Here is a 57671-nt window from a genome sequence, read left to right as displayed (position 1 = left end):
AAAAACAATAAAAAAGTCGAGGTAGACAGTAATGAGAAAATGGCTTGCTCCCGTACTGCTGGGCATGTTGGCGTCTGGCTGTGCGTCTGTAGAACAAGTAGAGATGACTTCTAATGACCAGCAACAGGTGATCACCCAGTCCGGTGATATTCAATGGGTACCGCTTGATGTACCTGTGGTTACTGATTTTGCTTTGACTGATAAAAGCCAAATGCTACTGGATGGTAACAGTGCAGGTGCTATCGCCGCGTTTGCACTTCCGGGAAACCGTGGCAGTCTCGATTTACAACTAGAGACATTCGTTAGCACTGACCTTCAATTTTACGCACCAAATGTAATCGTGGTTAATGCGGACGGAAAAACCGTTTATTCAGCAGATTTTTCAAAGTTTGAGTACGTACCTGCAAAAATGTTGGATAACGACAAATTCGTACTCGATCTCAATGTTATTCCTGACATGAGTGGTAATGACCTTCATGTGTTGATTTACACCACTTCCGAAGATTTGAAAGGAAGTACTCAGATTCTGCATCCGGCGAAAGCCTATGCTAAAGCGCGTCATACTCAGCCGCCAGATATTGCTGATCCATTTGCAAAGCACAGCCCTCTTGGTCAGTTCCGTCTATCGGTAACTGCAAATGATATCGTTACGACTAAGATTGTTGCGAAAAACGATAATATTCCAGAAGGTGCGGAATTAACCGGTTACTACCACCGTGCAATTGAAAGAGCAGTATCCGAAGACAATATTCCTAAAGCCTTAACCTTGCTCGATGAAGCGAAAGAGTTAGGTATAGAAGGCGCGCAAGATGTATTTGTTAAAGCGGTAAATAGCAAATAATCGAATAAAAAAGGCCAGTGCAATGCTGGCCTTTTAAATAATAAATTAACGTTTAAATATTTACCCCTACATACAGTTACCTCATTCACATATTTATTTTTATCCTTTTGTTTTTAATACTAATTAGAGTAATAATTAAACAATATTCCTAACCTGACTTTATGCTCGGGGGAATATACCTATCCAAGTAAATAAGCTCAGCAGGATAAAGTTTTCTTACCTCATGCATGAGGGAATCTCAATATTAAACTTTCTCTGTTCTATCGAGCTTTACTAATTAAAAAGGAATGACGTGAATATGAAGATGATGAAGACTTCTCTTGCTGCTGCCTTACTTGTTGCTTTAGTTGGTTGTCAATCTACCTCTGAGTCTGAAACGGCTGCGCAGCCTGTTATGAATATGTCTGATGCGGAAGCGATTGCATTCATGCAGGCTTGTGATAACCCAGATAGTGCAGACAAAGGACCAATTAAGAAACCGTTATTTGTCGTTGGTACATTTGCAGATTCTGACTGGAAACATGTGCCTCAGCGCCAATATAATTACAAAGGAAATAATATCTACCAAGCTGTGACTCAAGAAAAATCAGGCTCATTTAAAATGCAGTATGCAACAGAGTTATGGTTCCCTCAGTTTACGGCTAAAGGCAATCGAATGAATGTTGGCGAATTAACGCCATTAACATTTGGTGGTTACGGTACAGATACTTCAGTTGATATTAAAGAAGACGGGAAATATGTCTGGAGCCTTCAGTTTGAAGGGGAAGGTAAACCTCTTCATGTCATGGTAAATAAGTGCCAGTAATATTCTATTAAGTTAGCTTAATTTGATTTTTATTTAATTAGCCCCTGCATGTGAAAAATGCTGGGGCTAATTTTTTGGGAGATTATACGTGAATAAACGACTATATCGGTCTTTTCTGGCCTTAGCCGTAACAGGCGCTCTTTCGGGCTGCAATTCATCTGATGGTGATAACGGAGCAACTTTACCCGAAGTCAGTAACTATGCTTGCCAGACAAATGTATTGGAGCAAAGTAATCAGCTTCGGACTTATCAGATCATGGTTGAAAGCTTTGTCGATGGCGATACGAGTATTGGTTATTCCACGGGATATGGCACTAGTCATCACAATGGTGACCTGCAAGGTATTATTGATTCACTGGACTACATCCAAAGCTTGGGGATGAATGCAATTTGGCTAACGCCAATTTTTGAGTCTGAAGCCATTGATGGGCAAGATGACTGGGCTGATCGTCTGGATGCCACGGGGTACTATGCGACGGATTACTTTACTATAGATCCACACTTTGGTGATTTAGAAACCGCAAGAACGCTGGTGGAAGAAGCACACAGACGAGGCTTGTATGTCTTTTTTGATGGTGTGTTTGGTCACCATAAAGCGGGGTTAATTAAACCTTCTCCATCCGGCTTGCTACCATCTGGATCAAATAACCCTGTTGATTATCCACAGAGCCTTGAATTTTATAAAGAAGTGGCGACTTATTGGATCAACGAGCTCAAGATAGACGGATGGCGTTTAGATCAGGCTTATCAGGTACCGACCGACGCTTGGGCACAACTGCGTAAAGCGGTGGATCAAGCCTCGCAAAACGTGACATACACCAATAGTGACGGTGAGCAGGTGAACCCTCTTGGCTACATGGTGGCGGAAATCTGGAAAGGGGAATCAGATATAGCAGATGAAGCCTATGGCACAGAAAGTGATCCTGCCTTGTGTTCTGCTTTTGATTTTCCGATGCGTTACCGCATTGTCGAAACGTTAGCCGTAAACGAAAGTGGTGTAGGCGGCAGAGGGGCAGACTGGCTGGATAATGGTTATCTTACGCATCAACAGTACCCAAGTCATGCACAACCTAACTTAATGATAGGCAATCACGATTTAGTGCGCTTTGGTGATCTATTGCAACGGGGTGGGATTGCAGATGTGAACGATGCAGAATATTGGTTACGCCATAAAGCGGCATTTGCTTTCCAGGCAGCTTACTCGGGGCCGATCACTTTATATTACGGAGACGAAATTGGCGACCAAGTCGATGGTTTTGCAGCAAAAGAAGACATCAATACTTGTGCTTTGGCGGGATTATGTGATGACCACGTTGCCAGAAGCAGCGCGAAAATTGAAGGTATTACCGCAACTTTAGATGCTAATCAGGCTGATCTTAAAAGTTATGTTCAATCTCTGATGACAATGCGTGCTGCGCACCCTGCGTTATATGAAGGTTCTCGCGCTAACCTGTTGTCGAGTAATGGCAGCTATGTCGACTTAAAGACAGCTGGTACCGATCAGGTATTGTTTGCGTTGAACACGCTAGAAAGTGCAAAAAACGTAATACTAAGTGAGGAATCGGTAGGGAGTAATAGTGCTCTGGTGGATCTGTTAACCAACGAGACCATTACGTCAAGCAATGGCCAGTATCTAATCTCGATGTCGCCGTTACAAGCTCGATTCTTTACCGTCTCTGAATAAAACTTCTGGACGCTTTTCTCTGAAGCCAAGTGCGATTGTCAATCTGAAAAGGCATCCTTGGCTTTTTAGTTGTCTGCTCAAGTGGGAATCCCAGCCAAATAAACAATGGGTTATATGGGCTTATAAAAACACAAAAAAAGGGGAAGCATGGCTTCCCCTTTTTGTATCGTAAATGACTTAGTTTTGCGTCACTGTCACGATTGGTGCTGTTGTATCAGCGGCATTGAAGTGGAAGTTATAGCTTCCGTCGGCTGGTACCGTGATACTGATGTTACCGCCACCAGACTCCATCGTTAATGGTGTACCGAATTCAATTGCGCCCTGACCGCCAAAGTTAGTGGCGTCAGCCCAATCTGAACTTGCGATCTTCATTTCGAACGAGCCCGCAGTCAGGTTGATGTCTAATGAGTAAACATCGTTTGCGACATAGCTGAACTTCGCGCTTTCAATCGCAGCCCAGTTAGCGTCTGTCACATCACCGCGTAGGTAAAGTGCCGTTTCGCCAAACGTTGGTGCGTCTGCTGATTTTGTTACCGAAACAACTGGTTTTTCTACGCTGTCATCTTGAACGTTAAGTGCATTAAGGATGAAGGTGTATTTCCCTGTTTCAGTCACAGTCAGTGCACAGTTGTCACCTGTTCCCAAGTCAAGGGAATCACTTGCCTGATCCGCTGCGCTACAACCAATATTTGGGTTCGACCAACCAGTGTCTGCAAATTTGAACTCATGGTCACCAGCTTCCAGTACACCTGTTACAGAGTACATACCGTTACCAATGAAGGTCATTGCCCAGTCTGAGCTATCTGCCCAACCGTTCATTGTTCCTTTCACGTAAACAACCGTTTCACCGTAAGGAGGGATGCTTGATACGTCTTTGTTTGACGTATTCACAGGCAGACCCGCACCTTGCGCGCCAGCTTGAGGCTGTACAAAGACTGCCGTCGTCAGCGCTGGTACAGTGAAGGTTTCTCCAGAGAAGCTTGCTCCTTGAACAACAGCATCCGCAGAGTTTTGCTGTACGGTATGAAGTTCGAAACCGCTCGCACCAGCGATGGTAAACGATTGTGCCTCAGATGATGAGTTAACTACTGCGACAATTGCGTCGTTGTTTGGATCCAGATCCTGACCTGCAGAGACACCGTCATCAATCGACATAACAATCAGACCAGCAACTTGATCTTGCCCAACGTTACGGAAGTCGACACGATTCATCACTTCTTGAGCGGTATCCAGACGGAACAGTTCACTTGAACTACGGATTTTAAGTAGCTCGAGGAATTGCTGCTTGGTTAGCTCAATGTCAGTTGTATCAGGCTTCGCTGTGCTGTCACTGATGATCGTTTTGATAAGATCCCAGTTATCGCCATCTTTGTCTTCACGAGGCAGACCTACGTTCCAGTTGTTGTCGCTACCGTCAAAGAAAACACGGTTGAACCAGTCGCCAGAATCGTAAGAGTCGCGCTGCATTGATTTTGAACGAAGGAGTTCAGAGCCCATGTGAATGAACGGAATACCTTGTCCTAGCATCACGGTTGAAAGTGATACGCTTTGCATACGAGCACGATTAGCCGAGCTGATGCCTGTCGCAATCTTGTACGCGTTGTTATCCCAAAGCGTTTGGTTATCGTGCTTAGAAACGTAAGAGATGTTCTCTGAAGGCATCTTAGTATAGCCAGCAGGCGCGCCGTTGTAGTCTACGTTCTTACCAAGCTTGGTTTCGCCGGTGTAATCGACAAGGATGTAATCTGCCAAGTTACCTGCCATACCCAGACGAACGATATCTTGGTTGTGCAGACGACCATTTACTGCGTCAGTATCTGTTTTGGTTTCTTCGTTTGCGTATGCCGCGTTACCAAAACCCTGATTGTAACGAAGTGAGTGTTTACCATCTGAATCGACACCACCATCAAATGGGCCACCTCCACGAACTGCATCACGTAGGCGATCTGAGAAGGTACCGATCTCTGTACCAGCCATGTTTAGCTGAGTCGCTTGATCGAAGCGTGCGTCGTTAGCCACCTCACCAAAGTCCCAACCTTCGCCGTAGAATAGTGTGTTCGGGTCAATCTCACGGATTTGCTCTAAAGCGTAAACCATTACATCTTTTGGCTGGTGACCCATCAAGTCAAAACGGAAGCCGTCAACTTTGTAGTCTTTCGCCCAAACCTTCAGTGAGTCAACCATCAGTTTACCCATCATCAGGTTTTCAGTTGCGGTGTTGTCACAACAGGTAGAGTTTTCTACGCCACCAGTATTCACGTTTAGACGGTGGTAGTATCCCGGAACGATTTTATCCAGAACAGATTTGTCATTGATGCCAGATGCGTTGGTATGGTTGTACACCACGTCCATCACCAACTTAAGTTCCATCTTATGCGTTGCCTGAACCATCTCACGAAATTCCAGTATACGCTGTGTTCCATTCGGGTTCGTTGCGTAGCTGCCTTCCGGTACAGTGTAATGGAATGGGTCGTAACCCCAGTTGAAGCTGTCTAGCATACGCAGATCGTTCATCAGTTTCTGTGCAGACCCAGATGCAGGATCGTAACCGTTCAGAACATCTTCAATGATTTTCGCATCATCTTCTGATTCACAGACAGAAGCGTCAGGTTTAATGCCACATAGTTTGCCAACGGTATCGTTGATGTCGACGCGGTTGTCTACATTCTCATCGACGGTAGCGATATCAAATGCAGGTAGAATGTGTAGCGTTGTTAAACCTGCATCTTTCAGCGCTTGTAGGTGAGAAACAGACTCACGTTCAGGCTCTGTTAGCGCTAAGTATTTGCCGTTATATGCTGGTGTGCCTTGGCTGTCATTGAAACTGAAATCACGCAAATGTGATTCGTACAATACGTGATCTTCGTCTTTTTCAACGGTTGGACGGTCGTAATTGTTCCAGTCTTGTGGCATTAAGCTAGCGTCGTTCAGGTCGACAACTTGTGAGTAAAGAGAGTTTAGCGACAAGCTTAATGAGTATGGGTCAGTGACCATACGTGTTTCCACAACGCCTGTGGTTGGATGGTAAACCTTCACCTGATAGCGGTAGAACTTGTTTACTACGTTACTTTGTGGCTCGGAAACCCAAATACCCGTTACGCTGTCTTCCGTCATTGTAACGGTTGATTCTTCTTGCAGATTCTCATCGTAGATAATCAGAGAAACGTCTTGAGCCGTTGGAGCCCATAGCTTGAAGGTTGCAGCGCCGCCTTCGACAATCGCGCCCAGTTCCTGACCGATCGCGTTACCAGCATCAGCATCAGCGAATACCGCATCCAGTACGCCTGGTTTTTGCACTTCAGTTGCAGAAATGACATCACCATCAGCGTTGTAAGCCACCATTACGATTTGTGATTTTAGAATCGTACGCAGTGTAGCGTCATCCACATCAATGCCAGCAGCTTGCAGGCTAGATAAGTGACGGAAGCGAGATTTCAGATCATCAGACAAATCACCTGTTTTGCTTAGTTCTATCGCTGTGCCACCAGTGATCTGTTTGTCTTCATCCATTTGGATGTCGTTAGTCAGGCTGTAGTAAAGCTTCATTGAGTCAGCATTTGCTGCCGCTTCCCAAGCAATAGTGTTTGCATCTAACCAGTGTGCTTTCTGGCCATCAACGTCAACTGGTCGCTCTTCGATTGGTTCGTAGAACAGCTCGCTACTGCCGTGGAAGCCAAATACCCCTTTAGATTCGCCAATCTTAGTCAGCTCAACTTTCGAGTTTGCGCTGCCGAAGGCTTTGTCATCACCATTGTGTAAGATGAAGTTCATACATTCGTATGGGTCAGCGGCGTCAGGATCGACTTTAAGTACGTAGTAGGCACCGTAGGTTTCGCTGATACCGTCATATTCGCGAGGCGATGCCCAATCAGTACCACCGCTTGTAATGCCCATGGCATCTAAATCAGTACTGGTACAGCCTTCGCCGTTCCATAGGTGCAGACCCCAGCCCTCGTAGCCGCTTGCTGAAGATGCTGAGGCAACATCACGTTTATAGTAAACAACAACTTCATTCTCTCCCGCAGGGTACAGTCCTGCACTCGGGCTGGTGGTATTGTCGTCGGTGCTGTCACTACCACAACCGCTGATCACCGCGACGGAGATCAAAGGCAGTACGGTTTTGGCAATTATTGATAATTTAAATGTTTTTTTGTCCACGTTTACAAATCCATTTTTATTGAATTGATATAAAGAACGCGTCAGTTCTTCGGCTCAAAGAACGGAAGAACCATACGTCCTATCTGGTGCAAATGCCGAAAGGAAATGTTCAAAGAAATGCTAATACACTGACTCATCAGCAAAATGTGAGAACGGACTGTTTAGTTTTTTACAAATGAAAATTTTCTTACACAGTGGATTTGGTTCACAAATTAACTAATAAAACGGACGCATAGTGAGAGGAGTGACACACACTCAAAATGTTAATTTTGATAGGAGTAGGAAGGGGGGATGACAGGGGAGGAGAATGTCTCAGCCCCAAAAGCGTGACTACCTTCTATAAAAAACCAATCAATAATTTTCGATAAAAAATAAGTTAAGGCGTCTGAGTTTTAATCACGTCATTCTTTACTTCTCAACTTCAGATTTTCATCGGGTAGCCGATATAAAGTCCAAGTGCTGAAACTATTCAGACAAAAGCAATTTAAGGGTTTCCCTATGGGGGAACGTCAATTTATATCATGGAGAACAAGAGGCGGTTTATGAGTAGCATGGGTATTGCCATTGCGGCAACTGTCCTTTCACTTGTCCTGATATTTGTATGGATGATCTCGCTGTCGATGCGAAAACAACGTCTGGAAGCAGAGCGGCAGGCTCGTGAGGCGGCATATCGCAAGGCAATGAAAAAAGCTCGTGAGCAAGAGCTTAAAGAGCGGGAATTTAAGGCTGAAACCGGGCACATACCGACGATTTTATTTCTGGCGAAAGAAGCGGAAAGAAACAATATCAAGCAGGCTTTGTATTGGTACGATAAAGCGGCGAAGCTAGACAACATCAGTGGCATGTACGGCATTGTTCGTATGAGTGAGCGTATGCGTGAAGATGTGGTTCTAAAAGAGCAGGCAAACTTTTGGCGCACTGCGATCGCTGGCGTAGAAGGTGATTTGGAAGCGAAATTTATCACCGGAAAAGCGCTGGTTTTCGGCCGAGGTGTGGAACAAAACGTCGCCAAAGGACATGAACTGATCGAAGAAGCGGCCGACGAGGGTTGTGTCGATGCGATGCTGTATATGGGTGAGTGGCAGTTATCCCCGGAAAATACGTCGGGTCACAATGCCGACGCACTTTATTGGTTTATGAAGGCCGCAGAGAAAGACAGTATCGCTGGGAAAATTCAGGTAGGACTGTGTTACACCAAAGGTATTGGTACTGAAAAAAGCATGCTGAAAGGCCGTTATTGGCTGGAAAGTGCTGCAGAGCTCGGCAGTGCAGAAGCCATGTATTACGCAGGAGAAGCTTGGAAAGATTCGAGCAAAACTGGCAACGCTATTGCCTACATTTGGTTGTTTCTCTCTGCAAGCATGGGGTTCGAAGCAGCTCGAATATTACGGGATAAAGTCGCGGGTAATATCGGCGTTGATGTGGTGGTGGGCTTACAGGTGATAGCCAAACCGCTGCAAAGAATGCTGGCATCTGGCGTGGTAAAAAAGCACTCTATCATTCGTGCGTTAAACAAGGTTTATAAACGTGAGGCGTACTTCCCTAATGAAGATGAGTTAAAAGATGTCATCGCTGATGAGCCTAATTTAGACCAAGACCAGTCAATCGAAGGATACACGACCAACTCTTGTCATGCGTCAATAACAGATGAGGTGGATACAACACCAAAATCATCGTTCTCCTCTCAGCCTTCCAAAGCTGCGCTCGACTTTACCCAGAACTTTCTCCAGCCGTAATGATTGAATAAGCCTCACACTTGAGGCTTTTACTTTAACAGCCTGCAAACTCTTATTTATACAACACGGTTAAGCCGGCACAAGGTTCTGAAGGCCAAATACGGGCATCGGTAAGGGATGGTTAAGAATTGAGTTAAACAATCTTTGCTAGTCGGATACACTAGCGGCTTCGCAAAACTGGCGCTTGCCGCAGTCTTTGAACTATCGATAACAAAAATAAAAGGACAGGTACAATGCAGGGTATCCTCTCTATACAATCACACGTTTCTTTTGGTCATGCTGGTAACAGCAGCGCTGTCTTTCCGATGCAGCGTATGGGTTTTGAAGTGTGGCCTATTCATACCGTGCAGTTTTCCAATCACACCCAATATGCAGAGGGTTGGACAGGTCGAGCGTTTTCAGCCGATGACATCAGTGAGCTTGTTCGTGGTTTAGGTAACATTGGCGCTCTGGAAAAATGCCAGGCGGTATTAACTGGTTACCAAGGAAGTGCAGAACAGTGCCTCGCCGTGGAACAGACGGTCACTCAAGTTAAGAGTAAGAATCCAGACGCACTTTATGTATGTGACCCAGTGATGGGCGCGCCTGATAAAGGCTGTATCGTTGCTCCGGGGATTGCTGAAAACCTGTTAACGCGTCTGATGCCAATGGCAGATGTGATCGTGCCAAATCAGTTCGAACTCAGCCAGTTTGCAGAAATGGAAATTCATACGTTGGAAGAGGCTATTACCGCCTGTCTGCGAGCGCTAGCGAAAGGGCCGAAGGTAGTATTGGTCAAACACCTTTACTGTCTGGATAACGGCAGCTTCAACATGCTACTGGCTATGCAAGATGGTATTTATCTGGCAAAACGCCCGCATTTTGAATTTGCCAAACAACCAGTTGGTGTGGGTGATCTTATCTCAGCGATTTTTACTGCTGGGCTACTCAAGGGCTGGAGCCCGAAACAGGCTTTCCAGCACTGTCATGATGCATGTTATGGCGTACTAAGTGCAACTTTCCATGCTGGTGAGTGGGAATTACAAACAATCGCCGCTCAGCAAGAGTTTGTCGAGCCAGCTAAACATTTCCCAATTGAAGAAGTGGCCTTAGCTACTGTGTAATCAAAGTTGATATAAAAAATGGGGAGCCAATCGGCTCCCCATTTTATTTGTCTATTGACTCGTAATTCGATTATTGCTGTTCTTTTTGGTGCTCTGAACGGCAAACTGCGGCAGTGAAGACAACGTCTGTAGAACTGTTTAGAGCAGTCTCTGCTGAGTCTTGAATAACGCCGATGATAAAGCCGACCGCTACCACCTGCATTGCTACGTCATTCGAGATACCGAATAGGCCACAAGCAAGAGGGATAAGTAGTAGAGAACCACCTGCAACACCAGAAGCGCCACATGCAGATACCGCTGCAACGATACTCAGAAGTAATGCCGTCAATAGGTCAATTTCAATACCCATAGTGTGAACTGCAGCCAACGTTAGTGTTGTGATAGTGATAGCAGCACCCGCCATGTTGATGGTTGCGCCTAGAGGGATAGAAACTGAGTAAGTGTCTTCATCCAGTTTTAGCTTCTCACACAACGCCATGTTCACAGGGATGTTTGCCGCACTTGAACGAGTGAAGAATGCTGTTACACCACTTTCACGCAGACATTGGAAAACCAATGGGTATGGGTTTTGTTTGGTTTTGAAGTAAACGATCGCAGGGTTTACTACCAATGCGATGATAAACATTGCACCTAACAGTACTGCTAGCAGGTGAGCGTAGCTCGCTAGCGCGCTGAAACCTGTTGTTGCGAACGTTGAAGCTACCAAGCCGAAGATACCAAATGGTGCTAGACGAATAATAAAGCGTACGATGTGAGACACACTATGGCTTAGATCTTCGAAAACCGCTTTAGTAGTGGCTGAAGCGTGATGCAGCGCCAGACCAAGACCAACACCCCAAGCAAGAATACCGATGTAGTTTGCTTCTACTAGAGCGTTTACTGGGTTATCTACCACTTTAAATAGTAGTGTGTGTAGAACTTCTGCAATACCTTGTGGTGGGGTAGCACCCTCAGCGCCGGTTACAAGCGTTAAAGTGGTTGGGAAAAGGAAGCTTAGAACCACGGCAGATAGCGCTGCGAAGAATGTGCCCAATAGGTAAAGCACAACGATCGGACGCATATAAGTGTGTTGGTTTTTCTTTTGGTTTGCGATAGACGCAGCAACCAAAATAAATACTAGGATTGGAGCAATCGCTTTAAGCGCTCCAACAAAAAGGCTACCAATCATTCCAGCGCTTTGAGCGTGACTTGGTGAAACTGTTGCAAGTAAAACACCAAAGACAATACCGACAAGGATCTGGAGAACGAGGTTACCACGAGCATATCGGGCAACGAGGCTGTTATGTTGCATACATCATTCCTGCAATGTTATGCCTAAGTGATTGAATAATAACTACACATTACACGGCGATAATGCCCTTATTAAATAAGGGGTGAGCATTGCTTCTGGTCACTAAGACACATGATTATCAATTATCCTGTTTTTATATAGTCAGTCATTCTCTGACTGAACCGCCCATATCTTAACTTGGTAATATTTTGTGTCTAGTTTTAGTTTGTTTTTGGATTAAATGTTTGCTGAATGTTATTAAATTAAGTTGTTTGTGTTGCAATAATTTGGTGGTTATGAATGATGCTTTTTAACAAAGTTATTAAAAAGGAGACAAATGTCTCCTTAAATTGAATTGACCGACGAAAGTCAAAGCGTTAGTAATCTTGATAGCGTTTACGCTTCTCACTCATCGTATTGCGAACCATTTTTCCAAACTGTCTGTTTCTAGCTCTTTGCTCGGCTAGAGTCGCTCCGTTATTTCTTTGTTCCCTCAATAGCTTTTGGTAGTTTTTTAAGCGACGTTGTTCCAATGTCCCATTTTCGATGGCGGCTTGAACGGCGCAGCCCGGTTCTGAATCGTGGTGACAATCGCCAAAGCGACAATGTTCAGCTAGCTGGGTGATGTCAGAAAATGTTTCACTGACCCCTGCTTCGCAATCTGCCAACTGAAGTTCACGCATTCCAGGGGTATCAATTAAAATACCACCAGATGGCAAAAGGTGTATTGAGCGAGACGTTGTGGTGTGTCGGCCTTTACTGTCATCTTCACGGATATGACGGGTTGCTTGCTCCTCCTGCCCAAGCAATGCATTTACGAGCGTCGATTTGCCAACGCCAGACGATCCAATAAACGCGACTGTTTGCCCTTCATGACACCAGTTCATTAGCTTAGCAACACTGTCAGTGTCTAAACCGTTTACGGCCTCGATAGCTAAAAGGTGATCCAATTTCTGTACTTGGCTTGTTATCTCATCAAGGTTATCGCATAGGTCCTTTTTAGTCAGAACGATGACCGGTTCTACCATGGCTTCATGTGCTAGCGTCAAATACCTTTCAATACGGCTTAAGTTGAAGTCGTCATTCAGTGAACAAACAATAAATACCGTATCAACGTTCGCGGCGATAAGTTGCTCTGCCACTTTGTCACCTGCCGCTTTACGACTGAACAGGCTGCGTCGTTCAAGTAAGCGAACAAACTGTTGGTTCTGATCTAAGACGACCCAGTCACCAACCGTCATGCTAGGTAAAGATGAGTGAGCATTGAGATGGATGTTACCGTCCTCGTTGGCCAATAAGTAGCCACTGCGATGATGTGCAATCACTCGCGCAAATTGCGTGTTTTCATAATCGTCTAAAGTCAGCTGCTGCTGAAAGAACGGTTTCCAACCTAAACGCTTGAGTGGGTTGCTGGTTGAAGTCAGTGTTGCAAAAAAAGAGTGTGTTTTATTCATTGTTGAATTATCCCAGACGCAACAAAGCGCCTTAATACAAATTGCATTAGGGTCTAATTCGGATAGATTTGACCCCGGAGAAACCGGGCAGAGAAGGGAGGTTGTGGCTAAGCCACCAATTGAACTTTTGGACGTTTACCCTTGCGATGCCCAGTGTGTGTTTTGCATTACAATCATTTTGTGTCCTCTTTAGTTGGTTGATAATTGGGTTCGTTAATAAGACGGGGAGAGTATAGTCGCTCTCATTCGTTTGCGGTAGCGAAACTCATGCTGCCAGAGCTAACTTTGGCTGCTCATTCGCTCTTCCATTATCTGTGAATAGCTATTTGCCTTCAGCCCGTAGATGATTTGGATATGTTTATCATCTAAAACCACTACGCCGTGAGCGCCATGTTGTTTCAACGCTTTTTGATCAACGACTGCCGTCGATTTCAGAGTCAACCTCAAACGTGTGGCGCAAGCGCCTGTTTCAACGACATTCTCGATACCACCAATCGCGGCAATAATCGTGTCGACATCCTGATCCATGTTTGGATTTACCTGAGTCAGGAACTTTAAAATACGTTTGAAACCTTTCAGCATGTAGTTGTCTACCTCTGGAACTTGGAGACTAATGTATAGCGTAAATGCACCTGTACATTTGAGGGGTATAGCACAGAATTATACTTTGAAACAAATAGCCAGTAAGAATAGAGCGAGATAAATGAGGCTCCTATTGAGGAGCCTCTATCGCTTAATCGTTGCAGTGCTGCGTCGTTACCAGGAGTTCTGTGACTTGACTAGCTTTTCGTCGACGTATCGTTTGATGTGAGTTGTGAGATTGCCTCGACGATCGGTGCAGGCGTCAGCGTGTGAGGAACTTTGGTGATCAAGGTTCCGTCAGGTTTCAAGAAGTAGAAGTAGGAGCTGTGGTCCAGTGTGTATTTCAGCTCAGAGCCTTCTAATTCTGTTTTGCGGAAAATAACGCCATAGCTGTGTGCCAGCGGAGTCGTGATGTCTAGCGGTGCAGATAACCCCTCAATCATAGGATGAAAGTAGTGTGCGTATTTTGCCGATGCATCCGCTTCATCGCGCTCAGGATCGAGAGAGATAAACATTGGGCGTAGCTGGGCCTTTTGTTTATCGTCAATTTGGTTGAGTGCTCCTGCTAGCATGGCCAGAGAGGTTGGACAAACGTCAGGACAGCGTGTGAAACCAAAGTACACAATACGAATACGAGGGTCATTGACATCGAAAATGTTGACTGGCTGGTCATTTTCGCCAAATAACACCGTCTGCTCTGACTTAGCTGGCTCAGTTTGTTCGGTTGGGATCGCTTCTTGGCTGTCTAAATAGCTTTTAGCGCCAAATCCGAGTACGAAAGCGACCACGAGAAATAGGGACCAGTTGCGGCTCATAATGATTCCTTACCTTTGCATTTTGATGGCGGGATAAATGGTGTCTTGTCCGTCGGTGAGCTCTCCGACCCAAGTCATTGACTCTTGAGTACAGACCGGCAAGACCACTTCACCCATGTATTTTCCTGGAGACACCTTGTTTAATAAAAACTTAGGCTCACCCATTTCCATTTCTCGTCCTGACAAGCTCAATACGAGTTGTTCCGCTTCGCTGTCAGACCATTCTACGGTCAGCAGTGCAGGGACTAAGGGCTGGGTGTTATCGACATTAAGTGTCATGGTTACGTCTTGTTGGACGCAGGCCTCCGTAGATAGAAAACAATATTCATCAAGCGGTTTGAGTTCAGAGGAGGTCGACAAACTTTTAAGTAGCGTCGGGGCGTAAAACCCCGCGACCAGTGCCACAGCGACACCAGTGATATTCAACAGTTTCATTAAGGTTCAGCAGTTATGACTTAATAAGAACTGCATCGTAGCACACCTGGGCGATGCTCAACGAGACAAGTTCCGAGAAAATGTATTTACCTTAGTAGATTAGAAAAAAACGGAGCCATCGGCTCCGTAATGAAATTAAGACATTTATTTACTTGAATCTGCGAACTTTTCCAAGCTAAGTACCAGCGCTATCGCGGCCAGCATCATGACAATGGCGATAACCAGTTGTGATGGCTGAGAAGTTATGTGTTCATACTCAAACGGCGTCAAGTTGTGCTGAAGTAACGGAACTTGTTCACCTTTTGAGTTTGTGCGCCAGGTTAATGTTTCTTTCCATGGCCAGATTTTAGGCAGTGTGCCAATCATCAACCCGGTTAGGAACATTAATGTTGCGTCTCTAAAGTGGCGCAATAACCAAGAAAGCAAATGTGAGAACGTCAGTAAGCCGATAACACAACCTGCTAAAAACAGCGCCAAAATGTCTACTTGGAAGCCTTTTACTGCCGCTAATACGGGAGTGTACATGCCGATGAGCAGCAAAATGAAGCTGCCTGAAATGCCCGGCAGAATCATGGCACAGATAGCGATAGAGCCAGCGATCAGCGTATTCACCATTGTCGGTTCCATATGCAGTGGCTTAAGCACCGTAATGCTGTAAGCGAATGCAACGCCAACTAATAAGGTAATGAAACGAATAGCGTCGCGTTTTTCTACCTGACGCACGATGTGGTAAACCGAAACCAAAATCAGCCCAAAAAAGAATGACCAGATTGGAATAGGGTGCGTGTTCAAAAGCCAGGTGATCAGTTTCGCGAGGGTTGCAATGCTAACGAAAATACCGGAAAACAGCGTGATAAGGAAAAAACCATTGATATGGTTAAACGCTGCTTTCGTTCCCTCTCTTTTCCAGATGGATAAAAGCCTTGGGTTGATGCGTCGAATGCTCTCTAGCAAGGTATCGTAAATGCCTGTAATAAAAGCGATAGTGCCGCCAGAGACGCCGGGAACCACATCGGCTGCACCCATTGCCATTCCTTTAAAGAAAGTAATTAGATAGTTCATTTTCATACTGTTGATTTCTGATGATGGGGCAGAGTATACAAACATTACTGGTAAAAAAGTATGAAATAGTATTGTTATTACGAGATAAATCCCTCTCTAACCGGTTGATTATTGTTCTAAGTTTAGATGTTTTGTTTAGGTATTAAGGTATCACTCAATAATTGTGTTTGGAGTGTGTTATTTGCAAATTGCATTTGCTAAATGCAACGACGTTTTTCGTTTTGCTACAGATAATGTTTTAGAGCGCTTTCATATGAGATATTGAGCCAAAAATAAAGCTTTCAATTTTGGCACGCTTTATGCATAATACGCCGCGACCCTTCTTAAGCCGAGGGTCACCTAGCCAACTGACGTTGTTAGTGAATACAGATTGTTCACATTAAATATCAGCCAATCGCGATTATTGCGATTGGCTATTTTTTTGTCTGAATAAAAGGCTATTTCTGCTCAACCGCAGCTCAGGCTACTAAGTGCAATGCTGAAAGCACAAGCTAAATAAAAAGGGCTGACGCTTTCACGCCAACCCTTCGTTTTAAGCTACTCAGTGGTTTATCTCTTCTAGTAACCCATCAATTGCAGTAGGTTTTCTGCCGTGATAATCGCTTCCTTACGGTTCGCAATGTTCAGTTTCTGATACAGGTTACGGATATGGGTTTTAATGGTTGTTCCAGCGACATCAAGCTCCTGAGCAATTTGTTCATTACTGAAGCCCGAGTAAATCAATCCAAGCACCTGCCACTCACGTTGAGTGAGCGGGCTAGTGCGCACTAACTCTGGTACGTTCGGGTGGTTCACCAAGTTCTCAATAAAGTCTTCATCGAAGTGAATTGAACGGCTGCGCTGATTTGATGAAATGTCTTTCATCAGTTGCTGTGCGCGGTGACGTTCTAAATCGCCCAACTCGTGGCGCAGGCTAAGCTTCTCTAACAAACCGCCAATGGTTGCGCCATCAATCAAGAAGTTTCCAACCATACCTGTCTGGTTGGTCATTACTAATGCTTCTTTAAGTAAGGCTTTCGCTTGTTCTTCATCTTTCTGACGCGCGGCTAATACCGCTTCAACAACTAAGTTGCGGTTCGTGTCAGTGACTAAGTTACTGCGATGCGCTTCGCTTTGTAGAAAATTCAACGCTTGGCGAGCTTCGTCATATTGACCAAGATTAATGTGCGCACGAACAATATTACGCCACTGCAATTGACAGAAGTGGTTACACGCAGATTCTGGACGAACTGCACTGTTGAGCCACTCTTGTATTGCATCCATATTGCCGCGAGCTTGCCAAAATAAGATGAGGGACAATGATGCGTTCGCCGTCCAATCAACGTGGTAAGTTGATTGCTTCATCAAGTGTTGAATATGCTCTATAAACTTACCTGCTTTGTCGAGCTCTCCACGTCCAACAGCGATACGTGCAAGCATAGAATAGCTATGTAAGTGCTTGCTTGGCGAATGGCTTTCTAAGATCTGTAAACCCTTATAAGCACACTCTTCGGCTTCATCCAGACGATTCCAGCACCAAAGCACTTGCGCACGAATACGCAGTAAAAACTCATGCAAAGGCACGTGCTGAAGCTGATGCTCTTCAATCAGACGGAAACCCGAATCTTGCAATTCAAAGGCAGCCTGAACATAGCCTTGGGCAATCAATATTTCACTTTGTTGTAGAATCGCCCATAACGCCTGATGATAAACCTGATACTGGCGAGCCAGTTTTTCCGTTTGCTGCATCATCGGTAATGCGCGATCGAGCTTACCCAGTACGTGATTGACTTCACCAACGACTGAGGTCGCCACGATTCGGCTGCGATAGATGGTGTGATCAAGCTCACTGAGTGCAAGTTCTGCTAACTCAAGTGCTTTTTCTGGCTGGTTACTGTTAATCGCAACCTGTGCTAGTAGCGCATTGGCCTGACCTTGATAGTGGACATCCAGCTCAATATCGCGCTTTTGGTGCTCGGCTTCTGCTTCTTCAAGCAACTGACCAACCTGATTGTAACGGTGCTGACTTTGAGCCAGCCATGCGCGTAACATCGTTAGTTTTGGATGACTAAACAGCAGTTCTGAGTCAAGCTGATGAATGGCATTTTCCAAGGTGCTCAACTCGCCTTGGTTAAACATTTTCCAGCCAAATTCGTTAAGAATTTCAACCACTAAATCTTTATCATCAGATTTCTGAGCGTGGTGAATTGCTTGGTGAGGCGATTTTTGTTGTAACCAAGCTAATGCAGCATTGCGATGTAGATCTTTTTCTTGCTGAGGAATGCGAGCCTGGCGTTCATGAGACAAAAACTCACCGAACAGGTTGTGGAATCGGAACCAGTTATGTTCACCCTCGAGAGGGTAAATAAACAACCCGTAGCGATTCAGGGATTCAATCATACCGAGTGCATCTTCACGCTGAGTTAACGCGAATACCAACTCGTCGTTGAAATGATCCAGAACCGAAACCTGCATCAGGAATTGGCGGGTTTCATGATCGAGTAGATCAAATACTTCCTCTACCAGGTAATCCCAAAGATGTGCATGGTTGAACTGCGAAACAGACTCTACCGTCTGCGCCAAGGTACGGTTTTGATGCTGCGCCTGAAGAGCGATAAGTTGCAACGCAGAAGGCCAGCCTTCAACATAAGTTCTCAGACTGTTTGCCATGTCTTCATCAATACCGTCAGCGATGCGCTGGTTAAAGAAGCGGGTCGTTTCTTCTGTGTCGAAGGCTAACATGTCGTTGCCGATTTCGATCATCAAGTCACGCACACGCAGGTTTGCAGTACCTAATGGCGGTGTCGCACGGCTTGTGACGACGACGGTTAAGTTGTCTGGCATGTGCTTTAAAAAGAAGCGCATCGATTCATGAATTTCATCATTGGTGATTAAGTGATAGTCATCGAGTACCACGTAACATTCCTGATGAAAGTCAGCCATTTCGGCAAACAGCTCGCTATACAATGAGCGTAAAGAGGATATTTGGCGTTTTTCCGCCAGTTTCTGTGCATTAGAACAACTGAAGTTTGTCGCTTTGTTTAATGCCTGCAACAGGTAATTGACAAAACGGAAGCCGTCATTATCGCTGTCATCAATACTGTACCAACCAACATTAGGCTTATCCGACAGCCACTGCGCTGCCATTGTTGTTTTACCGTAACCGGCAGGTGAGCGAAACAAAACCAATTTGTAATAAGGCGCTTGTTGCAGTAAGTCCAGCACTCTTGGACGCACAATGGCGTTATGTAACCGGCCTGGGCGAGTGAGCTTAGATGGAATCCACATTATTCGTTATGTCCTTAATTTATGTAAGCTAGCGAAATCTGAAAACGGTTTTCGTCACCAAATTTTAATCTGTTTAAAAAGTAAACAAAAATATAAATCGAGTGGGATGTTACGACATCGCTATTACACCTTACTTTGATCCACTTCCTAATTCTCACGAGATGAGGGAAATGGCACCAACTACGCCCTGCATTTGTGAGTTTGATCACTTTATTGGGCTGGTTTGTTATGCCTTGTAGGAATTATTGCACGATGGATATGTAATTTTTGTGTTTGTGAACAAGGGGAGTGTGATCGCTAAGACAAAATTTACATCGTGCTTCGACAGTGTCTTAAAAACTTCATGAGTAAATTTTAGCCTTTTCTCATATTCGCCTGTGATCGAAATCACTAAGAAGCGGAGCGTAAAAAGCTTTGTTGAGATTCAGATCACTAACTGATCGGTTGTACCCCCCTCTACGCCCTCATTCCTCCTCCTTCAAAGGAGGAGAAACAGGAGGATGTTTATTCACACCGGTAAATGCACGATATATGGCAGATGAATTACTAAAAGACGTGAGAATTTCTTAATGAAACCTACACAACAGAAAAAATTTGATAAAAAGTCGTTCCAAGACAGCGTAAAGAAACACCTATCAGTGACTTACGCACATACTGTTGAAAACGCAGATAGCCGCGCATGGTACCTAGCAATGGGTCGTGCTCTAGCGGAGATCACTACTTTTGATTTGCTTGCTACTGAAGAAGATCCTCGAATCAAAGGTGCTAAGAGCGTTAACTACCTTTCTCTAGAATTCCTAATTGGCCGTTTAACGGGCAATAACTTAATCAGCATGGGTCTGTACGAGCAAGTAACAGAAGCAATGGCTGAATTGGGTCATAGCGTAACGGATCTTCTTGAAGAAGAGCGCGATCCTTCATTAGGTAACGGCGGTCTTGGCCGTCTGGCAGCTTGTTTCATGGATTCATGTGCCGCACAAGAATACCCAACAGTGGGTTACGGCCTACACTACGAATACGGTCTATTTAAGCAATCTTTCAAAGATGGCCGTCAACAAGAAGCACCAGATGCATGGTGTGGCGTAGAAGGTTACCCTTGGGAAGTGGCTCGTCCAGAGCTTGCTCAAGAAATCGGCTTCTACGGTCATGTTGAAGTGGTCAACGAGAACGGTAAAGAAGTTCGTAAATGGGTTCCAGGCATGACAGTAAAAGCGATGCCTTGGGATCTACCAATCGTAGGTTACGAATCAGAAACGGTTTACCCACTGCGTCTTTGGGAATGTCAGGCAATTGCACCATTCTCACTGGCTAGCTTTAACAATGGTAACTACTTCGAAGCTCAGCATGCGCTGATCGACGCAGGCAACATCACTAAAGTGCTTTACCCGAATGACAACCACGAGAAAGGTAAAACACTTCGTCTAATGCAACAGTACTTCCACTCTGCAGCGTCAGTACGCGATATTCTTCGCCGCCACGAAGCAGCAGGCTACTCATTAGAAGAACTGCCAAAGCAAGAGACTATCCAGCTTAACGATACGCACCCAACTATCGCTATTCCTGAGTTAATGCGCATCCTTGTTGATGAGAAAGGTCTGTCTTGGGAAGCGGCGTGGGAAATCTGTTCGCACACATTCGCGTACACAAACCACACATTACTTCCAGAAGCACTAGAGACATGGCCAGAGTCGCTCATTCAGCACTTGCTTCCACGTCACATGGAAATCATTTACGAAATCAACCACCGCTTCCTGCAAGAAGTTCGTGCTAAGTGGCCTGGTGATGTTGCGAAACAGCAAAAACTGTCAATCATCGAAGACGGTTTCCACCGCATGGTACGTATGGCTAACCTGAGTGTAATCGGTTCATACGCGGTTAATGGTGTAGCAGCACTTCACTCTGAATTGGTTAAGAAAGACCTATTCCCTGAGTTCCATGAGCTGTACCCGACTCGTCTACACAATGTGACGAACGGTATTACTCCGCGTCGTTGGTTGAAGTTCTGTAACCCAGGTCTGTCTCAGTTAATTACTGACAAGATCGGTGGCGAATGGCCAGCGAAACTGGAGTTGTTGGAAGGCATCGCGAAATACGCTACTGACGAGAAATTCCAAAAAGAATTCATGGCAGTGAAGAAAGAGAACAAAGAACGCCTGGCTCACTGGGTGAAAGAGAACATGGGTATCGAGCTGGATACCAATGCGATCTTCGATGTTCAAATCAAGCGTCTACACGAGTACAAGCGTCAGCACCTAGATTTGCTACACGTGTTGTCTCTGTACCATCGCATCCTTAACGAGCCTGGGTTTGATTGTGTACCACGTGTTGTATTCTTCGCAGCGAAAGCAGCACCGGGTTACCACCTAGCGAAAGAAATCATCTTCGCAATCAACAAAATTGCAGAGAAGATCAATAGCGACCCTCGCATCGGTAACAAGCTTAAAGTGGTATTCATTCCTGACTACCGCGTGAGCATGGCAGAAATCATCATTCCTGCGGCGGATGTATCACAACAAATCTCGCTAGCAGGTAAAGAAGCGTCAGGTACTGGTAACATGAAGATGGCGCTAAACGGTGCTCTTACTATCGGTACAATGGATGGTGCGAACGTTGAGATTCGTGAAGAAGTGGGTGACGAGAACATCTACATCTTCGGTCTGGATGTTGAAGGTGTGAAAGCGCTGAAAGCTCAAGGCTACAACCCGTTTGATTACTACAATGCGGACCATCTACTAAAAGCGTCAATGGATCTTCTTGTCGGTGAAGAATTCACACCAGGTCAGCCGGGTCTATTGCGTGCAACGTACGACAGCCTGCTTGATGGTGGTGACCCGTACCTATGTCTGGCAGACTTCGCGTCTTACGTGAAAGCGCATGAAGATATGGGCGAGCAATACAAAGACCAGGCTGGTTGGGCTAAGAAAGCCATCCTTAATACCGCCCTCGTTGGCAAGTTCACGTCAGATCGCTCAATTCGAGACTATGTGAACAACATCTGGAAACTAGAACCGGTTCACCGTTAATAGACAAGTAAAAACCAAGGTAGCCCTGCGCTACCTTTGGTTATTTTCAAATATAAGTTATTGATAACAATAAAACCCTACATGGAAGGTGTTTGCATTACCTTCGGAGAAAGCGATGAAAGAACTAACAGCATTAAAGAAAGTCGCGGAAATGGCGAGATTGGCTGACAGTTACGTCAGTGCATGGGGAGATGAGGCTAAAGTGTCTGATGAGACTCTGCGCCGTTTGCTCGCTTCACTTGGCTACGATACTAGCAGCGATGAAAAACTATTGGCTTCTGCTGAGAAGAAGCATAAGAAAGACGTACTAGCCCCTGTTCTTGTTTTACGCGACGGCGAGCCTGTCGAAGTGGAACTAAACCTAGGTACGAGTGCTCGTGAGAGTGAATTCAGCTGGCGTTTAGAAACAGAGCAAGGAGAGGTACTTGAAGGCTATCTTCAGTCTCAAATTGTTCGTGATGAACGTGCTGAGGGTGGCCCTCTAGTGTTTGCATTGCCAAAGAACTTGGCATGGGGTTATCACAAACTGATCATCAGTCGTAAGCGTCGTAAAACGCCTTATGAAATGTCGCTGATCATCACTCCAAAAGCTTGTTACAAACAAGATGCGCTTAACGAACACAAAAAGCTTTGGGGCCCGAGTATTCAGCTTTACACACTGCGTACTCAGCATAACTGGGGTATCGGTGATTTCGGAGACCTTAAGCAACTGGTTAGTGACATTGCTTCGCGTGGCGGGGACTTCATTGGCCTGAACCCAATTCACTCGTTGTTCCCGGCAAACCCTGAAGGTGCGAGCCCATACAGCCCGTCTTCTCGCCGCTGGTTGAACATCATGTATATTGATGTGGTATCCGTACCGGAATTCGCTCTGAGTGCAGAAGCGCAGCAACAAGTTGGCAGTGCTGAATTCCAGCAGCGTCTACAAAAAGCTCGTGATTCTCATTGGGTTAATTACACCGAAGTCTCAGCTCTTAAAATGAGCGTACTGCCTTTACTGTTTAGCGAGTTCAAAGCGCGTCATCTGGACAAGAATACAGACCGTGCACGTGCATTCCTAGAATTCGTAGAGAAAGGCGGCGACAGCTTGTTACATCAAGCGGCATTTGATGCAATCCATGCTGATCTACACGCTGAAGACTCAAATATGTGGGGTTGGCCAGCGTTCCCTGAAAAATACCGTACATTTGAGTCGGCAGGAACGCAGAAATACATTAAAGATCAAAAAGACCGCGTTCACCTGTACATGTACTTGCAGTGGATCGCTGATGATCAAATCAAAGAAGCTCAAGTACTTGCAGAAGAAAAAGGCATGTCTGTAGGTCTGTACCGTGACCTTGCAGTAGGCGTAGCGGATTCTGGCAGTGAAACTTGGGCTGACGAAGGTAACCTTGTTCTGGACGCAAGTATTGGTGCGCCACCAGATGTACTGGGCCCACTAGGTCAAAACTGGGGGCTGCCTCCACTAAACCCACAAGTGCTTGAAGCAACGGGTTACGACGCTTACATCCAACTGCTGCGTGCCAACATGAAGCATTGTGGTTCGCTACGTATTGACCATGTACTTGGTTTGCTGCGTCTGTGGTGGATTCCAAAAGGCGAGAAGGCAACAGAAGGAGCTTACCTGTACTACCCAGTAGAAGACATGCTGGCAATCTTAGCGCTTGAGTCACATCGTCATCAATGTTCAGTGATTGGTGAAGACTTAGGTACGGTGCCAGATGAAATCGTCGATATTCTTCGCGATGCTGGTGTGCACTCATACAAAGTGTTTTTCTTTGAAACCTCAAAAGACGACGGCGGCTTCATTTCTCCTAAGCATTATGCTGAGCAATCTATGGCGGCACTGTGTACGCACGATATGCCAACGCTACGCGGTTTCTGGCACTGTGATGACTTGAAAATGGGTCGTGAGATTGGTCTGTACCCAGACGAAGAGCAACTAGAAGGTCTGTTTGCTGATCGCCTGAAGTGCAAGCAAGGCATTCTGGATAGCGTTCGCTGGCATGGTTATCTGCCTGAAGGCATTGGCCATGATGCGCAGTTCGTACCTATGGATTCGTACTTAAGCGAAGCGCTCCAACTGCATGTTGCAGCAGGTGATTCTGCACTGCTTAGTGTTCAGCTGGAAGACTGGCTAGAGATGGATCAACCGGTCAATATCCCTGGTACTGTTGATGAGTATCCAAACTGGCGTCGTAAGCTGTCGATGAACCTTGACGAAATTTTCAGTCGTGAAGATGTGAATCGAATTGCAAAACGTTTAACGGAAGTCCGCGCCCAGGCAAGCAAGTAAGGACGAATAGAATGAGTGAGAAAGCGAGCTGATTATAAATTTGTTTGCTCTTAGGTAAGAAATTTCCATCTACGTCACTCATTCTATAAAAACAATCCGTTAGGATGGAGTACTGTTATTATGCCCGCAATAATAGCGGGCATTTTCGTTTTTTGATGCTGCTTGCAAACATTGACGTTCGAAGCAGTGCTTTTTAGTAAGTTTACAATGTTGGCTGTGCAAGCCAATATTTTCTTAAACTCGGTGTGTTTAAGGTGGATATTGGTTTTAGGGAGAAAGGTTTGAAAAACACGAAAACAAATAAAATAAAGAGAACAAAGAAAAAGTATGAACGTGCCTATGAACTGCTAGCTCAGGCTTCTTACTCGGATCCGTTTGCGACGCTGGGGCCATTTATTGATGATGGTGAAGGTTCCCTAAGAGTCTGGATGCCGGGCGCAGATAAAGTTGAATTATTGGTTGAAGGGGAGCCAAGAGTTGCCCTTGAACGCGAAGGTGACAGCGGTTTTATTCTCAAAGAAAAACGCGATTTACACCTTACACATTACCGCTTAGCTGTAGATTGGAATGGCGTTGAACAAATCATTGACGACCCGTACCAATACCACAATATTTACCAAGAGTACGAACACCTGCACACACCGAAAGACATGTATCACTACATGGGTTCGCACTTTGTCACTCTAGAACGTGGAGGTAAACATATCTCTGGCGTTCGTTTCCTAGTTTATGCACCACATGCGTCAGCCGTGAGTTTGATCGGCGGATTTAACCAGTGGGATGGCCGTCGTCAGCCAATGCAACGCCTCGATTACGGTATTTGGGGCTTGTTCGTTCCTGGCTTAGAAGAAGGTGTACAATACAAATACGAACTAAAAGGTCCACATGGAGAAGGGTTGCCTCATAAGCAAGACCCATGGGGCTTTTATTCAGAGCAGTACCCGTCATTCGCATCCATCACTTACGACCACAACCGTTACCAATGGCAGGATACGCAATGGCAAAGTCGTCCAGTAACGGAAAAGCGCAGTGAAGCGTTGTCTTTCTATGAGCTACACGCTGGCTCCTGGAAACGCAATGAGCAGGGTGAGTTTCTTAACTACCGTGAACTGGCTGAACACTTAGTGCCATATTTGGTCGACATGGAGTACACCCACGTTGAACTGATGCCAGTTTCTGAACATCCATTCTACGGCTCTTGGGGTTACCAGCCAGTGGGACTGTTTGCTCCAACCAGTCGTTATGGATCGCCAGATGACTTCAAATACTTTGTTGATGCTTGTCACCAGGCGGGTATTGGCGTGGTTCTCGATTGGGTACCAGCGCACTTCCCATCCGATGACCATGGTCTGGCAAACTTCGATGGCACACCTTTGTTCCACGATCCAGACCCACGTCGCGGCTGGCACCAAGACTGGAACTCGTATATCTATGATGTCGGCCGCGAGCACGTCCGTCGCTTCCTAGTCGCGAATGCCTTGTACTGGTTCGAACAATTCCATATCGATGGTATTCGAGTCGATGCTGTTGCGTCCATGATCTACCTTGACTACTCACGCAGTCATGATCAGTGGATTCCGAATGTCGATGGTGGCAACGAAAACTATGAAGCGATTGCGACACTAAAATGGATGAACGAGGAGGTGTACAAACACTTCCCGAATGCTATGACGATTGCTGAAGAGTCGACGGCATTCCCAGGTGTGTCTGCGCCAACATTCATGGGCGGATTGGGCTTCGGATTCAAGTGGAATATGGGTTGGATGCACGACAGTCTTTCTTACATGAAAGAAGATCCTGTTCATCGCAAATACCACCACAATACCATCACGTTCCCGCTTATTTACGCACACAGTGAGAACTATGTATTGTCACTGTCGCACGATGAAGTGGTGTATGGCAAAGCCTCTATCCACAACAAAATGCCTGGTGATGAATGGCAACAAACCGCTAACTTGCGTGCTTACTACGGCCATATGTACGGCCAGCCAGGTAAAAAGCTTAACTTTATGGGCGCAGAATTAGGTCAGACAGCGGAATGGAACCATGATGATCAACTGCAGTGGTTCTTATTGGAGTTTGAACGTCACAAAGGGGTTCAAGATCTGACTCGTGACTTAAACCATCTATACCGAACTGAACCAGCTATGCACGATCAAGATTGTATTCCTGCTGGTTTCGAATGGCGTCTTCAAGATGAAGCGGATGCGAGTATTCTGGCTCATGAGCGTATTAGTGAGGACGGTGAGCGTATTTTGGTTATCACCAACTTTACGCCAGTGCCACATGAGAAGTTCCGCTTAGGCGTTCCGAATGAAGGCCGATACGATCTTCTGCTTAACACCGATGACAGCAAATACGGTGGCAGTGGCTTCAAGGTTCACAAGAGTGTTGAAACTGAAGCGATCGAAAGCGAGTCGCTCCCACAATCTCTTGGATTGCGCATCCCACCTTTATCAACGGTGTTCTACAAGCTTGCTAAATAAGCGCCACTGAAAACATCAAGCCCGCTTTACAATGTAAATCGGGCTTTTTTTGACCAAACTTTAACCTCAGAAACTTGTTGTTCTTTGCAGAATACGGCAATCTTGCTCGCTTGCTTTTAAAGCGGAGCGTTGTCGGGATACTGAGAATGATCAAAAGGCTAAAGTCATTTCTAATTAAAGTCGTGTTGGTACTGTTGCTTGCCCCTATTGTTATGGTCGGAGCGGTAAAGTTTATCGATCCTCCAATTTGGGGCTGGAAACTCAGTCGCCTTGTCTCACCTCCAACAAACTATCCTGACCACAGTCAGCATGAATGGGTGCCTTTGTCGCAAATCTCCAAAAACATGCAGCTTGCTGTGATTGCAACAGAAGACCAAAAATTCCCGACGCACTATGGCGTCGATTTTGAGTCTCTGTTTAATGTGATAGCGAATGCGGACGAAAATGGCCCATCCCGCGGAGCAAGCACGATTACCCAACAAACCGCCAAGAATGTGTTTTTGTTTCCTGCCCATTCTTATGTGCGTAAGGCCTATGAGCTTTACTTTGCACTGCTTATGGAAGCGATGTGGAGCAAAGAGCGCATTCTGGAAGTCTACCTGAATGTGGTTGAGTTTGGCCCGGGTATCTATGGTACAGAAGCGGCTGCTCAGAACTACTTTGGCGTAAGCTCAGATAGATTGTCGAAGTGGCAAGCGGCGCAATTAGCCGTGGTGTTGCCTAATCCTTATCGTATAAAAGTTTACCCACAAAGCGACTATACACAGCGCCGCACCAGATGGGCGATGAATCAAATGCGAAATCTAGGCAGCGTTCATTTGTAGAAATATCAAACTACGCCCTGATAAAGCAAAAATGTGAGTTAATCCAAGCTTTAGGGCGTAGTCTATTAGAATGATGTGCTCAAATTTTCATCCATTTACTATTAGTGTGAATAAAACTAATAAATTTGCGTAGGTTACGTACGCAATCAATGGATAGAACGATGAAACTGAATCTGATCACGACGACATTATTACTCGCCTCGGCAAGTGCTATTGCTGAACCCAATATCACCATATCTACCACAACGAACAGCCGCGATTTTCCACTCAGTGCCGAGCAACCTTTAGTCGTGCCGCTTACCAAAGACGGCTACACACTAAAAATAACCGGTATTGAGGGAAATTGTACCGCGCCCGACGGACAAAACGTAAAGTTCAATACACCCATTTCACTGAACTGTGGAGAGCCGACAGAACTTGCGCTGAAAATACGTTTTACCGGTGACTACTCGTTTGCCTATGATGAGCAGGCAAAAACACTTCTGTTTAAGCGAGAACCAAAGAAAGCGGCGAAGACTGAGTTCAAACGCCCGATCCCAAAAGTCCAGTGTGAAGTTTATCAAGGTGGCGAAGTGTCCATTGCATTGGGTGATAGTTTCCCCGATGGAACCAAATTGCGGGATGCTTACTCAGGGCAGGTAGTCGAAGTGAAAAATCAACAAGTCTCTTTGGTGCCAGACCAAGCGTCAGGTGGAATCGTACTTCTTGAGCCGATGAAGAAAACCAAGCAAGCAATTCCGTTTAACTACCGAAATGCCAATATCTACTTTGTGATGGTTGATAGATTCAACAACGCAGATAGCAGCAATGACGCTAGCTATGGGCGTAAAAAAGACGGGAAAGAAGAAATCGGCACCTTCCATGGTGGCGACCTCAAAGGAGTGATTGATAAGCTGGACTACATCAAAAGCTTGGGGACAGATGCCATTTGGTTATCGCCGATTGTTGAGCAGGTACACGGTTTTGTTGGCGGTGGCGACAGTGGCTCGTTCCCATTTTATGCTTATCACGGTTACTGGACGCGTGATTTTACTAAGATCGACGAAAACTTCGGCAGTGAAGCTGACTTAAAGACGCTAGTGGAAGAAGCGCACAAACGCGGGTTAAAAGTGCTGATGGATGCCGTCATCAACCACACCGGTTACTCCACACTTGCCGATTTACAGTTTGATGGTATCGAAGTGCTCAAACCGGGCGCTGATTTGCCAGAGAAATGGGCGAACTGGCAACCAAAGAGTGGTGAAAACTGGCACAGCTACCACCATTATATTGATTACCAAAGTCCGAACTGGGCTAACTGGTGGGGTGGTGATTGGGTAAGAGCAGGTTTACCGGGCTATCCTGAGCCGGGCAGCAGCGATATCACTATGTCGCTTGCCGGGCTGCCGGACTTGATCACGGAGTCGGAGCAAGCCGTGACACCACCACAATGGCTGCTCGATAATCCGGGTACGCGTGTTAAGGCGCGTGACAATTACACCGTGTCGGACTACCTAATTGAATGGCAAACGGATTGGGTGAAGCGCTTTGGCATTGATGGATATCGCGTCGACACCGTAAAACACGTCGAAGGTGACGTTTGGAAACGCCTGAAGCAAGAAGCCTCTCAAAGCTTAGAGCAGTGGCGTAAAGAAAACGGTAAATCAGGTCAACCGTTTTGGATGATGGGCGAAGTATGGGGACACACCGCATATCGCAGCCCTTACTTTGACGATGGCTTCGACGCGCTGATCAATTTTGATATGCAGAAGAAACTTGATAAAGGCGCAGCCTGTTTCAGTCAGATGGCTGACACCTACCAAAGCTATGCCGACACAATAGCCAAGGAGAAAGACTTTAACCCGGTCAGCTATATGTCTTCTCACGACACCGAGCTATTCTTCTCACGCTTTAAAGACTACGCCATGCAGCGTAACGCAGCGAATGCGCTGTTGTTAAGCCCAGGCGCTGTTCAGGTTTACTATGGCGATGAAGTGGGGCGTAACATTGGCCCATATGCAGACGACTTCCACCAAGGGACTCGTTCTGACATGGTATGGGATCTGACTGACGACAAACAATCGTTGCTGAAACATTGGCAGACTCTAGGACAGTTCCGAAAAGCACACCCTGCGATTGGAGCGGGTAAGCATCACGTAATCGCTCAGGAAGGAGCATATGTCTTCTCTCGTACTCTTGCTGGTGACAAGGTAGTGGTTGCTTTTGTCGGTCGAGATAGGTAATTCACAAGCGATCAATAAATAGTTAAAAGCCCTTCTTTGCAAAGAAGGGCTTTTTATTTCAAATTCTGGATCTAATTTACCAACAAGTTAATGCCAAATTAAAAACTGCAAAACTCATCATCATGTATTTTAAAGTTTAAATTGTAATCAAATATTAAAATAAAGTATGGTTAATTAATATTTAATCAGCCCGTTACTCTTATTGATATTAATCATATTTATCACTCATTGTTCAGGTAAACATATGTATCAAATTCCACATGTTTAGGTAACGTTATGAAAACCCCTGTTCAAACTGAGCGAAAGGTGACGCTTGGGTGCTATCTTGCACTCGCGTTTGCTATCGTATTTTTCTCTGGTATGTTGAAATCAAACCAATGGTACGGCGTGTTTGACTTCACCACATTAAATGGCTCTTTCGGTAAGGTGGCGTCTGGTGTCACTGAAACGGCCGACGGTGTAAAAGTTGCGACAACAACGCTTCGCGGTTCAGGCGGTAGCGGTGCTCGAGATGGCTTTATTTTTGCGCTTACTCTTATCCCAACTGTGATGTTTGCTTTAGGCATGATCAATGTTCTTGAGCATTGCGGTGCACTAGATGCGGCGCGCAAACTGCTGACTCCTCTACTACGCCCAATGGTAGGCATTCCGGGCAACTCTGGTCTAGCCCTTATTGCTTCACTTCAAAGTACCGATGCTGGCGCAGCGATGACGCGTCAACTTAAAGATGAAGGTCATCTTACCAAACGTGAAACCGATGTCTTTACTATGTTCCAGTTCACTGCAGGTGCAACCATCGTTAACTTCTTCTCATCAGGTGCCGTGCTATTTACTTTGACCATGGCCGATGGCTCTTTGGCTGTAACGTCTTCTATCGGCTTGGCGGTTGTGGTCATGTTTGCGTTTAAGATTATTGGAGCAAACTTATTCCGCATCTACTTAAACATCACAGAAGGTAAAGAAGACAAACAAGAGCAAAACAAAACTGAGAACTTGAAAGAGGAGATCGCGTAATGGGTGACGTAAAAGCAAGCAAGCCTATGGTGACAGATATTTTCGTTGAAGGTGCAAAGAAAGGTTGGGTGATCGCGACGACTTCGACGGTACCAAACGTTCTTATGGCATTTGTAATTATCAAAGCACTTCAGATCACCGGCGCACTGGATCTCATGGGTACTGTCTTCTCTCCGGTGATGGCGATATTTGGTTTGCCAGGTGAAGCGGCTGCCGTACTTATTGGCGCTTGGATGTCAATGGGTGGCGCTGTGGGTGTGGTTATCACGCTGTTTGACCAAGGGATTCTTAATGGCACCCACATCGCGATTCTTGCGCCTGCAATCTACCTGATGGGCTCGCAGGTTCAATACATGGGACGGATTATGGGTCCTATTGGCACTGAAGGTCGTTACATTCCAATCATGATTGCTATCTCAGTGATGAACGCATTTGGCGCAATGTTGGTCATGAACTTGTTTGTTTAGGAGTAAAACATGCAGTTTTCTCTCAATGAATACCTTGAAGAGTTACGCCCATTAATTAACGTCGATTGCGGAACTTACACTACCGATGGTATTGAATTTGTTGCTTCTCAGTTTGAAGCAAAGTTTCATGCGATGTTGGGTTGGAGTGTTAAGCGAGTTGATTGCGGTAGAGCAGGGATAGGGTTAGAAATTCGTAACATGCCTGAGGCAGAACAGATCGATGTGATGCTGATTGGCCATTTAGATACGGTTTTTCCTGTAGGGACGGCAGAGCAGCGTCCGATGTCTGTGGATGAAGATAAAGCGTACGGTCCGGGTGTGTCGGACATGAAGTCTGGTTTGCTAAACATCGTTTATGCGATGCGAAATCTGGATACAGCAGTATTAGAAAAGCTGTCGATTTGTATTTGCATGAATCCGGATGAAGAGACGGGCTCACTTTATTCAGTCGATTGGATTCAGTCAGTAGCAAAAAGTGCCAAGAATGTGCTGGTCGCAGAAGCTGCACGTGCAGACGGTGGTTTGGTGAAAGCACGCAAAGGTATGGCGCGTTACAAAATATCCTTCAATGGTGTAGCTGCTCACGCGGGTAACGAGCCAGAGAATGGCCGTAGTGCGATTACCGAAATGGCCAACTGGATTCTTGCAGTTAACGGCATGACCAACTTTAACTCGGGCACGACGTTAAATGTGGGTATTGTGTCGGGTGGTAACGGGGCAAATATAGTACCTGCTCAGGCTGAAGCGATCGTCGATGTGCGCTTCTGGAGCAACGAAGAGTACGATGATGTCGATACCAAGCTGCTCTGTTTAGCTAAAACTCCGTTTGTTGATGGGGTGGGCATTCAGTTAGATCGAGAAGCGTATAAACCGTCGATGTTACCGAATGTACAAACCGAAGGTTTAATGGCATTGGTTGAAGAGGCTGCCAGTGAGCTTGCAATTGATATCAATTGGAAAGAAGTAGGTGGTGGCTCTGATGCGAACAATACCGCTATTCTGGGCGTTCCGACATTAGATGGTCTTGGCTCCGTCGGAGCTGGCTTCCACGGAGAGCAGGAATATTTACTTCTAGAGTCTGTCGAGCCACGCATCAAGATGCTGATGCGTGTACTAGAGAAGATAGCTAAATAAAACGTTCGTTCTCGGCCAAATAGCTTTCAATCCCCAAACTAAAGTTTGGGGATTTTTTATTTTCCTTTAAACCGGTTACTTACGATGATCTCTGTTGTTAATCCTGTGTTCAGGTTCTGGCTCGTAGTATTAGCGCCAGAGTCATAACTACCGGAGGCAACGATGACTACAGCCATGTCTTTAAAGTCGGCGCCTAATGACGCCGTTGAAGAAACACTAAAAGCGCCAGATGAGAAAACGTTTTGGCGCAAGATGAAAAACTCGGTCAGAAAAGCGGGTGAAGAGCTTGCTGTGATGGGGATTAAATCCTGGCTCGCGATGACAGACGCCAATACCTCTGTTCGCCATAAAGCGATTCTTGGTGGGGCATTAGCGTATTTCGTTCTCCCAACGGATATGGTGCCCGATGTGCTGGCTGGCGTTGGATTCACTGATGATATGGCAGCGCTTACATTGGCTGCGAACACGGTTGGCAACGCTATTACGTCCGAGCATGAAGAACAAGCCAGAGCGAAACTGAATTTAATGGCTAATGACTAAAAGTCTTTAAGATTGCTTAATCAATCTTTCTCAATGAACAAAGCCCCGATGTTTCCATCGGGGCTTTGTTTTAGACAGGATAACCGTAAACGGTTTAAGCGTCAGCGCGTTTAAGATGCACTTCTTCTTCGGCTGCGCCGGCCATTGGATCGTTGAAGCGAGCTTCATCCAATGCACCTTCTGATTTAGCAACAATAACCGTTACTGCGCTATCACCAGTAATGTTTACTGCGGTACGAATCATATCCAGTAGACGGTCAACACCCATAATCAGAGCGATACCTTCCAGAGGCAAGCCTACTTGGTTTAGTACCATCGCTAGCATGACAAGGCCAACACCAGGAACACCAGCAGTACCGATAGATGCCAGAGTCGCCGTCATGATAACCATCAGGTAGTCACCCATGGTTAAATCAATGTTGAATGCCTGTGCGATAAACGCGGTAGCGACACCTTGCATGATCGCCGTTCCGTCCATGTTCACGGTTGCACCAAGTGGTACAGTGAACGAAGACACACGGTTTTCTACGCCCATGCGGTGTTTTGCTGTTTCCATAGTAACCGGAATGGTTGCGTTTGATGATGCAGTAGAGAACGCAAACATCACAGCATCTTCCATTTTACGCAGGAAGGTCATTGGGCTAAGGCCAGTAAATCCTTTCAACATTAGGCTGTACGTTACCAGACCGTGTAGCAGCAGTGTGCCAGCTAGAACGATAAAGTACTCGGCAAGGTTTAGGATTGCACCTAAGCCTAGACCAGTAAACAGCTTCGCCATCAGGAAGAACACACCAAATGGTGCAAGGTTCATCAAAATAGCAACCAGCTTCATGATCACTTCATTCAAGTCTGAGAAAAATGCAGCGATACGCTCGCCTGGTTTACCAGCAGCACTGATCGCGATACCAAATAAAACGGCAAACACGATAACTTGAAGTGTTTTACCTTCAGCCATTGCACTGATTGGGTTAGTCGGGAACATATCAATGATCACCTGACCCAAAGACGGTGCTTCTGCTGACTTGAATGAGCTTACCGCAGTAAGATCAGCGCCAGCACCTGGCTGGAACACGGTGCCCATAGTCAGAGCAAGTGTGATAGCGACAGCCGTTGTTGCAATGTATAAAGCTAGGGTTTTACCACCCATGCGACCTAAAGTAGATAGGTCTTTAAGAGAGCTAGTACCACAAACGAGTGATACAAATACCAAAGGTACTACTAGCATCTTCAAGCTGGCGACAAAGATCTGTCCACCAACTTCAAATAGTCCATTAACAATGTATGCGTCGACAAATCCGTTGTCAGCAAAAAGTGTGCGAATTGCAAATCCTGTCAAGATACCCGCCACCATACCGAAAATAACACGGCTGGTAAGCGACATCGGTTTCTTGGTATTCATGAGAACACTCCTTATAGTTATGCACTCTGAGTTCACTTCAAAGTGGCGTGCAGGTTAGCAGCGGAGTGAAAAAACACGAAAGAAAAAACCTAATCTTGGTCGGTAGATGTGACCACGGTCACCATAAAAAATATTATTTTAACAGTTATTTAACTTTAAGGCTGGTTGTAACGGCTGTTTTTTAACACTTTTATCGAGTATAAAACTAATGTTCACCTATTGTTACACTTTGGTGTTCTATGTTTTGGTTGCATATTGAACTCGTGATTATTCACCCCTGATTAATGTGGGACTAAATATGCAACTGAAACTTGTTTATATAATGCGCATTAGTAGTCGATAATTAGAGCAATACATTTATCTCACTATTCGCATCGCTCTGTTATCTTTAGCCACTAAGTTGGTAAATTCAGCGCCGTATCAACATTGAACATGGGACAGGCTAGATAGCTGCAGATGATCCCACTCCCAACGGCTTTTGTTGTTGTTTGGAATTCCACCAACCCAATATTGTTGCTCAAATTTAACATTACCGTTTAAGCACTGTATTCCATGCTCGGTTATACACACTTGTTGCTCCCACCAGTTTTTTTCTAACGAGTCTACTGTTATCAGTGGTTTCTCATTGGTCGCTAAAGGAAGGACCAGTGCGTAGAACATCACATCACCCAGGTAGGGCAAAGGTTCGCTCTGCTGATAAAGCTGAAACCACTTACTCACTGAAATCGCGTTGCTTTGTTCCTTTAGTGCATCTAATGAGAGACGCTGAGTGAAGCTCAACCCTGATATTGAATGGGGGAGCTCGCGCAAATGCCGCATAAGAACTGCATTTATATTTGGTAAGCAATCCAACTCATGTTGATCTAATAGAGAGACAATAGAATCTGGCGTTTCTTCTGTGAGAGATTGCCAACACCGACTGGCCTGGCTCATTAATCTTGCGTTTATCGGCTTGCGATCATGCCAGCATGAACGAATCGCCTCTGCGGGTAGTTGTCCAAAACCGATAAAACGTTCTGTACCGGGGAATTGGTTCAATTCAATGATCTCAATGACTTTATCTTTTACGTTCTCAAGATAAGTCAGGCAACGGATCAACATGAGTTGATCATAGCTATCATGCTCCACCCAAAATACGATGCGCTCAAACTTATCGTCTAGCAGAGTCTCTACGTTACGCTGCTCTTGCTGAGCGATGTTTTGAACAGATTCTTTATGGCCCATAACGGGCAGCAGCGTATCAACAACGAACTGAGCACGTATGGCTAAAAATGATTGCTCAGCTTTAGGAATAGGGCCCATGCATAGTGGATCAATCATTGGGAGAAACTGGCCTTCAAAGCCGCTCTCTTTAAGTTTTTCCTGAATATCATGCCCACAACGAACATGGAGCGTACTCAGGCCACTGTCTAACGCTTTTTCTCGTTTAGCGATAGCGTTCTTATGCGATTCTAAACGTTCCACGTGAGCTTTTAGTTTATTCCAACTCGGTAAGCCGAGCTCTCTTGCTAAAGCATGTTGAACATCAGCAAGCTGAATAGACTCGAAAGATAGAGTGTCGGGTTGGGAGTGAAACTGTTTAACGAGACCCAGCGTATTGAAGTCACGTTGACGAATTGCCTTTAAACGCTTTTTAGCAATGATTTTTTGCTGATTGAGATTAATTGAGAAGCTGTTGTGAGGTTGCATTTTTCACCTTTCTTATTCTCTTCCACACTCGCCTGAACAGAAGCTTTAAGAAGGTAAAAACAGAGTGTACCTGCTGGAAATGCAGGGAAGCCAAATTGCCGTGAACCGAGTTCTTTCCGCGAGTGTTGGGTGCTTTAGGCGTGAGCTCGTTTATCATAGGCGACGGCTGAGTGACTGGCAACCAAAAATCAGGGGGCAGGGTGGGAATCGTTAATAAAAACAAAGCCCCACCTCGATTGGCAGGGCTATCCAAGGCAATCGTTCAATACTATCTAGCGCTTTGCTAATCCTTTGCCATGTAAATAAGGCAGAATATGCGGGCGAGACTCTCCTGCCAATTTCGTCGTCACTTCCTCAGACCAAGTGCTTTGCTTTTGATTACTTGAACGAGTGGCGTAGTAATCGTGCATGGTTTGGTCGTAAGCTTTTATGTCTTCAATATTTAAAGGTTGGTACTGATTTTCGTGTACGATCACTTTTGCTGGTAAGCGAGGTTTAACTTCTGGGTCTTGCTCTGGATGGCCAAGACACATACCAAACAAAATGGCAGTATTGGCAGGTAAGCCGAGCAACTCATCAACACCTTGGGCATTATTTCTCAAGCCACCAATGTATACGCCACCCAATCCCATCGATTCTGCCGCCAACAGACAGTTTTGCGCCATGATGCCGGAATCAACGGCACCAATGAGTGTTAACTCGGTAAAATCTGCTTGTACTTGAGGGTTAATAGCCGAGTGACGCTGATAATCAATGCAGAACACTAAAAACTCCGCCGCACTCGCAACGTAAGCTTGGTTACCTGCGTATTGCGCCAGTTGTGCGCGTTTTTCTGGATCAGTGACTCGGATGATGGAAACGACTTGCAGCATACTGGAAGAAGATGCGGCTAGGCCAGCTTGAATAATCGTGTCCAGTTGAGCTTTATCTATTGGTTGCGGGCTGAATTTTCTAATCGAGCGGTGGCTCATTATAGTTTCAATCGTACTGTTCATGATGCTTTAACATCCTTTGTTATTGTTTTCATATTTCGTGGAACTCACCTTATCGGCATTTGATGGCTGGGTAAACTTTCTCCAAAGAAAAAAGCTCAAAAGAAAAGCTCAAACGAAAAAAGTGAGCCTTAAACCATAAGTTTTACTAGAGAAAGCCAGTTATCAGGCACGCTTTAAGATATGGGTATATACTGTCTTAAAATCAATGAATTACATGCGGTAAAAAGATGAAAGAACTGATCGTTCACACAGTAACGGTATTTATGGGTTTCTTCGCCATCATGAACCCTATCGCGAATATTCCCATATTCTTGAGCTTAACTGCGGATGAAGATAAAGAGACGGTTCGCTCCATAGCACTGCGTTCCGTGTTTATTGCTTTTATCATCGTTGCGGTGTTTTCAATTGCGGGAAAACTGATTTTCGATTTATTTGGGATTACGCTTTATGCGCTGCGTATTACTGGCGGAATTCTGGTCTTTTTGATTGGTTACAACATGCTACAAGGTGATACTACCCATCAAAAGACCAAAGAAAAGGCTTACTCCCCTGCCCAACAACAAGCGGCGTTAAGTATCGCGGTTTCCCCTCTCGCGATGCCAATATTGGCTGGCCCTGGCACTATCGCAACGGCGATGAACTTTGCGACCGCTGGCGGGTTTGATCAAACAATCATTACCATCGTTTCTTTTGCTGTGCTCTGTATTATCACGTACATCTTGTTTTTATTTGGCGATAGATTAGTGAAAGCCGTTGGTCCTAGTGCGCTCAATGTTGTGACCAAAATGATGGGGCTGATATTGGCGGTCATCGGCACTCAAATGCTCATTGATGGGGCTGCTGAAGCGTATAAGAACGTTTTCTCTTAATCCTACTAGGCTTATGTAAGGTGTAGGCATGGTTACAGGTTGTACTTTGTAGCGAAATCTTACTTGAGTATAGGAATCACCTATCTAAATAATAAGAATAACCAATTGTTTCTATTGCCTTACTTTCAATACTATTTTTAAACACAGTATTGGGGAGGAAACATGGTTAAAAAAGCAATTGTGGTTGAAGGTGGTGCGATGCGAGGCGTCTTCGCTAGTGGCGTGCTAGACGCTTTCATGGAGCAAAATTACAAGCCGTTTGATTTTGCAATTGGTGTATCAGCAGGTGCATCAAATCTGATTGGTTACTTAACTGATTACCCACATCGCAGCATTAATATCATCACCAAGCTTGCAACCTGTAAACGTTTCTTCGATCCAACCCGCTTTATAAAGGGCGGTGACCTTATTGACGTTAAATGGTTATTTGAAGAATCTAACCGTTTATATCCAGTCGATGAAAAGAAGTTGTTTGATGGTATTCCATTTTTTGCGACCACAACCAATGTTGATACAGGTAAGGCAGACTATTATCGAGTCAATCGCGATAACTTCCATCACGCGCTAGAAGCGACGACTGCTTTGCCTATCGCATACAAACATACCCCTTGCTTTTCTGGTGGCTGTTACACCGATGGAGGCGTGGCGGATTCAATTCCGGTTCGCGAAGCTTACCGAAGAGGCGCGAGAGACATTACTGTGGTGTTATCCCACCCGCTGAATTACTCGAAGAAGCCAGCCAAAACAACCTGGCTCACTAAGAAGCTGTTTGCCGAGCATCCTAAAATGGTCGAAGCAATGTTGCACCGAACAGAGAACTATAACGAATCGTTGGCGTTTATTCGTAACCCGCCGGAAGACGCGCGTATCCGCGTTATTGCTCCGCCTGATAATTTTCATGTACAGCGTTTATCAATGCGTCAGTCTGTGTTGCTTGAAGGTTATGAGATGGGGCTTGCAGAGGGCAGAGCGCACCTGAAAAATCTTGCTGGTGCTCATGGCCTGGATAGAGAGAACTGTCACTTCTGTATTTAGCGCAGCGACGCTTAACCTTTCGTCACTCGTAAATATGTAAATTGGCGAACCATGGCATATGGTTCGCCAATAAGCGTTAGGCTTGTTTACGCTGTGCTTCTTTTTGAGCAATCTTAGCCGCACGTCGCTCTTCACGTTGCTTCGCGCTTTCACCGCCAACGTGCTGTTCACCACGTTGATCCGCTAAAGAAATCTGCTTTTCACGTTCGCGGAATCGAGCAATCTGCTCTTCTGAATGCGTACCGTGACATTTAGGGCAACTTACGCCTTGCTCGTAAAGGTCTGACTGTTTGTCTTCTTCTGTGATTGGCAGGCGACAAGCGTTACATAAGTCGTAGTCCGCTTTCTCTAGCTGGTGGTTTACAGCAACACGACCATCGAATACGTAACAATCACCTTCCCACATGCTCTCTTCTTGTGGCACTTCTTCCAGATATTTTAGGATGCCGCCTTCAAGGTGATAAACTTCGTCAAAGCCTTGCTCTTTCATGTACGCTGTTGATTTCTCACAACGGATACCACCAGTACAGAACATTGCCACTTTCTTATGCTTGGCCGGATCCATATTTTCTTTCACGTAGTCTGGAAATTCACGGAAAGTTTCAGTGTTCGGGTTTACCGCACCTTTAAAAGTACCGATTTCGATTTCGTAATCATTACGCGTATCAACAACAAACACTTCTGGATCCGCAATAAGATCGTTCCAGTCTTTTGGTTTCACATAAGTGCCAACCACATGACGAGGATCGATACCTTCAACACCTAAAGTTACGATCTCTTTCTTGAGTTTTACTTTAGTGCGGTTAAAAGGCTGTGTTTCAGCAAGCGACTCTTTATAAACAGTGCCCGCAAGACGTGGCTCTGCATTTAGCCATTCAAGCAGGGTATCAATACCCGCGCGGTCCGCAGCAACGGTACCGTTGATACCTTCACTTGCCAGCAGAAGGGTGCCACGAATCTGGTTCTTTTCCATCAGTGCAAGCAATGGTTCGCGTAGCTCTTGATAGTTACCTAGTTCCACAAACTTGTACAGCGCACAGACAACATACTGACTCATGAGATTTCCTTTAAAAAAACAGGCTTTAATAAAACAAGTGGTCGACGACCATTAAATTATAACGGCCCGGAGTATACCCGACTAAAACGGTCAGGTATACAGGTAAACCCGTCGGACAGGAAACATGCATGTTGATTGGTTAGTGACAAAATGAGGATACAGAATGGATAGCTGCTTCCCCACAAACCTTGTAGGTCTTCAAATTATCAACAAAAATCTAAGTGAATTGACGAGGTTAACCTCGACAGGTTTGTGTGAAATTTGTACGTTTAATTGGTTGAGTGCTCGTTACTCGTAAATGCACTCAGTACAGTACAGCAAGATAAAAAACAAAAATTAATTCAACGGAATGGTTAGTAAGACATGCAGCAGTTTCATATCAGGCGACTCAGAGAAGAGGATATCCCGCTTCTCAAACTTCTTTTAGTCGAGCTCGATACTTCTCACTATCAAGCTGAGCCCGACTTTTATCGTTCACCACAAGAAATGGCCGAGATTAGGGATAGCCGTAATATCTTTGAAAAATACTTCGATGGCAATATCACTGCATTTGTAGCTTGTTCAAATCGAAACATTGTGGGGTTTATTTCGGGAACCACTCGTGAAGTTAACTCCATCATTTCACCAGAGAAATACGTTGGCTTTATAAACGAGCTTGTTGTTGCGGAAAGCCATCGAAACTTGGGAATAGGCTTATCGTTAATGGATAGAATTGAAAGTGCGCTTTGCAGCTTGGGCGTAGAGGAAATCGGATTGTCCGTTGGTTCTTTTAACCACGAAGGCGAAGATTTTTATCACAAGATGGGCTATCGAGTGATCACTAAGTCCATGATAAAAAGGATCAAAGATTAATCGACTGGCGTGATGCTCGGTATTGGATAGCAAAACGCCTTTTCATGGTGAAAAGGCGTCGGTATGCAGAAGTGGTGTCTTATTAAACCAAAGTTGCCGCAGTCTGGTTACCCATCGCAATTAAGGTATCCAGAATGCGTTCGCCGTCAGCACGCAGACCATTGTGTTCATATTCGTTGGTGATCCACGCTTTTGAGTTCGGCATAGAAGCTAATGTTTCTCGGCTGATGTCCATTTCCACAAACATATCGTCGGCGTAAACCGCGCAGCTTACCGGAACTTTGTTCAACGCCAGTTGGTTTTGGTCATAAAGGGGTGACCAGTCCTCTTTGCTTGCCAGTATTTCAGCAGCTTCTTTCAGTGACTTTAGGTTGGTGTATTGATCAAACATCCATGGGAAAACCATTTCCCCGGTAAAGTAGAAAGGTTGGCCTTTTTCATAGTTAAACTCCGGGTTTGACTGACGTACTCGGTGTGCACTCCAATTTGAAGCAAAGCCCTGGCAGTATATAGACTCGTGCAAAATGGCGTAAATAGGGTTGGTTTGGAAGTTTTGCTGAGCCAGCATGTCACTTAAAAACTTGTAACGAAGCTGCGTTTTTCCGTTTACTTCTATGAGTGCGCTTTCCAGCCAGTAATACGTTGGCAAGAAGGTATCGCTGACCCCAAAATTAATCCCAATCTGTTGGAATTGCTCAACGGTAAAGCGTTGCCCGTTTGGCAGAAACTCTTCATTTTCTAACAGGTGATTGGCAATGGTTTGGCAAAGTTGCTGCGCTTTAGGAAATTGCTGGAAGAACGCCTGATTCTTATCCATTGTACGTTTAAACGTTGCTTTATACACATCGTCGGGATGACGTGAAACAGACGGCACGCCACCAGTAATGTAGCTTCGGGTCAGGCTTTCAGGGAACAACGACAAATACGTCAGAGAGCAAAAACCACCGAAGCTTTGACCTAGTATCGCCCACTTTTCTACACCAAATTGCTGACGTATAAATTCAGCATCGCGAACAATATTGTCTGCTCGGAAATGGCTCAGGTATTCTGCCTGTTGGAGTGGCGTCAGGTGCGCCAGCGTTTGGTGGTTGATCACCGAACTGTTTCCGGTGCCTCGCTGGTCGAGCAGTAATACTCGGTACTCTTGAAGTGCTCGTTTTATCCAGCCGTTATGGCCATTTTGACGTGGAGAAGGGAAGCCAGGACCACCTTGAAAGTACACAAGCCATGGTTTGGTTGAGTCTTCGTCTCCCACTAAACATACCGAACGGGCGAATACTTCAATAGTGCCTTTGCTCTCTTCCTGGTAATTCAAAGGGACATTAAATGTGTGGGGAGTGTAGTGCAATCCTGCGTCGATAAATGATAGAGCATTCATTGTTTTATTTATATCCTTGTTGGGTTCAGCATCTAGTAGACCTTACGTTCGCTACTTTACTTCGAAATCAGGGTTTAACCAAGAATCCGAAGTAGAGCAAGTCACATCTAAGCCGTTTAATCTCTTTTGTAAAATCAACGTAAGTTCAAGAAAATGAAACGATTAGCGACTGGTGCAACTGGTTGAATGAGCTATGCTCATTAGAGCGACGACAAAGTGAGTGTGAATTGTGGAGGATGTTGAATGAAAGTGTCACTGGCTCAATGGATTATCGTGACTTGTTTAGTTAGCGTGCCCGCATTTGCGGTGGTCACGCCAAGCCCACCTGAGTTACAGGCGAAAGGGTACGTGTTAATGGACTTTCAGTCGGGAGCCATTATCGCAGAACAGAACGGGAGAGCCGGATTAGCCCCTGCCAGTTTAACCAAACTCATGACGGCTTATGTCGTGGGTCAGGAAATCAAAGCAGGTCGATTAAATTGGGATGATTTAGTGACTGTCAGCGAAAATGCGTGGTCAGAAAAATTCCCCGGTTCCTCCAAAATGTTCATCAAACCGAAAGATGAAATCAGCGTTGCGAACTTGATGCGCGGTGTCATTATCCAATCGGGAAATGACGCATGTGTCGCTCTGGCGGAACATGTGGCAGGCAGTGAACATGGATTTGTGGCTTTGATGAATGGCTGGGCCGAAAAGCTCGGGCTTCAAGACACTTACTTTGTGAACTCTCATGGGCTGGATAGCGAAGGCATCCAAACTTCTCCTTTGGATATGGCGACGTTGATGAAATCGATCATCAATGACGTACCTGATGTGTATGCGCTCTACAACGAAAAGGTGTTTAAGTGGAACGATATTACCCAATACAACCGTAATAAGTTGTTGTGGGATAAGTCTATTAAAGTGGATGGTGGCAAAACAGGTTACACCAGCAATGCGGGATATAGTCTCGTCAGTTCAGCGACTGAAGGTAAAATGCGTTTGATATCTGTCGTGATGGGAACGCCTAGCGCGCAAGCACGCATCAGTCAGTCTAAAAACTTGCTCAGCTATGGTTTCCGTTTTTATGACACTAAGAAGGTGGCTACACAGGGACAGGTGGAATCAAAGGTTAAGGTCTGGAAAGGCAAGGTGAGTGAAATAGAAGCGAGCTTTCCGCAAGATGCTTATTTGACCCTACCTCGCAGTATGACAGCTGGTTTAGATAAGAGTGTCGAAATGAAAGAACCTTTAATGGCACCGATTGAACAAGGGGAAGTGATTGGTAAAGTCGTGTGGAAAAATAACGATGAAACCGTCGCCAGCTATCCTCTGGTCAGCAATCAAGCGGTTGAACCCGCGTCATGGATTGGCCAAATCTGGGACAGCATCGTTTTATGGGTGAAATCGTTTTTTAATTAACCCCAGTTGAGGTTAATTCATTAAGTGATGAATCGAGTAACAGCCCGCTTTCCGTCGGGCTGTTTTTATTCTGATGTAAATAACAGTTGGGAATTAGGTTTGTTTCAGTTAGATTAGCCCGCCAAATCGCCCTATAAATTGTTGGATTGAAATCATGAGCAACGAACAACCGAATAACCCTCTGCACGGGTTGAGTTTAGAAAAAATCGTCACCCGTTTGGTTGAGCACTTTGGGTGGAATGGTATGTATGAACGTGTTCGTGTTAACTGTTTTAAAAAAGACCCGTCTATTAAGTCGTCGTTAAAGTTTCTTCGTAAGACGCAATGGGCACGAGATAAAGTTGAAGCGCTGTACATCGAAACTTTCTGTTAAGCTGTTGAAAAAGCAATTATTCCCGAAAGCACGAGTGTGTGCCGCCGGGAATTTAAACTCGACAATTATTCTAGGTGGTGAGTGCTGCCCACAGTCGCTTCCAGTTCCAGAATCGACTTGCGGACGCTGTCTGGAATCTCAGTCTTAGTGTTATTTTTAAAATCAAACATCACACCCGTTGCCGTCGCGACGGTGACCACTTTTCCCCACTTTTTGCTAAATACCTGATATTCCATTGTCATGCGATCGCCTTGCATGCCGATCACTCGAGCGCCAATCAGAAGCGTGTCCGGGTAAGTCACCGGCAATTTATAACGACACTGAGTCTCACTCAGAACAGGGCTAATTTGCGAGGTTTGCAGGTCGACGAGCAAATTAATCGCTTCAAAATAGTCCAGACGTGCGGTTTCGAAGTAACGAAAGTAGACGACGTTGTTGACGTGTTGCAAGGCATCCATTTCTCCCCAAGCTACTCTGATCTCAGTCACGACGGGGAAGTCTTTTAGTAGTGTGTCCATTTTCTTTGTTCCTTTTTCATCAACGTTGCCACAAATTGTGAAGCCACTTATTAATCTGAGTATTTATTCTAGATGTAATTATTTAGAATGTAATAAAATTGTTCCTGAAGTGTGAAATAAACTGGTTGTTTATGTAAAGTTTAATCTTTACATAGTAACGTTGTAAGCGTAAGTTTATTTGAGAGTGGCTAAAAGGGAGATGTCTCATGGCAGAACTGAAAAATTTCAATCTCGCCAGAGTTGAGAAGCGAATAGACTGGACAGGCGAGCTGTTCAGCTTAAGAGTATCTGGCGCTCCACTTTCCTTTAAAGCTGGTCAATTTACCAAACTCGCGTTGTTAGACGAGAATGGCAACCCAATCAGCCGTGCCTATTCCGTGGTGAATGCTCCGAGCGAACAGTTTGACTGGCTGGAGTTTTTGATTGTTGCGGACCCTCAGGGACAATTGTCGCCAAAACTGCAAAAGTTAAAGACTGGTGACAGTATCTATGTTGGTGAAACGGCACACGGAGATTTGATCCATGATTCGATTCCCAAACAAGCACATGACCTTTGGTTGCTTTCAACTGGTACCGGTATCGGGCCATTTTTGTCATTGTTAGATGACATTAACCTGCTTCCTCATAACGAAAAGATTGTTTTGGTTCATGGTGTTCGCTATGAGAAAGACCTGGTGTATAAGTACTTAATTGAGCACTTAGAGCAGCGCTATGAAGGCCGATTAAAGTACGTGCCTATTGTTAGCCGAGAAGCTGTGGAAGGTAAGTTACAAGGCCGCATTCCCGACTTTATTGCCTCAGGAGAGCTGTCTAATCGAGCGGATGTGCAGTTCTCACCTTGTAGTAGCTTTGTGATGTTGTGTGGTAATCCAGCAATGATTAAAGACACGTTGCCAGTATTGCAAGAACGCGGTTTAGAGAAGTTTCGAGTCAATACTGGTGGTAACATCATTTACGAGCGTTACTGGTAAATCGGAAACATTAAAACTCAGCAGTAGTTGAGGTTATTACAGTACGAAAAAAGCCACATTAGATGTGGCTTTTAAACTCAGAAAGACCAAACTTATTGTTGGTTGATGTACGCTTTAAAGCGAGCTTTGGTTTCAGCATCCGCTTTTTGGTACCAGAAGTGCAGCATTTCTTCTGCGGTTGAATCTGCTTTTACCGCCGCACGTGCTTGCTTCATATCTTCAGGGATTTCAGCGGGTAACGTCATTGGCTGAACCATCGCTCCTGCGACAGCAATTGCTGCCACGCCGCCAGTTCGATTGTAATCTTCTACTTCACGAACATAGTCACGGCCAATCTGCATACCTTCTTTGATAAGCTTGTCTTGCTTAACGGCAATCGCGTTGCCAGATGCATCAACCAGTTTCCAGTCTAAGTCTTTGATATTGTCTTCTGCATCGTTCAAGTTACGGTACTCTGGAAGCTGAAGCGCCAGTTTAGAATCTGAAGACGTAAAGCTGGTGACAATCACGTCGCTTTCAACACTGACACGGTCATTGCCTTTGTTGAAAAACGGAGTAAATCGGAATACGACCTGGTTAACGCCATCAGGTAACGTTAGTGTTCTTTCTGAGGCAAAGAAGCCGCCATCCAGCTTCACTTTTTCACCGTTTGCTGCGAGTACCGAAACGTCGTCAGGAACACTAACCGTTACGTCAGCGAATGCCATGCTACTCATTGCCAGAGCGAGCGCGCAAGTTAAAGGCTTGATCAATTTCATTGTTTTTATCCTAAGCACTATTTATTAGTGAGCATCGAGAGTGCATCGTTATGCGTTTGATTGCAACAATCAAGTGTCATTAGTTTGAAAATTTAACATTAGTTTCATTTTTCATCGTTATTGAGATGAAAATGTGACACCAATAAAAACAAACCGCTGCAATGCAACGGTTTGAAAGATTGTGAGTATCGGATTAAGGCTTGGTGAGCTTAAATACCTGCACCGTTTTCAGATTCACTTTGGTCTTTTGCTTCCTCCAGCAAGTCGCCCAATTCCTCTTGCTGTTGGGCTTTCTCAATGCTTAGCCACCAAACGAATAGCTCATACCAAATTGAAAGAATAACCGCGCCAAGGAAGAGGCCTACGATACCGTAGACAAGCATACCGCCGATGGCACCAATCAAAATAATTGGCATCGGAGTGTCCACGCCTCGACCCATCAGCATTGGTTTGAGCAAGTTTTCAGAAAGCGCACCAACGACCGCCCATACGGTAAACAAGGTTGCAGTCGTGCTGTCTTGAGTCATGTACATGTAGCCAATCACAGGTAGCACTGCAAGAAGAGCCGGTAACTGAGCGATACACAAAATCATCAGTATTAGAGTAAGCAAGCCAGCGGCAGGCACGCCAAATACGAAGAAACCCGCACCAATCAGCAACGCTTGAATCGCAGCGACACCGACAACGCCAAGTAAAACGCTTTTAATGGTTGCTGCAATGAGCGTCGCCCAGCTTTTTGCATTGTCACCTGCGGTACGAATGGCAATGGTGGTTAGGCCAGATGCCAATGATTCTGAGTAAGTCATAAAACCAGCGGCAATCGCCAAAGACAGAATAGAAAGCAATACACTACCCAGAGCGCCACCCATCATGCCAAGCAGGGAAGTCAATGCTGACTTTATCTGAGGCATAAAGGTTTGAATTGCTTGTTCTAAATTCGTCGAGAAAAGTGTCCAGGTGTCGTAGAGCTTACCACCGACAAGTGGCCAGTCTGCAACCGATGGCTTCGGCCCAGGTATTTTGACATCACCGCTCTGGAGTACTTGCAGTGCGTGGGTTGCACCGTCGTAAATGGAACCAGAAACCATCACAAGCGGTGTCACTAACAGCGCGATACCAAGCAAAGCGATGGTGGTTGCTGCCAAACCACGCCTGCCACCATAGGCTCGCTGAAGCCTTTTAGTGACGGGTAAAAGTGCCACTGCAATGATCGCCCCCCAAATAACGGGAAGGATGAAAGGCCTGATGATGTCGTAAGTAAACATAAACAATACGAAGATCAAGCCAATTCGTATTGACGATTCCACCATATTACTGATGAAAATCTTACTTTCATTTCTTTCCGATGATTTATCCATTTTTATTTACCTGATGATCAATGTTGGAACTGACGAGGCTAGAAACCACAATAGCCATATAAAACACACCTGTAATGGCCTCTAAATAAACGATGACTTGAGCCAACGGAGTCAGAGGACTGATATCGCCATAACCAAGAGTGGTCAGGGTGACGAAACTGAAATATGCCGCATTGGAGAAGTTTTGCCCCCAGGATATCGCCTCCATACCGGTGAAAGCCTGTGGTGAAAACTCCAGTAAAATGAGGTAGGCGATGGCCCACATCAAACCCAGCAACAGGAATAACGCAACAGACCCAATGACTTTGTTACTGTTGACGTGACCAGTAAACAGGATTTGTCTTGCAATAGATTTAAAGGTGCCAAAGAAAAACGCAAAGGTTAACGCGAGCATCACGACGTTCATTTCTTTGATATGAAAAATCGTTTTTATCACGATGACCAACACCCATACTGCGAAAAGGGTATAAAGGAACCGAGACCAGGTTTTATCGAATCGTAGACTAGCAAAACACACGATGAACGTGATTATCGTAAACGCCTGTAAAATATGCTCGATTGCCCCTTCATCCACCACCTGAGCAGATGCTCCGCCAATCAACAAAACGATGAGTGACAGTGTGAGATAGAAGAAGTTATTTTCTTCATTAATGTTTTTGAGTTTTTTTCCAATGACCATAGTTGTTCTCTCACTTAGTAACTATTCATTGTTTTCTGATGAGTCTTTCATCACCATGATGGAAGCGGAAAGGCCAAATCGAAGCTCGATATCTTCTGGCAGTTCTTTAATGGCAATACGCACAGGAATGCGCTGTGCCAGACGAATCCACTGGAAGACAGGGTTAACATTTGGCAGCAGGTTATAACCGACGGTACCGTCCCGTGGCGCGATACCCCAGCCGATAGAATCGACGGTTGCGTCAATCGGTGTTTCTGGATGAGACATCAGCGTCACTTGTGCTTTGCTGCCAGGCTCGATTTGCTGTAACTGGTTCTCACGGAAGAAACCAAATACCCAAAAGCTGTGTTTGTCGATAAGCGCAAGCAGAGGCTGGTTGGCAACCGCTTGAGTACCGTTGCGGATATCCAGATTAGAAACAAAACCGTCGACGGTCGCATAAACCTTGGTATAGCTAAGATTCAATTTCGCAGACTTTAACTGCTCTTCTGCCGCCTTAATTTGTAGTAGAGATTCTTCATAGGCAATCTCACGGCGAATAAGATCTTTGTGGGATACTGCGCCGCGATCTTTCGCTCGGATATCCGTTAAACGGTCGTACTCGATTTTCTTACCGCGAGAGCTGACGATGGACTTTTCCAGTCCCACTTCTGCTTGCGACAATGCAACCTCGTAGGTGGTTGGGTCGATCTCAAACAATAAATCGCCAGTTTTGACTTCTTGGTTGTCTTGTATCGCAACGTTCACAATCGGACCGGATACGCGAGGCGCAACTTTGATGACATTGGCACGTACCTGACCATCTCGCGTCCAGGGATTATTGAAATACTCTTCATACTTTTGATAGCCGAGCCAAGCTGCGCCACCAAGAATGACAAGATTGAGTGCAATTACGAATAGTTTTTTCATCTTGTTTGGCACCTAAAATTGAATATAAAAGCTGTCTATCGCCACCACATAACAGACCATGATGGCGATGAAAGTCAGCGACGGAAAAGCGATAAAACGAGATAAGCGAGTCTTGTTTAACAGAATGACGGTTATCCACGTTGCGGTGACCGCAAGAAACAGCACTAGCAGTAACGGGGAAAAGTACACATCACCCCAAGAGAGTTCATAAGGCATTATGGCTCCTCCCCTTTAGGCGGTTTGTCACCAGCCCGTTCAATAGGAAGTGGCGGTAGAACTCGGTTTTCTTGGTCTAAATACCCGTCCCAGTCGGTGCGTTCGACCATCTGTTTCGCAATCTCGTCAGATAAAAACGGCTTACCGGTTTGTGCTTGCCAACCCCCACCAAGGGACTTGTAAAGAGCGACGACCTGGTTGGCAACATTGCCTTTGATAGAGGCGTAGTTATCTTCTGCTCGCGTCATTTTCTCTACTGAGTTCAGTAGACGCTCAAAGGAGATTTGGCCGTTTTCGTATTGAGTCATCGAAATGTTGAAGGCACGAATCGAAGAGTTTACCGACTGCAAACGTAGCGATTTTTGTTCTAAATACAGGTCGTAAGCTTCTAACGCGTTGGTGACTTCATTGACAGCCTGCAGTACTTTTTTGTTGTAGTTGGTTAAGGTTTCCTGAAAGCTGGCATCTTCGTAGCGAATGTTATTTTTCACACGGCCATATTGGAAAATGTTCCAACTAAACGCTGGGCCTGCGACCATCGTGAGTGAGTCACTGAAACTAAAGCTACTGCCATCCGGTACGGTACTGTCGATACCAATCGAACCAAACAGAGAAAAACTTGGATACAAGGCCGCTTCGGCGACACCAATTTGGGCACTTTGCGCGCGAGCTTGCATCTCAGACACTTGCAAGTCTGGACGGCGCATGACCAAGTTGGCGTCGATTTGTGTCTCTAAAAGTGGTGGACGCGGGACAATCGAGTTTTCGTCATTGCCAGATAACGCCGTTTTTCTGCCTGTTGATTTAAATTGTGCTTCGTATTCGGCGATACGCTCGGATAGACCATTTGATGCCAGAATGGTGTCGACTTCTTCTGGCAACACGCCCAACAGAAGCGCAATCGCGGATCGTGACTGCTTCATCGCAATTTCAAGGCTGGGCTGGGCGGCTCTTGTGGTGTACAACTGGTTTTGTGCTTGTTGAACGTCGAGCTCGGTCACGTTACCTGAGTCGAATTGGACTTGAGTAATATTGACCACGCGCTCTTGGATCTCGATGTTTCGTTTAGAGAGCAGAATACGTTCTTGGCTGGTTCGATAGTTGATGTAATTGCGCACCACCTCTGACGTGATGGTTACCATAATATCGTGGTAAGACGCGATCGTTGCATAGTAACCGGCTTCTACCGACTCAATCCCGCGAGCATATTTACCCCAAATATCCATCTCCCAAGCTGCATCAAATGATAGCGCAGCATTGTTGAACCCTTGATCGTTGACGTAAGCACGTGCCAAATTACCGGATACGGTTTGTACCTGTGGATACTGCAAGCCTGATGCAACGCCAACTAAGGCACGGGCTTGGACAATACGCAACCCAGCGGCTTCTAAATCAAGGTTTTGCTGGCTCGCCAACTCAACCAGTTGATTCAGTGTTGGGTCATTAAATTGTTGCCACCACTCCTGTACCTTTTGCTCAGATTGCTCGGTATCCTGTACTGCGTTTTGCAATGACCAATCACTTGGTAAAGCAGATTGCTGGGGATGGACATAGTCTGGCCCCACAGTTGTACACGCACTGAGCCCAATCAGAGTCATTATGGCGAGGCTTGGTTTCGTTAATTTTTGAAGCATCATACCCCTACCTTTAAAACCGCTTCTGTTGTAAGTTCACCCAATCGATATCCTCATAGGTTTGCTTGCAATGTTTAATTGCTTCGAACACGTTCCGTTTTAAATTCAGCAAGATATAAAAACCAGCTATCTCTGAATAAGCGTAGTCAGATAAATCCAATTCATTAAAAAAATCTTCCAGCTTATCTTCGAAGGATTGGTAATCCTGACTGTATTGATTAAATACGGAGTCGAGTTCTTCTGTTACCTGGTGGCTGGCTAATGCACCCGCCATCAAAGGAATGATGGAGTCACGATGTTGTTGACGGAGCTTGTTTATCAAAGGGTTAGACAACAATTTTTTCTCTGCAACCATGAGCACGTTTATGTGGCTGCATAGCACGTCACAAGCTTTGCTGAATGCACCGATCGCCTCTGGTGTCGTTTGGTCAAAATGTTTGTGATTGATTTTGGAACCCCACACTTTGAGTTTTTTCGCAGACACGTTCAATGTGACTATGTGCAAAGCGCGCTTAAGTGGAGTGAAAAAGGATTCAGACTGTTTTTGATAGGTGACAAACAAAGCTCGTGTATGCCGGAAATAGCGTTCTTTTATGGTTAAGAATAGGTGCTCGGGTCTTGAACTGAACGGAAAGTAATGAGCAAAAATAATCATGAATACGACCAAGTAAAACAGTGTCATGATCGTCATTAAGATCCCGAAGTGGTAGAACATATTATTGTCCAGCCCAAGTACAAACAGGCCGACCATGTAGAAAATTGTTATCGGTCCGTTGAACAGGTAAAAACCAATAAATGTGTAGATAAAGATAAACAGGCCTAGCTCCAGCCCGAGATCCAGTTGCGGCAAAATGAATAAATAAGATGGCACCGCAAACAGGAAACCAAAGGTGAATAACACCAATAGTAAAATTGGATGCACAGGAACAAAGGACAACAAAGACATGAACATGGTCGAGAAAATCACAAATGAGTAGCCACCCGGAGGGTTAAAATAGATCCAGATGAGCCCTGCAACCCAGTAGGTTACGAAGGTTTTGACTGCTGTTTTGAAATTTTCTGCATCCCACCACAAGAACTTGCCTTTCGATTCTGGCAGTTCAATGTTGAACGAGACATTGTTCGTCACCGAGTCAATACAGCTAATGCTTTCAGCCAGGCGTGAGAGGTTCTGATGCATGGATTCCAGCAGAAACCCTAAAGTGATTGTCGAGCCTTTAGTCAGGTGTGGTACCGAATCTAGCAATTCTTGATTGTATTCAACCTTAAATTCTTTAGTGCGGTAAACGTGTTCATTGTCTTCCCAAACCTGCTGACAGGTATGGAATAACTGTTCTATTTCCGCGATCGTTTCGTCAAAGTTAGTGATGCACTGACGATCTTCTTCAAGGCTAAAATGGCTATGCACGGCAACCGATAATTGCTGAGTAATTTGTTTACTCAGGTGAACCGCCAAGCGCCACTCTTTTAAATACGCGGAGACGTCACTGCACTCAACACTCACAGTTGCAAATCGTTGCTCCAGACTATTTTGCGCAGCAAACATTTCTTCGGTGAGCTTGTCGATATTGAGTTGTGAGGCTCTGTGTTCTGATTCCTCTGGTGATTCTGAACCATCGACAGAGTCAGGGTGTGATTTATGACTTTGCTCAAAACTATGCACAATCGTAGCGAATAACGCTTGTTGAGTTTGATTTAACTGCTCAATAAGCTGACGCAGATTTTGTTCGGTTTTGACTGGGAATAGAAAAGTACCGACCAATGTATAGATCACCACGCCAAAAACAGTCATGTAGGCGCGATCAACACCGTAAAGAAAAGCGCCGTCCGCATCACCACCATTGGACATCATTAACGTCATCACCCCGGTAAGCATCAGCAGCGTAGGGTCTTTTTGGTAAGCGTTACGAAAATAAAAGATGAATGAAACGACGAGCGACACGCTCAGCATATACAGCAGGCGATCTTGTGCGAATAGTCCAACCAGCAACAAGCCGACAACTGCCCCGACTAGGGTACCGAGAACGCGCAATGTGCCTTTTGCGAGAGATTCTCGACGACTGCCGGTTGTGGCAATCAGCATCACCGTTGTCGCTGCGGTAGACGCCTGCGGCCACCCCATAGCAAAGGGGATCAGATAAGCCAGGGTGAGGCTAAGCGATACTTTTATAGCAAATTTAATTTTGTCGTTCATAGTCAAAGTTTGCTCAGGCTTATCGTTTCAAGTTGATGAATTTGTTAATAAAAAGTTGGTTTAGGGTTGCAGTTCCAACTATATTTTGGTTGGCGGAATATAGCGAGCAAAAAGGAGCAGATTGTAAATCTTGTGTCAAAACTAAATGCATATAAAGCGATCAATTTACCTGTACCCCTTGTCATTACTAGGGGCATTGGGTAAATGCTCAAAACCACTACTTTTACGTGGTCTTATTTATGAAACAGATTTACTGGTTTTTCCTAGCCAAGATTTCTTTAAATCTATCAATCGCCTGATACTAAATAGGGGGCATTTGTCTGGTGTCATCTATGCCACACCTTTAAAAAGCATAGATGATGAATGGGATTTTGAGAGGAAAAGTTTTATTTTTTATTAAGTTGTAGAGGTTTTACTATTCTTTATTTGCATTTTGGGAGCGAGATAAAAAAACCAGCGCGATGCCACCTAAAATGATTGTGCTAGTGAGGACGGAATGAATTGAAAGGGATTCACCAAGCAGAATAGACCCAAGTACTAGGGCAATTACGGGTACCGAAAGCTGGCTTACCGCAGCTTGCAGTAGAGTCAGTTTCTGGATTACGTGATACCACAGTAAATAACCAATCCCTGATGCAAGCACACCGGAGGTGATCGCGAGTGAGATGCCTTCAATGGTGAGATTGACCGAAGAGAGAAGAAAAGGGGAGACCAGTAAACTGATTACCGAGGCTGCAATAAAACCCCATGCGATCCCGCTACTTGGTGAAGGAGCATGCTTACCAAGTGCAGTAAAGAGCGCCCAGCAAACGCCAGATATCACGATAAGAAGTGTCGACCAAATATCCGGACGAGTCGCCGATGGAAGCATTAACCAAGCGAAACCCAGAATGGAGACGGCGATACCAATCACTTCTAAAGTTTTAAATCGTTCGCCTTGCCACCAATGCAAAGTCAGAAGCGTCAACTGTACTGCCCCAAATAAGAGTAGTGCACCTGTTCCTGCATCCATATTCAAATACGCGTAAGAAATAAGTACCGCATAGCCAAACAATGTCACACCTGCGAGAACTTTAAAGCGACTTGTTGGTTTTTCAGAGTGCCAAGTTCCGGTGATAAGGAGAAAAAACACCAGCGTCGCCGCCCCGGAGATCAACCGGATTATCGTGAAGCTTCCCGCATCGCTCAGTCCATCTACCAACGCTGCTCGACATAACAGTGAGTTGGCGGCAAAGGCGAGCATCACAACAACGGTCAGCAAAAAAGTAAACATCTTCAATCCTTAAATTGGGCGCATAGAATGAGTGTAGCGGCAAAGTGATTTATTCAATTAGTTGATTAAGTGATTAGTTATACCAGTTGTCTTTTGCAGCCTGGGGAGCTAGCTGATGACCATTCGACTAATGATAAAATTATCACTCAATAATTTAATTTTACAAATTGTAGGGCTTTTGTTAAATATTTGAATAGAAAGGAATAGTCCGTAATTTCTTTCACTCTGTTAGGATTTTTCCTACACCTATCTAGTGATACTTCTTGCTATCTTTTTCGAAGGCTGGAACACAATCAATATAAACACGTGTTCTTAACGTCAGGCTATAACGAAAAAGAAAGACTACAATGAATGAATTTGTTTTGCGATTGATGAAATGCGCGCGTGCTTATGAAAGTTTCATCGGTAATAAACTGCTGAGTAAACAAAGCATTAATACTGAAGAATTGAAAAATATACGAAAAGAAGCACTAATGCGATTCCCGGAGTTAAAAACGCAGCACCTCAACCAAGTCAAAGAAACGGTGGAGTTCGAGTTATTTAACAAAGTACTGCACAATACCATGTTAAAAGTGGGCTTTCGTATTCCTGAAGGCAAAGCCGCCGGTACAACCGCGATTTACATTCGTCGCTAGAAGAAAAACAGCCGTCCAATGACGTATTGCGTGTCTTGGAGGCTGTTTTCTTATCGTAAGACACAGCGGGTGAGCCGCTATTTTCTGAGGTGTTGATAATTCAACTCACATTTGTTGTTAGATTGGCGTCTGCGTATCCAACCCAGCCATCCCGCTATCATTAACAAGCCAGTCCCAACAGCGCCACCACTACCACCACTGTCACCACTGCCTCCATCATCACTGCTGTCTTCAAAGATCCGAGAGTCACCTTCACTATGGTAATCTTCCGTTGCGGCTAACTCAGCGTCATAACTGGTTTTTACGCCAGCGCTGGTTTGCAGTTCAATCCAAGTGGTGTAGTTCAGAACTTCGGTAAACACACTCGGTATGGCGGCAGATTCACAAATGGATGAACCATAACTGACAATACCAATCTGTTGATACATGCCGTTGCTGTCTACGTAGGTGAGCGGGCCGCCGGAATCGCCACGGCATATACCCGTATAATCTCTGCCCTCAAAGCCATTTGCACATAAACTTTCTTCGGAGTTGAAGCCTGTCACTAACGCAGCACACTCTGCGTCAGTCAGTGGGTCGACTTCTGCCCAGCGCAAATAATTTGGCACTGAAGTGTCAGTGGTTGAGGTCTGCCCCAAGCCAAATATTTGATAAGCCGAGGCGTCACTGTAATCTCCGAAATCTTGTGGCAAAGTAATGGATTGCACGTTATCAGTGATTGGTCGGGCAAGTTCTAGCACTGCCAGATCATTAATCCATAAATTGTAGGGCGCATAGCTTGGGTGAATCGTAATTCTACGAACATCTTTAAATTCGGAGGTATAAACGTCATCCATGGTCGGGTTTTTCACTAACACACGTAAGTCGTCAGTGTTCCATCCGTTTGTGAATACCTCTGATTCCACACAGTGTGCGGCGGTTAAAATGTAGCGATCATTCACGATAGAACCACCGCAAAGGTTAGCGAATTCACTAGACCCAGTTTTGTGTAGTATCAAGCGAGCAAAAAATGGTAATTGATTCAAAGTGGTAGGTTCACCACCAATGATAGCAACAGATATATCTTGTGGTGATAGATTGGTATCTGTATCCGCTAAAGTCGTTATAGGCAAAATGAGGAAAGTCCCGAGCAAAGCATGATGTAACCTCATAACCTTATCCTTATTGTTAGATTTGTTATTACATTTACTTTAGTCAAGACTCCAACAAGTACAACATTGCTTCTTACCAGTCTCATTATTCATACTCGATGAAGGGGCTTAGTCAGGAAAAGAGGCATGCTGGCAAGTGTGGATAGGGGAAGTTGAGGTTTTATGTCCTGCATCCTGACAACGTTTGGGTATACAATAGCTGAAACCTGCAAACCAAAGAGAGTAAATGATGGAATTTAAGGTTGATACCCACACACATACGTATGCCAGCGGTCACGCTTACAGTACGTTGATTGAAAACGCTCAGTCGGCAAAAGAGAACGGGCTCGAAATGTTCTGCACCACCGATCACGCAGAGTCAATGCCGGGTGCACCTCATTATTGGTTTTTCTCCAACCAAAAGATTCTGCCTCGTTACCTCAACGGTATTGCTATCATTCGTGGCGTTGAAGCCAACATTCTTAATATCGAGGGCGATATTGATATCCCTTTGAGCGTTGACCGGAACCTTGATTGGGTCATTGCCAGTTTTCATGAGCCAGTCTTTGTTCCATCCAATAAAGAAACCCATACCGAAGCACTACTTAATGTGATCCAAAGTGGTCGTGTTGATGCACTCGGCCATCTGGGTAACCCTAATTATGACTTTGATTTCGAGACGGTTTTAAAATGTGCGCAACAACATAACGTTGCTATTGAGATAAACAATACAACCCTGAAAGGCAACAGCCGTGTGGGTAGTGTTGAACGTTGTCATGATATCGCTCAAATAGGTAAAGAAGTGGGGGTTTTCTTTACCACAGGCAGTGATGCACATTTTTGCCATGATGTCGGTAATCTCGAACTGGTGGGTGAACTGATGGACAGAGTCGGTATTAATAGTGAGAACGTCATTACTCACTCGGCTAAGCAGTTTTTGTCGTTCCTGGCGCTTCGTGGACGAGAGCCAATTGCAGAATATGACGAAATGCTTAACGCATAAACTTGATTACATTTTGGGAATGCACCCTTAGCGCGTTTCCTTTACACTGCGAAGCTCAACTATCCGAATCATCCTTAATGAGGGGTGATCGTGATAAACAAAGCCGACAAAGAATTCGGCACTAAAA

The 57671-nt window shown here is 45.2% G+C and carries 45 protein-coding genes; 22 read left to right on the top strand and 23 right to left on the bottom strand.

The window, feature by feature from the left end; all coding sequences use genetic code 11:
• The first annotated feature begins 31 nt into the window (after nt 1-31).
• The 3 genes from V1U08_RS05440 to V1U08_RS05430 all read left to right on the top strand — a co-directional run bounded on the left by V1U08_RS05440 (nt 32) and on the right by V1U08_RS05430 (nt 3330).
• Nucleotides 32-841 (top strand): MalM family protein, encoded by an 810-nt coding sequence (locus tag V1U08_RS05440; protein ID WP_330470119.1) that lies wholly within the window; start codon nt 32-34, stop codon nt 839-841.
• 298 nt (nt 842-1139) lie between these two features.
• Nucleotides 1140-1646: a hypothetical protein gene (locus V1U08_RS05435; RefSeq protein WP_014234999.1), complete on the top strand. Its 507-nt coding sequence runs from the start codon at nt 1140-1142 to the stop codon at nt 1644-1646.
• 88 nt (nt 1647-1734) lie between these two features.
• Nucleotides 1735-3330: an alpha-amylase family glycosyl hydrolase gene (locus tag V1U08_RS05430; RefSeq protein ID WP_330470118.1), complete on the top strand. Its 1596-nt coding sequence runs from the start codon at nt 1735-1737 to the stop codon at nt 3328-3330.
• A gap of 177 nt (nt 3331-3507) precedes the next feature.
• On the opposite strand, the gene pulA is transcribed toward V1U08_RS05430, so the two are convergent.
• Nucleotides 3508-7488 (bottom strand): pullulanase-type alpha-1,6-glucosidase, encoded by a 3981-nt coding sequence (gene pulA, locus V1U08_RS05425; protein WP_330470117.1) that lies wholly within the window; start codon nt 7486-7488, stop codon nt 3508-3510.
• Between the two features lie 542 nt (nt 7489-8030).
• Between pulA and V1U08_RS05420 the strand changes: the two genes are divergently transcribed.
• Nucleotides 8031-9224, top strand: coding sequence for a tetratricopeptide repeat protein (locus tag V1U08_RS05420; RefSeq protein ID WP_330470116.1), 1194 nt, complete (start codon nt 8031-8033; stop codon nt 9222-9224).
• A gap of 233 nt (nt 9225-9457) precedes the next feature.
• Nucleotides 9458-10327, top strand: a complete 870-nt coding sequence (gene pdxY / locus V1U08_RS05415; RefSeq protein ID WP_330470115.1) for a pyridoxal kinase PdxY — start codon at nt 9458-9460, stop codon at nt 10325-10327.
• 70 nt (nt 10328-10397) lie between these two features.
• Here pdxY and sstT read toward each other — a convergent pair whose 3' ends face one another.
• From sstT to malT, 7 genes are all read right to left on the bottom strand, one after another.
• The gene (sstT, locus tag V1U08_RS05410; protein WP_014234994.1) at nt 10398-11618 is read right to left on the bottom strand and encodes a serine/threonine transporter SstT; all 1221 of its coding nucleotides are present in this window, start codon (nt 11616-11618) and stop codon (nt 10398-10400) included.
• A gap of 356 nt (nt 11619-11974) precedes the next feature.
• Nucleotides 11975-13051, bottom strand: a complete 1077-nt coding sequence (gene rsgA, locus V1U08_RS05405; protein WP_330470114.1) for a ribosome small subunit-dependent GTPase A — start codon at nt 13049-13051, stop codon at nt 11975-11977.
• Nucleotides 13052-13330: 279 nt separating this feature from the next.
• A complete protein-coding gene (locus V1U08_RS05400) occupies nt 13331-13633 on the bottom strand; it encodes a glucose PTS transporter subunit EIIB (protein ID WP_020333479.1) in 303 nt (100 codons plus the stop codon).
• A 197-nt stretch (nt 13634-13830) separates the two neighbouring features.
• Nucleotides 13831-14448 (bottom strand): SCO family protein, encoded by a 618-nt coding sequence (locus tag V1U08_RS05395; protein ID WP_330470113.1) that lies wholly within the window; start codon nt 14446-14448, stop codon nt 13831-13833.
• Nucleotides 14449-14457: 9 nt separating this feature from the next.
• On the bottom strand, nt 14458-14883 hold the full coding sequence (locus V1U08_RS05390; protein ID WP_329354287.1) for a hypothetical protein: 426 nt from the start codon (nt 14881-14883) through the stop codon (nt 14458-14460).
• Nucleotides 14884-15027: 144 nt separating this feature from the next.
• Complete coding sequence (locus V1U08_RS05385; protein WP_239946787.1) at nt 15028-15945, bottom strand: DUF368 domain-containing protein; 918 nt, start codon at nt 15943-15945, stop codon at nt 15028-15030.
• A 558-nt stretch (nt 15946-16503) separates the two neighbouring features.
• Entirely contained in the window at nt 16504-19212 is a 2709-nt protein-coding gene (gene malT / locus V1U08_RS05380; protein WP_014234988.1) for an HTH-type transcriptional regulator MalT, read from the bottom strand.
• Between the two features lie 569 nt (nt 19213-19781).
• Here malT and V1U08_RS05375 point away from each other — a divergent pair.
• The 9 genes from V1U08_RS05375 (at nt 19782) to V1U08_RS05335 (ending at nt 33218) form a co-directional block, all read left to right on the top strand.
• Nucleotides 19782-22235, top strand: a complete 2454-nt coding sequence (locus V1U08_RS05375) for a glycogen/starch/alpha-glucan phosphorylase (RefSeq protein WP_065300531.1) — start codon at nt 19782-19784, stop codon at nt 22233-22235.
• A gap of 115 nt (nt 22236-22350) precedes the next feature.
• Nucleotides 22351-24531, top strand: coding sequence for a 4-alpha-glucanotransferase (malQ, locus tag V1U08_RS05370; protein ID WP_020333474.1), 2181 nt, complete (start codon nt 22351-22353; stop codon nt 24529-24531).
• A gap of 281 nt (nt 24532-24812) precedes the next feature.
• Nucleotides 24813-27017, top strand: a complete 2205-nt coding sequence (glgB, locus tag V1U08_RS05365; RefSeq protein WP_065300529.1) for a 1,4-alpha-glucan branching protein GlgB — start codon at nt 24813-24815, stop codon at nt 27015-27017.
• 146 nt (nt 27018-27163) lie between these two features.
• Nucleotides 27164-27841: a monofunctional biosynthetic peptidoglycan transglycosylase gene (gene mtgA / locus V1U08_RS05360; protein WP_014234984.1), complete on the top strand. Its 678-nt coding sequence runs from the start codon at nt 27164-27166 to the stop codon at nt 27839-27841.
• A 161-nt stretch (nt 27842-28002) separates the two neighbouring features.
• A complete protein-coding gene (locus V1U08_RS05355; RefSeq protein ID WP_330470112.1) occupies nt 28003-30063 on the top strand; it encodes an alpha-amylase in 2061 nt (686 codons plus the stop codon).
• A 276-nt stretch (nt 30064-30339) separates the two neighbouring features.
• Nucleotides 30340-31077 (top strand): nucleoside recognition domain-containing protein, encoded by a 738-nt coding sequence (locus tag V1U08_RS05350; protein WP_065298078.1) that lies wholly within the window; start codon nt 30340-30342, stop codon nt 31075-31077.
• A complete protein-coding gene (locus tag V1U08_RS05345; protein ID WP_020333469.1) occupies nt 31077-31544 on the top strand; it encodes a YjiG family protein in 468 nt (155 codons plus the stop codon). Before V1U08_RS05350 ends, V1U08_RS05345 begins: the two co-directional genes overlap by 1 nt.
• Nucleotides 31545-31553: 9 nt before the next feature.
• Nucleotides 31554-32678, top strand: coding sequence for a M20 family metallopeptidase (locus tag V1U08_RS05340; protein WP_330470111.1), 1125 nt, complete (start codon nt 31554-31556; stop codon nt 32676-32678).
• 162 nt (nt 32679-32840) lie between these two features.
• Nucleotides 32841-33218 (top strand): YkvA family protein, encoded by a 378-nt coding sequence (locus V1U08_RS05335; protein ID WP_330470110.1) that lies wholly within the window; start codon nt 32841-32843, stop codon nt 33216-33218.
• A gap of 94 nt (nt 33219-33312) precedes the next feature.
• Here V1U08_RS05335 and V1U08_RS05330 read toward each other — a convergent pair whose 3' ends face one another.
• The 3 genes from V1U08_RS05330 to nfsA all read right to left on the bottom strand — a co-directional run bounded on the left by V1U08_RS05330 (nt 33313) and on the right by nfsA (nt 37301).
• The gene (locus V1U08_RS05330) at nt 33313-34617 is read right to left on the bottom strand and encodes a dicarboxylate/amino acid:cation symporter (protein WP_065303984.1); all 1305 of its coding nucleotides are present in this window, start codon (nt 34615-34617) and stop codon (nt 33313-33315) included.
• 420 nt (nt 34618-35037) lie between these two features.
• Nucleotides 35038-36306: a DUF1835 domain-containing protein gene (locus V1U08_RS05325; RefSeq protein WP_330470109.1), complete on the bottom strand. Its 1269-nt coding sequence runs from the start codon at nt 36304-36306 to the stop codon at nt 35038-35040.
• A gap of 272 nt (nt 36307-36578) precedes the next feature.
• Nucleotides 36579-37301, bottom strand: a complete 723-nt coding sequence (gene nfsA / locus V1U08_RS05320) for an oxygen-insensitive NADPH nitroreductase (RefSeq protein WP_330470108.1) — start codon at nt 37299-37301, stop codon at nt 36579-36581.
• 227 nt (nt 37302-37528) lie between these two features.
• On the opposite strand from nfsA, the gene V1U08_RS05315 reads away from it, so the two are divergent.
• Together V1U08_RS05315 and V1U08_RS05310 are read left to right on the top strand one after the other, a co-directional pair.
• Nucleotides 37529-38170 (top strand): MarC family protein, encoded by a 642-nt coding sequence (locus tag V1U08_RS05315; RefSeq protein ID WP_014234978.1) that lies wholly within the window; start codon nt 37529-37531, stop codon nt 38168-38170.
• A 162-nt stretch (nt 38171-38332) separates the two neighbouring features.
• Entirely contained in the window at nt 38333-39205 is an 873-nt protein-coding gene (locus tag V1U08_RS05310; protein WP_014234977.1) for a patatin-like phospholipase family protein, read from the top strand.
• 76 nt (nt 39206-39281) lie between these two features.
• On the opposite strand, the gene trhO is transcribed toward V1U08_RS05310, so the two are convergent.
• Complete coding sequence (gene trhO, locus V1U08_RS05305) at nt 39282-40262, bottom strand: oxygen-dependent tRNA uridine(34) hydroxylase TrhO (protein ID WP_014234976.1); 981 nt, start codon at nt 40260-40262, stop codon at nt 39282-39284.
• Nucleotides 40263-40625: 363 nt separating this feature from the next.
• Between trhO and V1U08_RS05300 the strand changes: the two genes are divergently transcribed.
• Entirely contained in the window at nt 40626-41114 is a 489-nt protein-coding gene (locus V1U08_RS05300; protein WP_330470107.1) for a GNAT family N-acetyltransferase, read from the top strand.
• Between the two features lie 82 nt (nt 41115-41196).
• Here V1U08_RS05300 and V1U08_RS05295 read toward each other — a convergent pair whose 3' ends face one another.
• Nucleotides 41197-42492 (bottom strand): alpha/beta fold hydrolase, encoded by a 1296-nt coding sequence (locus tag V1U08_RS05295; RefSeq protein ID WP_330470106.1) that lies wholly within the window; start codon nt 42490-42492, stop codon nt 41197-41199.
• A gap of 243 nt (nt 42493-42735) precedes the next feature.
• On the opposite strand from V1U08_RS05295, the gene V1U08_RS05290 reads away from it, so the two are divergent.
• Together V1U08_RS05290 and V1U08_RS05285 are read left to right on the top strand one after the other, a co-directional pair.
• Nucleotides 42736-43893: a D-alanyl-D-alanine carboxypeptidase family protein gene (locus V1U08_RS05290; protein WP_330470105.1), complete on the top strand. Its 1158-nt coding sequence runs from the start codon at nt 42736-42738 to the stop codon at nt 43891-43893.
• 154 nt (nt 43894-44047) lie between these two features.
• The gene (locus V1U08_RS05285; RefSeq protein ID WP_014234972.1) at nt 44048-44266 is read left to right on the top strand and encodes a VF530 family DNA-binding protein; all 219 of its coding nucleotides are present in this window, start codon (nt 44048-44050) and stop codon (nt 44264-44266) included.
• 65 nt (nt 44267-44331) lie between these two features.
• Here the strand turns inward: V1U08_RS05285 and V1U08_RS05280 are convergent, their stop codons facing one another.
• Nucleotides 44332-44784 carry an acyl-CoA thioesterase gene (locus V1U08_RS05280; RefSeq protein WP_118120880.1) on the bottom strand — a complete coding sequence of 151 codons (453 nt, stop codon included), beginning with the start codon at nt 44782-44784 and terminating at the stop codon, nt 44332-44334.
• Nucleotides 44785-44990: 206 nt separating this feature from the next.
• On the opposite strand from V1U08_RS05280, the gene V1U08_RS05275 reads away from it, so the two are divergent.
• Entirely contained in the window at nt 44991-45755 is a 765-nt protein-coding gene (locus V1U08_RS05275) for a ferredoxin--NADP reductase (protein ID WP_014234970.1), read from the top strand.
• Between the two features lie 92 nt (nt 45756-45847).
• Here V1U08_RS05275 and V1U08_RS05270 read toward each other — a convergent pair whose 3' ends face one another.
• The 8 genes from V1U08_RS05270 to V1U08_RS05235 all read right to left on the bottom strand — a co-directional run bounded on the left by V1U08_RS05270 (nt 45848) and on the right by V1U08_RS05235 (nt 54776).
• Nucleotides 45848-46513 (bottom strand): DUF2057 domain-containing protein, encoded by a 666-nt coding sequence (locus V1U08_RS05270; protein WP_014234969.1) that lies wholly within the window; start codon nt 46511-46513, stop codon nt 45848-45850.
• Between the two features lie 209 nt (nt 46514-46722).
• On the bottom strand, nt 46723-47871 hold the full coding sequence (locus tag V1U08_RS05265; RefSeq protein ID WP_020333458.1) for an AI-2E family transporter: 1149 nt from the start codon (nt 47869-47871) through the stop codon (nt 46723-46725).
• Nucleotides 47864-48550: a potassium channel family protein gene (locus tag V1U08_RS05260; RefSeq protein WP_014234967.1), complete on the bottom strand. Its 687-nt coding sequence runs from the start codon at nt 48548-48550 to the stop codon at nt 47864-47866. The genes V1U08_RS05265 and V1U08_RS05260 overlap by 8 nt, the downstream gene beginning before the upstream one ends.
• A 21-nt stretch (nt 48551-48571) precedes the next feature.
• On the bottom strand, nt 48572-49459 hold the full coding sequence (locus V1U08_RS05255; RefSeq protein WP_014234966.1) for an HlyD family secretion protein: 888 nt from the start codon (nt 49457-49459) through the stop codon (nt 48572-48574).
• A gap of 12 nt (nt 49460-49471) precedes the next feature.
• Nucleotides 49472-49675, bottom strand: a complete 204-nt coding sequence (locus V1U08_RS05250; RefSeq protein WP_014234965.1) for a DUF1656 domain-containing protein — start codon at nt 49673-49675, stop codon at nt 49472-49474.
• Entirely contained in the window at nt 49675-51312 is a 1638-nt protein-coding gene (locus V1U08_RS05245; protein WP_330470104.1) for a TolC family protein, read from the bottom strand. The genes V1U08_RS05250 and V1U08_RS05245 overlap by 1 nt, the downstream gene beginning before the upstream one ends.
• A 10-nt stretch (nt 51313-51322) precedes the next feature.
• Nucleotides 51323-53503 carry an FUSC family protein gene (locus V1U08_RS05240; RefSeq protein WP_330470103.1) on the bottom strand — a complete coding sequence of 727 codons (2181 nt, stop codon included), beginning with the start codon at nt 53501-53503 and terminating at the stop codon, nt 51323-51325.
• 415 nt (nt 53504-53918) lie between these two features.
• Complete coding sequence (locus V1U08_RS05235) at nt 53919-54776, bottom strand: DMT family transporter (RefSeq protein WP_020333454.1); 858 nt, start codon at nt 54774-54776, stop codon at nt 53919-53921.
• A 347-nt stretch (nt 54777-55123) separates the two neighbouring features.
• On the opposite strand from V1U08_RS05235, the gene V1U08_RS05230 reads away from it, so the two are divergent.
• A complete protein-coding gene (locus V1U08_RS05230; RefSeq protein WP_014234961.1) occupies nt 55124-55411 on the top strand; it encodes a hypothetical protein in 288 nt (95 codons plus the stop codon).
• Between the two features lie 77 nt (nt 55412-55488).
• Here V1U08_RS05230 and V1U08_RS05225 read toward each other — a convergent pair whose 3' ends face one another.
• A complete protein-coding gene (locus V1U08_RS05225) occupies nt 55489-56562 on the bottom strand; it encodes a S1 family peptidase (protein ID WP_330470102.1) in 1074 nt (357 codons plus the stop codon).
• 229 nt (nt 56563-56791) lie between these two features.
• Here V1U08_RS05225 and V1U08_RS05220 point away from each other — a divergent pair, with 229 nt between their 5' ends.
• Entirely contained in the window at nt 56792-57544 is a 753-nt protein-coding gene (locus tag V1U08_RS05220) for a phosphatase (protein WP_330470235.1), read from the top strand.
• Nucleotides 57545-57671 lie beyond the last annotated feature (127 nt).

It is taken from the genome of Vibrio sp. YYF0003, assembly GCF_036350715.1.
GTDB classification, from domain to species: Bacteria; Pseudomonadota; Gammaproteobacteria; order Enterobacterales; family Vibrionaceae; genus Vibrio; species Vibrio natriegens.
Note: the sequence above shows the minus strand (reverse complement) of the source record. Positions and strands in the feature narration are given on the sequence as shown.

Bases quoted from the DNA above. Each gene is read 5' to 3' on its own strand.
- V1U08_RS05440 (WP_330470119.1), top strand. From the start codon at position 32: ATGAGAAAATGGCTTGCTCCCGTACTGCTGGGCATGTTGGCGTCTGGC.
- V1U08_RS05435 (WP_014234999.1), top strand. From the start codon at position 1,140: ATGAAGATGATGAAGACTTCTCTTGCTGCTGCCTTACTTGTTGCTTTA.
- V1U08_RS05420 (WP_330470116.1), top strand. From the start codon at position 8,031: ATGAGTAGCATGGGTATTGCCATTGCGGCAACTGTCCTTTCACTTGTC.
- pdxY (WP_330470115.1), top strand. From the start codon at position 9,458: ATGCAGGGTATCCTCTCTATACAATCACACGTTTCTTTTGGTCATGCT.
- sstT (WP_014234994.1), bottom strand. From the start codon at position 11,618: ATGCAACATAACAGCCTCGTTGCCCGATATGCTCGTGGTAACCTCGTT.
- rsgA (WP_330470114.1), bottom strand. From the start codon at position 13,051: ATGAATAAAACACACTCTTTTTTTGCAACACTGACTTCAACCAGCAAC.
- V1U08_RS05400 (WP_020333479.1), bottom strand. From the start codon at position 13,633: ATGCTGAAAGGTTTCAAACGTATTTTAAAGTTCCTGACTCAGGTAAAT.
- V1U08_RS05395 (WP_330470113.1), bottom strand. From the start codon at position 14,448: ATGAGCCGCAACTGGTCCCTATTTCTCGTGGTCGCTTTCGTACTCGGA.
- V1U08_RS05390 (WP_329354287.1), bottom strand. From the start codon at position 14,883: ATGAAACTGTTGAATATCACTGGTGTCGCTGTGGCACTGGTCGCGGGG.
- V1U08_RS05385 (WP_239946787.1), bottom strand. From the start codon at position 15,945: ATGAACTATCTAATTACTTTCTTTAAAGGAATGGCAATGGGTGCAGCC.
- malT (WP_014234988.1), bottom strand. From the start codon at position 19,212: ATGTGGATTCCATCTAAGCTCACTCGCCCAGGCCGGTTACATAACGCC.
- V1U08_RS05375 (WP_065300531.1), top strand. From the start codon at position 19,782: ATGAAACCTACACAACAGAAAAAATTTGATAAAAAGTCGTTCCAAGAC.
- malQ (WP_020333474.1), top strand. From the start codon at position 22,351: ATGAAAGAACTAACAGCATTAAAGAAAGTCGCGGAAATGGCGAGATTG.
- mtgA (WP_014234984.1), top strand. From the start codon at position 27,164: ATGATCAAAAGGCTAAAGTCATTTCTAATTAAAGTCGTGTTGGTACTG.
- V1U08_RS05355 (WP_330470112.1), top strand. From the start codon at position 28,003: ATGAAACTGAATCTGATCACGACGACATTATTACTCGCCTCGGCAAGT.
- V1U08_RS05350 (WP_065298078.1), top strand. From the start codon at position 30,340: ATGAAAACCCCTGTTCAAACTGAGCGAAAGGTGACGCTTGGGTGCTAT.
- V1U08_RS05345 (WP_020333469.1), top strand. From the start codon at position 31,077: ATGGGTGACGTAAAAGCAAGCAAGCCTATGGTGACAGATATTTTCGTT.
- V1U08_RS05340 (WP_330470111.1), top strand. From the start codon at position 31,554: ATGCAGTTTTCTCTCAATGAATACCTTGAAGAGTTACGCCCATTAATT.
- V1U08_RS05335 (WP_330470110.1), top strand. From the start codon at position 32,841: ATGACTACAGCCATGTCTTTAAAGTCGGCGCCTAATGACGCCGTTGAA.
- V1U08_RS05330 (WP_065303984.1), bottom strand. From the start codon at position 34,617: ATGAATACCAAGAAACCGATGTCGCTTACCAGCCGTGTTATTTTCGGT.
- V1U08_RS05325 (WP_330470109.1), bottom strand. From the start codon at position 36,306: ATGCAACCTCACAACAGCTTCTCAATTAATCTCAATCAGCAAAAAATC.
- nfsA (WP_330470108.1), bottom strand. From the start codon at position 37,301: ATGAACAGTACGATTGAAACTATAATGAGCCACCGCTCGATTAGAAAA.
- V1U08_RS05315 (WP_014234978.1), top strand. From the start codon at position 37,529: ATGAAAGAACTGATCGTTCACACAGTAACGGTATTTATGGGTTTCTTC.
- V1U08_RS05310 (WP_014234977.1), top strand. From the start codon at position 38,333: ATGGTTAAAAAAGCAATTGTGGTTGAAGGTGGTGCGATGCGAGGCGTC.
- trhO (WP_014234976.1), bottom strand. From the start codon at position 40,262: ATGAGTCAGTATGTTGTCTGTGCGCTGTACAAGTTTGTGGAACTAGGT.
- V1U08_RS05300 (WP_330470107.1), top strand. From the start codon at position 40,626: ATGCAGCAGTTTCATATCAGGCGACTCAGAGAAGAGGATATCCCGCTT.
- V1U08_RS05295 (WP_330470106.1), bottom strand. From the start codon at position 42,492: ATGAATGCTCTATCATTTATCGACGCAGGATTGCACTACACTCCCCAC.
- V1U08_RS05290 (WP_330470105.1), top strand. From the start codon at position 42,736: ATGAAAGTGTCACTGGCTCAATGGATTATCGTGACTTGTTTAGTTAGC.
- V1U08_RS05285 (WP_014234972.1), top strand. From the start codon at position 44,048: ATGAGCAACGAACAACCGAATAACCCTCTGCACGGGTTGAGTTTAGAA.
- V1U08_RS05280 (WP_118120880.1), bottom strand. From the start codon at position 44,784: ATGGACACACTACTAAAAGACTTCCCCGTCGTGACTGAGATCAGAGTA.
- V1U08_RS05275 (WP_014234970.1), top strand. From the start codon at position 44,991: ATGGCAGAACTGAAAAATTTCAATCTCGCCAGAGTTGAGAAGCGAATA.
- V1U08_RS05270 (WP_014234969.1), bottom strand. From the start codon at position 46,513: ATGAAATTGATCAAGCCTTTAACTTGCGCGCTCGCTCTGGCAATGAGT.
- V1U08_RS05265 (WP_020333458.1), bottom strand. From the start codon at position 47,871: ATGGATAAATCATCGGAAAGAAATGAAAGTAAGATTTTCATCAGTAAT.
- V1U08_RS05260 (WP_014234967.1), bottom strand. From the start codon at position 48,550: ATGGTCATTGGAAAAAAACTCAAAAACATTAATGAAGAAAATAACTTC.
- V1U08_RS05255 (WP_014234966.1), bottom strand. From the start codon at position 49,459: ATGAAAAAACTATTCGTAATTGCACTCAATCTTGTCATTCTTGGTGGC.
- V1U08_RS05250 (WP_014234965.1), bottom strand. From the start codon at position 49,675: ATGCCTTATGAACTCTCTTGGGGTGATGTGTACTTTTCCCCGTTACTG.
- V1U08_RS05245 (WP_330470104.1), bottom strand. From the start codon at position 51,312: ATGATGCTTCAAAAATTAACGAAACCAAGCCTCGCCATAATGACTCTG.
- V1U08_RS05240 (WP_330470103.1), bottom strand. From the start codon at position 53,503: ATGAACGACAAAATTAAATTTGCTATAAAAGTATCGCTTAGCCTCACC.
- V1U08_RS05235 (WP_020333454.1), bottom strand. From the start codon at position 54,776: ATGTTTACTTTTTTGCTGACCGTTGTTGTGATGCTCGCCTTTGCCGCC.
- V1U08_RS05230 (WP_014234961.1), top strand. From the start codon at position 55,124: ATGAATGAATTTGTTTTGCGATTGATGAAATGCGCGCGTGCTTATGAA.
- V1U08_RS05225 (WP_330470102.1), bottom strand. From the start codon at position 56,562: ATGAGGTTACATCATGCTTTGCTCGGGACTTTCCTCATTTTGCCTATA.
- V1U08_RS05220 (WP_330470235.1), top strand. From the start codon at position 56,792: ATGGAATTTAAGGTTGATACCCACACACATACGTATGCCAGCGGTCAC.